At 74.6% G+C, this 56,976-nt stretch carries 53 protein-coding genes and 2 tRNA genes (2 of these 55 cut by a window edge); 37 read left to right on the top strand and 18 right to left on the bottom strand.

Translation table 11 applies throughout. The features are described 5' to 3' along the window. Positions 1-363, top strand: the 3' end of a protein-coding gene (locus MT994_RS05355) for a ComEC/Rec2 family competence protein (protein ID WP_354805420.1). 2,355 nt of this gene lie to the left of the window's left edge; the window shows 363 of its 2,718 coding nt (coding positions 2,356-2,718); the start codon falls outside the window, past its left edge; it ends in the stop codon at positions 361-363. A 212-nt stretch (positions 364-575) separates the two neighbouring features. After that, positions 576-1,586, top strand: a complete 1,011-nt coding sequence (gene holA, locus MT994_RS05350) for a DNA polymerase III subunit delta (protein ID WP_076405569.1) — start codon at positions 576-578, stop codon at positions 1,584-1,586. A gap of 228 nt (positions 1,587-1,814) precedes the next feature. Here holA and rpsT read toward each other — a convergent pair whose 3' ends face one another. The 3 genes from rpsT to MT994_RS05335 all read right to left on the bottom strand — a co-directional run bounded on the left by rpsT (position 1,815) and on the right by MT994_RS05335 (position 3,636). Beyond that, entirely contained in the window at positions 1,815-2,075 is a 261-nt protein-coding gene (rpsT, locus tag MT994_RS05345) for a 30S ribosomal protein S20 (RefSeq protein WP_043659362.1), read from the bottom strand. Between the two features lie 238 nt (positions 2,076-2,313). Further along, entirely contained in the window at positions 2,314-3,003 is a 690-nt protein-coding gene (locus tag MT994_RS05340; protein ID WP_354805419.1) for a type II toxin-antitoxin system PemK/MazF family toxin, read from the bottom strand. Between the two features lie 54 nt (positions 3,004-3,057). Continuing rightward, entirely contained in the window at positions 3,058-3,636 is a 579-nt protein-coding gene (locus tag MT994_RS05335; RefSeq protein WP_021479818.1) for a type 1 glutamine amidotransferase domain-containing protein, read from the bottom strand. Positions 3,637-3,840: 204 nt separating this feature from the next. Between MT994_RS05335 and lepA the strand changes: the two genes are divergently transcribed. The 3 genes from lepA (at position 3,841) to MT994_RS05320 (ending at position 8,300) form a co-directional block, all read left to right on the top strand. Next, positions 3,841-5,733 (top strand): translation elongation factor 4, encoded by a 1,893-nt coding sequence (lepA, locus tag MT994_RS05330; RefSeq protein ID WP_021479819.1) that lies wholly within the window; start codon positions 3,841-3,843, stop codon positions 5,731-5,733. Then, entirely contained in the window at positions 5,730-7,022 is a 1,293-nt protein-coding gene (hemW, locus tag MT994_RS05325) for a radical SAM family heme chaperone HemW (protein WP_354805417.1), read from the top strand. The genes lepA and hemW overlap by 4 nt, the downstream gene beginning before the upstream one ends. A gap of 192 nt (positions 7,023-7,214) precedes the next feature. Next, complete coding sequence (locus MT994_RS05320; RefSeq protein WP_354805416.1) at positions 7,215-8,300, top strand: hypothetical protein; 1,086 nt, start codon at positions 7,215-7,217, stop codon at positions 8,298-8,300. A gap of 112 nt (positions 8,301-8,412) precedes the next feature. On the opposite strand, the gene MT994_RS05315 is transcribed toward MT994_RS05320, so the two are convergent. Next, a complete protein-coding gene (locus tag MT994_RS05315; RefSeq protein WP_076405563.1) occupies positions 8,413-9,276 on the bottom strand; it encodes a DUF3097 domain-containing protein in 864 nt (287 codons plus the stop codon). Positions 9,277-9,431: 155 nt separating this feature from the next. Here MT994_RS05315 and MT994_RS05310 point away from each other — a divergent pair, with 155 nt between their 5' ends. The 19 genes from MT994_RS05310 to MT994_RS05220 all read left to right on the top strand — a co-directional run bounded on the left by MT994_RS05310 (position 9,432) and on the right by MT994_RS05220 (position 30,939). Further along, positions 9,432-10,895, top strand: a complete 1,464-nt coding sequence (locus MT994_RS05310) for an MFS transporter (protein WP_354805414.1) — start codon at positions 9,432-9,434, stop codon at positions 10,893-10,895. Between the two features lie 79 nt (positions 10,896-10,974). Then, a complete protein-coding gene (hrcA, locus tag MT994_RS05305; protein WP_021482687.1) occupies positions 10,975-11,991 on the top strand; it encodes a heat-inducible transcriptional repressor HrcA in 1,017 nt (338 codons plus the stop codon). Positions 11,992-12,097: 106 nt separating this feature from the next. Beyond that, positions 12,098-13,222, top strand: a complete 1,125-nt coding sequence (gene dnaJ / locus MT994_RS05300) for a molecular chaperone DnaJ (protein WP_043651775.1) — start codon at positions 12,098-12,100, stop codon at positions 13,220-13,222. 13 nt (positions 13,223-13,235) lie between these two features. Further along, positions 13,236-14,048: a 16S rRNA (uracil(1498)-N(3))-methyltransferase gene (locus MT994_RS05295; protein WP_354805412.1), complete on the top strand. Its 813-nt coding sequence runs from the start codon at positions 13,236-13,238 to the stop codon at positions 14,046-14,048. Beyond that, entirely contained in the window at positions 14,045-14,407 is a 363-nt protein-coding gene (locus MT994_RS05290; RefSeq protein WP_021482946.1) for an HIT domain-containing protein, read from the top strand. The genes MT994_RS05295 and MT994_RS05290 overlap by 4 nt, the downstream gene beginning before the upstream one ends. A gap of 121 nt (positions 14,408-14,528) precedes the next feature. Beyond that, complete coding sequence (locus MT994_RS05285) at positions 14,529-15,617, top strand: PhoH family protein (protein ID WP_021482947.1); 1,089 nt, start codon at positions 14,529-14,531, stop codon at positions 15,615-15,617. Then, the gene (gene ybeY / locus MT994_RS05280) at positions 15,614-16,066 is read left to right on the top strand and encodes an rRNA maturation RNase YbeY (protein WP_021482948.1); all 453 of its coding nucleotides are present in this window, start codon (positions 15,614-15,616) and stop codon (positions 16,064-16,066) included. The genes MT994_RS05285 and ybeY overlap by 4 nt, the downstream gene beginning before the upstream one ends. After that, on the top strand, positions 16,063-17,397 hold the full coding sequence (locus MT994_RS05275) for a CBS domain-containing protein (protein ID WP_354805410.1): 1,335 nt from the start codon (positions 16,063-16,065) through the stop codon (positions 17,395-17,397). Before ybeY ends, MT994_RS05275 begins: the two co-directional genes overlap by 4 nt. Beyond that, positions 17,394-18,344, top strand: coding sequence for a GTPase Era (gene era / locus MT994_RS05270; RefSeq protein ID WP_074809742.1), 951 nt, complete (start codon positions 17,394-17,396; stop codon positions 18,342-18,344). The genes MT994_RS05275 and era overlap by 4 nt, the downstream gene beginning before the upstream one ends. A gap of 76 nt (positions 18,345-18,420) precedes the next feature. After that, on the top strand, positions 18,421-20,019 hold the full coding sequence (locus tag MT994_RS05265; protein ID WP_354805408.1) for a prolyl oligopeptidase family serine peptidase: 1,599 nt from the start codon (positions 18,421-18,423) through the stop codon (positions 20,017-20,019). An 82-nt stretch (positions 20,020-20,101) separates the two neighbouring features. Next, positions 20,102-21,754, top strand: a complete 1,653-nt coding sequence (locus MT994_RS05260) for a PQQ-binding-like beta-propeller repeat protein (RefSeq protein ID WP_354805407.1) — start codon at positions 20,102-20,104, stop codon at positions 21,752-21,754. Positions 21,755-21,924: 170 nt separating this feature from the next. Beyond that, the gene (locus MT994_RS05255; RefSeq protein WP_354805406.1) at positions 21,925-24,165 is read left to right on the top strand and encodes a hypothetical protein; all 2,241 of its coding nucleotides are present in this window, start codon (positions 21,925-21,927) and stop codon (positions 24,163-24,165) included. Between the two features lie 231 nt (positions 24,166-24,396). Further along, on the top strand, positions 24,397-26,178 hold the full coding sequence (gene leuA, locus MT994_RS05250; protein ID WP_043651760.1) for a 2-isopropylmalate synthase: 1,782 nt from the start codon (positions 24,397-24,399) through the stop codon (positions 26,176-26,178). 120 nt (positions 26,179-26,298) lie between these two features. Next, a complete protein-coding gene (locus MT994_RS05245) occupies positions 26,299-27,420 on the top strand; it encodes an ABC transporter permease (protein WP_354805404.1) in 1,122 nt (373 codons plus the stop codon). Further along, on the top strand, positions 27,417-28,127 hold the full coding sequence (locus MT994_RS05240; RefSeq protein ID WP_163186969.1) for an ABC transporter ATP-binding protein: 711 nt from the start codon (positions 27,417-27,419) through the stop codon (positions 28,125-28,127). The genes MT994_RS05245 and MT994_RS05240 overlap by 4 nt, the downstream gene beginning before the upstream one ends. A gap of 120 nt (positions 28,128-28,247) precedes the next feature. Continuing rightward, positions 28,248-28,820: a TetR family transcriptional regulator gene (locus MT994_RS05235; RefSeq protein ID WP_086151097.1), complete on the top strand. Its 573-nt coding sequence runs from the start codon at positions 28,248-28,250 to the stop codon at positions 28,818-28,820. A 54-nt stretch (positions 28,821-28,874) separates the two neighbouring features. Further along, a complete protein-coding gene (recO, locus tag MT994_RS05230; RefSeq protein ID WP_061266734.1) occupies positions 28,875-29,693 on the top strand; it encodes a DNA repair protein RecO in 819 nt (272 codons plus the stop codon). Beyond that, positions 29,693-30,496 carry an isoprenyl transferase gene (locus tag MT994_RS05225; protein ID WP_085387710.1) on the top strand — a complete coding sequence of 268 codons (804 nt, stop codon included), beginning with the start codon at positions 29,693-29,695 and terminating at the stop codon, positions 30,494-30,496. The genes recO and MT994_RS05225 overlap by 1 nt, the downstream gene beginning before the upstream one ends. 68 nt (positions 30,497-30,564) lie before the next feature. Beyond that, positions 30,565-30,939 (top strand): VOC family protein, encoded by a 375-nt coding sequence (locus MT994_RS05220; RefSeq protein WP_354805402.1) that lies wholly within the window; start codon positions 30,565-30,567, stop codon positions 30,937-30,939. Positions 30,940-30,969: 30 nt separating this feature from the next. Here the strand turns inward: MT994_RS05220 and MT994_RS05215 are convergent, their stop codons facing one another. The 6 genes from MT994_RS05215 to MT994_RS05190 are packed head-to-tail and all read right to left on the bottom strand — an operon-like array spanning position 30,970 to position 35,472. Further along, the gene (locus MT994_RS05215) at positions 30,970-31,647 is read right to left on the bottom strand and encodes an alpha/beta hydrolase (protein ID WP_354805400.1); all 678 of its coding nucleotides are present in this window, start codon (positions 31,645-31,647) and stop codon (positions 30,970-30,972) included. 30 nt (positions 31,648-31,677) lie between these two features. Beyond that, a complete protein-coding gene (locus MT994_RS05210) occupies positions 31,678-32,286 on the bottom strand; it encodes a hypothetical protein (RefSeq protein WP_354805399.1) in 609 nt (202 codons plus the stop codon). Between the two features lie 3 nt (positions 32,287-32,289). Further along, positions 32,290-32,682 carry a transcriptional repressor gene (locus MT994_RS05205; RefSeq protein WP_009864106.1) on the bottom strand — a complete coding sequence of 131 codons (393 nt, stop codon included), beginning with the start codon at positions 32,680-32,682 and terminating at the stop codon, positions 32,290-32,292. Continuing rightward, entirely contained in the window at positions 32,679-33,647 is a 969-nt protein-coding gene (locus MT994_RS05200; protein ID WP_076405529.1) for a metal ABC transporter permease, read from the bottom strand. Before MT994_RS05200 ends, MT994_RS05205 begins: the two co-directional genes overlap by 4 nt. Then, on the bottom strand, positions 33,644-34,474 hold the full coding sequence (locus MT994_RS05195) for a metal ABC transporter ATP-binding protein (RefSeq protein WP_354805398.1): 831 nt from the start codon (positions 34,472-34,474) through the stop codon (positions 33,644-33,646). The genes MT994_RS05200 and MT994_RS05195 overlap by 4 nt, the downstream gene beginning before the upstream one ends. Next, positions 34,471-35,472 carry a metal ABC transporter substrate-binding protein gene (locus tag MT994_RS05190; RefSeq protein ID WP_354805396.1) on the bottom strand — a complete coding sequence of 334 codons (1,002 nt, stop codon included), beginning with the start codon at positions 35,470-35,472 and terminating at the stop codon, positions 34,471-34,473. Before MT994_RS05190 ends, MT994_RS05195 begins: the two co-directional genes overlap by 4 nt. Before the next feature lie 161 nt (positions 35,473-35,633). On the opposite strand from MT994_RS05190, the gene MT994_RS05185 reads away from it, so the two are divergent. Next, complete coding sequence (locus MT994_RS05185) at positions 35,634-37,031, top strand: glycine--tRNA ligase (protein WP_233140187.1); 1,398 nt, start codon at positions 35,634-35,636, stop codon at positions 37,029-37,031. Between the two features lie 110 nt (positions 37,032-37,141). On the opposite strand, the gene MT994_RS05180 is transcribed toward MT994_RS05185, so the two are convergent. Then, complete coding sequence (locus tag MT994_RS05180) at positions 37,142-37,300, bottom strand: hypothetical protein (RefSeq protein ID WP_021483859.1); 159 nt, start codon at positions 37,298-37,300, stop codon at positions 37,142-37,144. Between the two features lie 117 nt (positions 37,301-37,417). On the opposite strand from MT994_RS05180, the gene dusB reads away from it, so the two are divergent. Beyond that, positions 37,418-38,653: a tRNA dihydrouridine synthase DusB gene (gene dusB / locus MT994_RS05175; protein ID WP_354805395.1), complete on the top strand. Its 1,236-nt coding sequence runs from the start codon at positions 37,418-37,420 to the stop codon at positions 38,651-38,653. A 124-nt stretch (positions 38,654-38,777) separates the two neighbouring features. On the opposite strand, the gene MT994_RS05170 is transcribed toward dusB, so the two are convergent. Both MT994_RS05170 and MT994_RS05165 read right to left on the bottom strand, forming a co-directional pair. Then, complete coding sequence (locus MT994_RS05170) at positions 38,778-40,631, bottom strand: glycoside hydrolase family 13 protein (protein ID WP_354805394.1); 1,854 nt, start codon at positions 40,629-40,631, stop codon at positions 38,778-38,780. Between the two features lie 181 nt (positions 40,632-40,812). Continuing rightward, positions 40,813-41,889 carry a LacI family DNA-binding transcriptional regulator gene (locus MT994_RS05165; protein WP_241005729.1) on the bottom strand — a complete coding sequence of 359 codons (1,077 nt, stop codon included), beginning with the start codon at positions 41,887-41,889 and terminating at the stop codon, positions 40,813-40,815. Between the two features lie 264 nt (positions 41,890-42,153). Between MT994_RS05165 and MT994_RS05160 the strand changes: the two genes are divergently transcribed. The 4 genes from MT994_RS05160 (at position 42,154) to MT994_RS05145 (ending at position 47,943) form a co-directional block, all read left to right on the top strand. Next, positions 42,154-43,386: an extracellular solute-binding protein gene (locus MT994_RS05160; protein ID WP_354805393.1), complete on the top strand. Its 1,233-nt coding sequence runs from the start codon at positions 42,154-42,156 to the stop codon at positions 43,384-43,386. 151 nt (positions 43,387-43,537) lie between these two features. Next, positions 43,538-45,184 (top strand): ABC transporter permease subunit, encoded by a 1,647-nt coding sequence (locus MT994_RS05155; protein WP_354805392.1) that lies wholly within the window; start codon positions 43,538-43,540, stop codon positions 45,182-45,184. A 64-nt stretch (positions 45,185-45,248) separates the two neighbouring features. Further along, entirely contained in the window at positions 45,249-46,097 is an 849-nt protein-coding gene (locus tag MT994_RS05150) for a sugar ABC transporter permease (protein ID WP_228086664.1), read from the top strand. A gap of 4 nt (positions 46,098-46,101) precedes the next feature. Beyond that, positions 46,102-47,943, top strand: a complete 1,842-nt coding sequence (locus MT994_RS05145) for a glycoside hydrolase family 13 protein (RefSeq protein ID WP_354805391.1) — start codon at positions 46,102-46,104, stop codon at positions 47,941-47,943. Here MT994_RS05145 and MT994_RS05140 read toward each other — a convergent pair. Beyond that, a complete protein-coding gene (locus tag MT994_RS05140; RefSeq protein ID WP_009862091.1) occupies positions 47,940-48,371 on the bottom strand; it encodes a hypothetical protein in 432 nt (143 codons plus the stop codon). The two genes, MT994_RS05145 and MT994_RS05140, sit on opposite strands and share 4 nt — an antisense overlap. Positions 48,372-48,484: 113 nt before the next feature. Between MT994_RS05140 and MT994_RS05135 the strand changes: the two genes are divergently transcribed. Then, positions 48,485-49,774, top strand: a complete 1,290-nt coding sequence (locus MT994_RS05135) for a deoxyguanosinetriphosphate triphosphohydrolase (protein WP_051027575.1) — start codon at positions 48,485-48,487, stop codon at positions 49,772-49,774. Positions 49,775-49,795: 21 nt separating this feature from the next. Here MT994_RS05135 and MT994_RS05130 read toward each other — a convergent pair whose 3' ends face one another. Continuing rightward, positions 49,796-50,248 carry a VOC family protein gene (locus MT994_RS05130; protein WP_074809722.1) on the bottom strand — a complete coding sequence of 151 codons (453 nt, stop codon included), beginning with the start codon at positions 50,246-50,248 and terminating at the stop codon, positions 49,796-49,798. 96 nt (positions 50,249-50,344) lie between these two features. Between MT994_RS05130 and MT994_RS05125 the strand changes: the two genes are divergently transcribed. Both MT994_RS05125 and dnaG read left to right on the top strand, forming a co-directional pair. Continuing rightward, positions 50,345-51,307 carry a helix-turn-helix domain-containing protein gene (locus MT994_RS05125; protein ID WP_354805389.1) on the top strand — a complete coding sequence of 321 codons (963 nt, stop codon included), beginning with the start codon at positions 50,345-50,347 and terminating at the stop codon, positions 51,305-51,307. Between the two features lie 9 nt (positions 51,308-51,316). Further along, complete coding sequence (gene dnaG, locus MT994_RS05120; RefSeq protein ID WP_354805387.1) at positions 51,317-53,263, top strand: DNA primase; 1,947 nt, start codon at positions 51,317-51,319, stop codon at positions 53,261-53,263. Between the two features lie 195 nt (positions 53,264-53,458). On the opposite strand, the gene MT994_RS05115 is transcribed toward dnaG, so the two are convergent. Then, positions 53,459-53,531: transfer RNA gene (locus MT994_RS05115), tRNA-Asn, on the bottom strand. 55 nt (positions 53,532-53,586) lie between these two features. Next, positions 53,587-54,102 (bottom strand): hypothetical protein, encoded by a 516-nt coding sequence (locus MT994_RS05110; RefSeq protein WP_076405514.1) that lies wholly within the window; start codon positions 54,100-54,102, stop codon positions 53,587-53,589. 58 nt (positions 54,103-54,160) lie between these two features. Between MT994_RS05110 and MT994_RS05105 the strand changes: the two genes are divergently transcribed. Continuing rightward, positions 54,161-54,234, top strand: a tRNA-Ile gene (locus tag MT994_RS05105). A 49-nt stretch (positions 54,235-54,283) separates the two neighbouring features. Then, positions 54,284-54,643 (top strand): DUF488 domain-containing protein, encoded by a 360-nt coding sequence (locus tag MT994_RS05100; protein WP_205688645.1) that lies wholly within the window; start codon positions 54,284-54,286, stop codon positions 54,641-54,643. Here the strand turns inward: MT994_RS05100 and MT994_RS05095 are convergent. After that, complete coding sequence (locus MT994_RS05095; protein WP_354805385.1) at positions 54,616-55,734, bottom strand: acyltransferase; 1,119 nt, start codon at positions 55,732-55,734, stop codon at positions 54,616-54,618. The genes MT994_RS05100 and MT994_RS05095 overlap by 28 nt on opposite strands. Before the next feature lie 142 nt (positions 55,735-55,876). Here MT994_RS05095 and MT994_RS05090 point away from each other — a divergent pair, with 142 nt between their 5' ends. Both MT994_RS05090 and def read left to right on the top strand, forming a co-directional pair. Next, positions 55,877-56,683, top strand: a complete 807-nt coding sequence (locus MT994_RS05090; RefSeq protein ID WP_255434713.1) for a DUF1206 domain-containing protein — start codon at positions 55,877-55,879, stop codon at positions 56,681-56,683. A 67-nt stretch (positions 56,684-56,750) separates the two neighbouring features. Then, a protein-coding gene (gene def / locus MT994_RS05085) for a peptide deformylase (protein ID WP_021481144.1) crosses the window boundary here: on the top strand, positions 56,751-56,976 show its beginning. Its footprint extends 260 nt past the window's final position; 226 of the gene's 486 nt are visible here — the first part of the coding sequence; its start codon is at positions 56,751-56,753; its stop codon lies off the right edge, out of view.

Raw genomic sequence — 56,976 nt, 5'->3', positions numbered from 1 at the left:
GCGAACGACGCGAGCGTGGCGCTCCTCGTCCGGGTGGCGGGACTGGACGTCGTCGCGCTGGGCGACCTGGAGGACGCGGGGCAGGCGGCGCTCGCGCGGACCCTGGGCGAGCGGGGCACGGGACCGGTCGACGTCGTCAAGGTCGCGCACCACGGCTCGGCCACCCAGTCCGACCGGCTCGCGCAGGTCCTGGCACCGACGGTGGCGCTCGTCAGCTCGGGCGAGAACACCTACGGCCACCCCACCGACCGGGCGCTCGACCTCTACCGCGGGGTGGGCGCGACGGTGCTCCGGACCGACGCGTGCGGCACCGTGGCGCTCGTCGTGCGCGACGACGTCCTCTCCGCCGCGGGATGCGGGTGACCGCGCCCGAGCGTGCCCCCGCACGGGCACCCGGGCACCCGGGCACCCGAGCGGCCGAGCACCCGGTGCCCCGGTGCCCCGGTGGCAGGGCGCCCCTGACGCCCGGGTGTCGTCGGTGCGGCGTCGCCGGAACTCCTGCGAGAGTCGCGGACCGCAGCCTCGGGGCGCGTCGGCCGGCACCGCCGGTGGGCGGCTCGTGGCAGGCTTGGGCCATGCCCGCGCCGACCCGCACCGCCCGTCCGTCCGCCGGCCCGTCCCTCGCGTGGGACGACGTCCGGCTCGCGCCCGTGGTGCTCGTCCAGGGGCCCGAGTCGCTCCTCGCGGAGCGTGCCGTCGACGCGATCGTCGACCTGGCGCGCGAGCGCGACCCCGAGGTCGAGAAGGTGACGATCGAGGCCGCGACGTACCAGGCCGGGATGCTCACGGTGGCGGCGAGCCCGTCGCTGTTCGGCGAGGCGAAGGTGGTCGTCGTCGAGGGCGCCGAGTCCGCGACGGACGCGCTCGTCGCCGACGTCGTGGACTACGTGCCGGTCGCCGACCCGGCGACGACGGTCGTCGTCGTGCACGGGGGCGGCGTGCGCGGCAAGCGCATGCTCGACGCGATCAAGGGCAGCGGCGCCCCGGTCGTCGCGGTCGAGGCGATCAAGAAGGACTCCGACAAGGTGGCGTTCGTCAACGCCGAGTTCCGCAGGGCGCGTCGACGCATCGACGCGTCGGGCGTGCGGGCTCTCGTCGAGGCACTCGGCAACGACCTGCGGGAGCTGGCGGCCGCCTGCAGCCAGCTCGTCACGGACACCGACGGCACCGTGAGCGAGGCCGTGGTGGACCGGTACTACGGCGGCCGGGTCGAGGCGACCGGGTTCCGGGTCGCGGACGCCGCGGTCGCTGGGAACGCGGGGGAGGCCGTGGCGCTCCTGCGGCACGCGCTCGCGACGGGCGCAGACCCGGTGCCGCTCGTCGCGGCCCTGGCGATGAAGCTCCGCGCCCTCGCGAAGGTCGGCGCGATGCGTGGCCGTGGCGGGGTGGCGGCCAAGGACCTGGGGCTCGCGCCCTGGCAGGTCGACCGCGCGCGCCGCGAGCTCGCGGGCTGGACCCCGGAGGGGCTCGCGACCGCGATCAGCGCCGTCGCGCAGGCCGACGCCGAGGTCAAGGGCGCGGGGCGTGACCCGGTGTTCGCCGTCGAGCGGGCCGTGCTGACGATCGCGCGGGCCCACGGCCGCTGACCAGGTAGCCGCCCGTTCGGCCCCGGGCTCGGGGTCTCGGCTCGGCACGGCGTCGGCGGCGGGCTCCGACCGGGCACCCGGTCCCGCGCGGTGCCGACGGCCAGGACGAGGCGCCCGACCCCGGACGCACGAGGGGCGCCGACCCGTGCGGGTCGGCGCCCCTCGTGGGAAACCCGTGCGAGCGTCGCGACGATCAGCGTGTCACGACACCGCGGGCGAACCGTGCGCTCAGAGAGCGTTGACGGACTTCGCGATGGCCGACTTGCGGTTCGCGGCCTGGTTCGCGTGGATGACGCCCTTCGAGACGGCCTTGTCGAGCTTGCGGGACGCCGCCTGGAGCGCGGTGGTCGCCGCGTCCTTGTCGCCCGCGGCGACGGCCTCGCGCACGCGGCGCACGTACGTCTTGAGCTCGGACTTGACTGCCTTGTTGCGCAGACGAGCCTTCTCGTTCGTGCGGATGCGCTTGATCTGGGACTTGATGTTGGCCACGTGTGGACTTTCTGGTTCTGTTCGCCGGAGCGAGCGGATAGGTCGTAGAGGGCGACTCCAGCTCCGGGACTGGGGTGGGGAACCCGTGGAGAGGTGCTGGAGCTGTGCCCGCCGACCTGGGCGGACACGCAGCCATCAAGACTACCAGCGGTCCGGCCGTGGCCCTAATCGCTCGTGCGGCCGCCGGAGCGGCGCCTCGCGCGGCCCCGAGGCTCGCGCGAGAGCCGGGACCACCGCCTCAGCGGTGCCGCGAGATCCCCTCGACCACGCGGTCGAAGACGTCGCGCCCGACGACGGCACCCTCGCGGCGCACAGCGGCCGGGTCGACGCGCACCACGCGGTCCAGCCGGACCTCGCTGTCGCGCCCCTGCGCGTCCCACGGGCCCGACCCGATGTCCAGCCAGTACCGCCCCCAGCGCGCCTCGTCCCGCGCGTCGCGCGAGTGGTCCTTGCTCGTGAGCATCACGCCGAGGAGCCACGGGCCGTCCGACCCGACGAGCAGCACGGGCCGGTCCTTGCCCTGCGAGTGGTCCTCCTCGAACGGGACCCACGTCCAGACGATCTCGCCGGGGTCCGGGTCGCCGTCGGGCCGCGGCGCGTACTGCGCACGCACCGCGCCCTCGAAGTCGCCCGGGTACGCCCCGGCGGCGGCGCCCCGACCGCCCGTCGTCCCGGCCGGGCCCGGTCGTCCGCCCGCCGCGGGGCGGGGTCGAGGACCGGGTGCAGCACCGGGACGCGGGCCGGGCCGCGGCGACGGCGTGCGGTCGGCGGGGCCGTCGCCCGACGGCGTCCGCTCCCGCCCCGGGGCCTGCGTCGCCGCGGTGCCCTGGCGCGCGCCGCCCTGCCCCGCGCCCTGCGAGCGCGTGAGCCCGGAGACCACGGCGCGCGCCGCGTCGGTCAGAAGTCCCAGCCATCGGTTGCGTGCCACGCGCGCACCCTACCGGGCGGACGCGCGTCCGCCCGGCTGCCCGGACGGTGCACGTCACCCGGCCAGGACGGCGTCCACCTCGCGCAGGAAGTCGTCGAGGTCGCCGGGGTCGCGCGACGTGACGAGCGTGTACCCCTCGTCGTCGCGCACGACGGACCGGTCGACCCAGGCGCCGCCCGCGTTGAGCACGTCCGTCTCGAGCGACGCGTAGCTCGTGAGGGTCTTGCCCTCGACGGCGGCCGCCTCGACGAGCGCCCACGGGCCGTGGCAGATCGCCGCGACCGGCTTGCCGGCGGCGGTGAACGCGCGCACGAGGCTCACGGCGTCGTCCTGGAGGCGCAGCGCGTCGGCGTTGATCGTCCCGCCCGGCACGAGCAGCAGGTCGTACTCGGCGGGGTCGGCGTCGGAGTGCGTGAGGTTCGGGGTGACGGTGCGACCGGGGTCCTTGTCGCCCACGAGGGTCTGCACGTCGTCGGCGGACGTGGCCGCGACGTCGACCTGCACCCCCTCGCCGCGCAGGTGCTCGAGCGGGACCACGAGCTCGTCCTGCTCGACGCCGTAGTTGGTCACGATCGCCAGCACGCGGCGCCCCTCGGGGCGGCCGGAGGTGCGGTGCTCGGTGTCCTGGGCCATGAGCGCTCCTCTCGTCGCCGGTCGGCCCGGTGCGGCCGGCCGGTCCTCCACGCTAGGTCGGCTCGCGGTGCCCCGCAGGGCGGGCGGGTGCCCGACGCCGGACGTGGGACAATGGTCGTTCCCGCCCGCCCGAGAGCGACCGTCGGCGCGCCGCCCCGAGCGCGCGGCCCCGACCCGCACGCCACTCCCAGGAGCGCACCCGCGTTGTCCCCGATCCCCAGTGCCCAGCTGAGCACCCGCATCCAGCCCGCGGCCACGCCGCCCGAGCTGATCCGGAACTTCTGCATCATCGCGCACATCGACCACGGCAAGTCGACCCTGGCCGACCGCATGCTGCAGCTCACCGGTGTCGTCGAGCCGCGCGCCATGCGCGCGCAGTACCTCGACCGCATGGACATCGAGCGCGAGCGCGGCATCACGATCAAGTCGCAGGCGGTCCGCATGCCGTGGGCCGTCGTGGCGGACGGCGTGGAGACGCCGCACGCGCTCAACATGATCGACACCCCGGGGCACGTCGACTTCACGTACGAGGTCTCGCGGTCGCTCGCGGCGTGCGAGGGCGCGGTGCTGCTCGTCGACGCGGCGCAGGGCATCGAGGCGCAGACCCTCGCGAACCTGTACCTCGCGATGGAGAACGAGCTCGAGATCATCCCCGTGCTCAACAAGATCGACCTCCCGGCGGCCCAGCCCGAGAAGTACGCGGAGGAGCTCGCGAACCTCGTGGGCGGCGACCCGGACGACGTGCTCAAGGTCTCCGGCAAGACGGGCGCCGGCGTCGAGGCGCTGCTCGACCGCATCGTCGAGCGCGTGCCCGCGCCGGTCGGCGACGCCGACGCCCCCGCGCGCGCCATGATCTTCGACTCGGTCTACGACACCTACCGCGGCGTCGTGACGTACGTGCGCGTCGTGGACGGCAACCTCAACCCGCGCGAGCGCATCGTCATGATGTCGACGCGCGCGACGCACGAGCTGCTCGAGATCGGCGTCATCTCGCCCGAGCCGATCGTCACGAAGGGCCTCGGCGTCGGGGAGGTCGGCTACCTCATCACGGGCGTGAAGGACGTGCGCCAGTCGAAGGTCGGCGACACGGTGACGAACGCGGCGAAGCCCGCCGCCGACGCGCTCGGCGGCTACTCCGACCCGAAGCCCATGGTCTTCTCGGGCCTGTACCCGATCGACGGGACCGACTACCCGGTCCTGCGTGACGCGCTCGACAAGCTCAAGCTCAACGACGCCGCGCTCAACTACGAGCCGGAGACGTCGGTCGCGCTCGGCTTCGGCTTCCGCGTCGGGTTCCTCGGCCTGCTGCACCTGGAGATCGTCCGCGAGCGCCTCGAGCGCGAGTTCGACCTCGACCTCATCTCGACCGCGCCGAACGTCGTCTACGACGTGACGCTCGAGGACGGGACGCTCGTCAACGTGACGAACCCGTCGGAGTTCCCGGGCGGCAAGATCAAGCAGGTCAGCGAGCCGGTCGTGCGCGCGACGATCCTCGCGCCGAGCGAGTTCGTGGGCACCGTGATGGGGCTGTGCAACGACCGCCGCGGCCAGATGCTCGGCATGGACTACCTGTCCGAGGACCGCGTCGAGCTGCGCTTCACGCTCCCGCTCGCCGAGATCGTGTTCGACTTCTTCGACCAGCTCAAGTCCCGCACGCGCGGCTACGCCTCGCTCGACTACGAGCCGTCGGGCGACCAGGTCGCCGACCTCGTCAAGGTCGACATCCTGCTCCAGGGCGAGCAGGTGGACGCGTTCAGCGCGATCGTGCACAAGGACAAGGCGTACGACTACGGCGTCATGATGACGGCGAAGCTCAAGGAGATCATCCCGCGCCAGCAGTTCGAGGTGCCGATCCAGGCGGCCGTCGGCGCGCGCGTCATCGCCCGCGAGACGGTGCGCGCCATGCGCAAGGACGTCCTCGCGAAGTGCTACGGCGGTGACATCAGCCGCAAGCGCAAGCTGCTCGAGAAGCAGAAGGAGGGCAAGAAGCGCATGAAGAACATCGGGTCCGTCGAGGTCCCGAAGGACGCCTTCATCGCCGCGCTCTCCTCCGACGCCGCGGGCGGCAAGGACGCCAAGGACAAGTCGAAGAAGTGAGCCCGGCGCTGCCCGAGGGCGAGCCGGTCCCGCCCGACGGCTCGCTGCCCTCCTGGGTCGCGGGAGGCGCGGGCGGCACCGTGCCCGCGACCCGCGGGTTCGGGGTCTACCTGCACGTCCCGTTCTGCTCGGTGCGGTGCGGGTACTGCGACTTCAACACCTACACGGCGTCCGAGCTCGGCGGTGGCGCGAGCCAGGCGTCGTACGCGAGCACGGCGCTGCGCGAGATCGACCTCGCCGCGCGCGTGCTGCACGACGCGGGGCTGCCCGAGCGGCCCGTCTCGACCGTCTTCGTCGGCGGCGGCACGCCCACGCTCCTGCCTGCCGGTGACCTCGGCCGGCTGCTCGGCGGCGTGCGCGACGCGTGGGGGCTCGCCCCCGACGCCGAGGTGACGACGGAGGCGAACCCGGACTCGGTGACGCCCGAGTCGCTCGCCGAGCTCGCGGCCGCCGGGTTCACGCGCGTGTCGTTCGGCATGCAGTCCGCCGTGCCGCACGTGCTCGCGACGCTCGAGCGCACGCACGACCCGCGCCGCGTCCCGGACGTCGTGCGCTGGGCGCGCGACGCCGGCCTCCAGGTCTCGCTCGACCTCATCTACGGCACGCCGGGGGAGAGTCTCGACGACTGGCGGGCGAGCCTCGAGGCCGCGCTCGCGACCGGGGTCGACCACGTGTCCGCGTACGCGCTCGTGGTGGAGGCGGGGACGAAGATGGCGGCCCAGGTGCGGCGCGGGGAGGTCGCGCTCCCGAGCGAGGACGACCAGGCCACGAAGTACGAGCTCGCCGACGAGCTGCTCACGGCGGCGGGCCTCACCTGGTACGAGGTGAGCAACTGGGCCCGTACCGACGCGGACCGCTGCCGCCACAACCTCGCGTACTGGCGCGGTGACGACTGGTGGGGGGTCGGGCCCGGCGCGCACTCCTACGTCGCGGCGGCCGGTACCGAGCCTGCGGGGGCGTCGCCCGAGGACGCCCGCGTCGGCGTGCGGTGGTGGAACGTGAAGCACCCCCGTCGGTACGCGGCGCTGCTCGAGGCGGGCACGAGCCCCGCGGCGGGGCGCGAGCTCCTCACGCGCACGGAGGGCCGGCTCGAGCAGGCGATGCTCGGCGTGCGGCTGCGCGAGGGTCTCGACCTCGCGGTCCTCTCCTCGGAGGGACGCCACGCCGTCGCCGGGCTCGTCGCGAACGGGCTGCTCGACGGCCGCGCAGCGGTCGCCGGTCGTGCCGTGCTCACCCTGCGAGGGCGGCTGCTCGCGGACACGGTGGTCCGGACGATCACGGACGAGTGACGTCGGCCCGGGTCCACCGCGACCCGGGCGCGGCCCGCGAGGACGAGGCCCTCGGCGGCACCACCCTGCCCGCCGCCGTGCGACGGCCGCGGTGCTCGCCGCGCGGTCCGGGCCGTGAACCGCCAAGGTGGACCCAGCACGTCGACGGAGCGTGCAGCCCGCAGCACGTGACGACGAGGAACGAGGTGCACGATGACCGACCCCACGAACCCGGGCGGCGAGCCGCCCCGCGACGACGAGCACACCCCCGCCGACGGCGCGGGCGGCCCGCGACCGGACGCCACGCCACCGGCCGGTCCCGGATCCGGCCGGCCCGACGCCGCCCCGTCCGGGGGCGACGTCCCGCCCGCCTCGCCGTACGGCCCGGGCGGAGGAGCGCCGCACGACCCGGCCGCACCGCCGTCGGGCCCGCCCGCGTACGGGGCGCCGGGTGCCTACGGCGCCCCGGCCGGTGCGCCGGACGGCGCGGCCGGGGGACCGGCGACGCCCCCGCCGGGCGCGTACCCGCCCCCGTCCGGTGCGTACCCGCCGCCCGCCGGGGGGTACCCGCCGCCGCCCGGGTCGTACCCGGGTGCCGCCGGAGGGTACGGGGGCCAGCCCGGCTACGCGGGCCCGGCGTTCGGCGTCGGCGACGCGATCTCCTACGGGTGGCGCCGCGTCACGTCGAACCTGGGGCCGTGGATCCTCGTCGCGCTGATCTTCCTCGCCGTCAACATCGCGTGGAGCTGGATCACGGGCGGGTTCGACCAGTTCCAGGACCAGTTCGACTACTCCGACACGAACTTCGCGGCCCTCGGCGGCCTCACCTTCACGAGCGTGCTGCTCGGGGTCGTCGGCACCGCCATCGGCTACCTCATCACCGCGTTCTTCACGCGCGGCGCGCTCGACGAGGTGGACGGGCGTCGACCCGACGTCGCCGCGTTCTTCCGCATCGGCAACGTGCTCAACGTGCTGCTCGCCGCCCTCATCGTCGGCATCCTGTCCGGCATCGGGCTCGTCCTGTGCGTCCTGCCCGGGCTCGCGATGCTGCTGTTCTCGGCGTTCGTGTACTACGTCGCGCTCGACCAGGGCGTCGACGCGATCACGGCGATCCGCACGAGCTTCTCGCTCGTCGCGAAGAACTTCGGGCAGGTGTTCCTGCTCCTGCTCGCCCTCGTCGGGATCAACATCCTCGGCGCGATCCCGTGCGGTCTCGGGCTCTTCGTGACGATCCCGCTGAGCTACGTCGCCGTCGGCTACGCCTACCGCCGTCTCACGGGCGGCGTGCCGGCCGCCTGACACCCGGCCGACGCTGTCGCCGTGCCCCGGTACCGCCCGTCGGTGCCGGGGCACGGTGCGTCACGAGCGCGGTGCGTCTCGAGCGCGGTGCGTCCCGGGCGCCCGCGACCGGTCAGGGCGCGGTGACGAAGTCGATGAGCTCCTCGACGCGCCCGAGCAGCGACGGCTCCAGGTCGGCGTAGGTGCGGACCGTGCCGAGGATGCGCTGCCACGCGCGGCCGACGTCCTCCGCGCTCTCCGCCGGCCAGCCGAGCTCGCGCAGGATCCCACGCTTCCACTCGGTGCCGCGCTCGATCACGGGCCATCGCTCGAGGCCGATCCGGGCCGGCTTCACCGCCTGCCAGACGTCGACGTACGGGTGCCCGAGCACGAGCACCGTGCCCGCGGGCGAGCGCCGCAGCGCCTCGTCGGCGATCCGCCGCTCCTTGCTGCCGGGCACGAGGTGGTCCACGAGCACGCCCACGCGACGCTGCGGCGTCGGGCCGAAGTCGGCGAGCGCCGCCGCGAGGTCGTCGACGCCGTGCAGCGGCTCGACGACGACCCCCTCCACGCGCAGGTCGTCGCCCCACACCTTCTCGACGAGCTCGGCGTCGTGCTTGCCCTCGACCCAGATGCGGCTCCCGCGCGCGACGCGCGCCCGCTGCCCGACGACTGCCCGCGAGCCCGAGGCCGTGCGCGTCGGCGCGGCGGGGGCGCGGGAGGTGACGGGCGGGGTGAGCTCGACGGGCGCGCCGTCGACCCAGAAGCCCGGCCCGAGCGGGAACGTGCGGGTCCGGCCCGCGCGGTCCTCGAGCACGACGACGTGCATCCCGCCCGACTTCTCGACCCGGACGACGGCCCCGACCCACCCGGTCTGCACCTCCTCGACGACGAGGCCGCGCTCCGCGGGCTGCGGGCGCGACACGGGCCGCGCGCGGTGGTGGGTGGGGGCGGGCGTGCCGCCGAGGACGTCGGAGCCGTAACGGTCGAAGGACACGGCGTCACCCTAGGCCAGCGTCCGCCGCTCACCACCGAGATCGCCCCGTGCGTCGCCGGATCGGCCGCCCGCGGGAAGGTCCCGGGCGCCCGGACCGGCCGCGCACGGCGGCTCCCGGCGCGCGCGCCCCCGGGGCGGGGTGGTACCACGGACCGATGAGCCAGCAGCGCGCGGAGCCGGACCCGAACCGCTGGCGCGTGCTGCCGGTCTGCCTCGCGGTGGGCTTCATCACGACGCTCGACGTGTCGATCGTCAACGTAGCCCTGCCGTCGATCGAGTCGTCGCTCGACGCGGGCCCGACCCAGCTCCAGCTCGTCGTCGCCGGCTACACGCTCGCGTTCGGGCTCGCGCTGGTGCCCGCCGGGCGCCTGGGCGACGCGGGCGCACGGCGCCCGCTCTTCATCGCGGGCCTCCTGGGCTTCGCACTCATGAGCCTCGCGTCCGGGCTCGCGCCGACCGACACGTGGCTCGGCGTCGCGCGCCTGCTCCAGGGCGTGAGCGCAGGCGTCCTCAACCCGCAGGTCGTCGGTCTCATCCAGCAGCAGTTCCGCGGGTACGAGCGCGGGCGCGCGTTCGGCATGTTCGGCGCGACCATCGGCGTCTCGACGGCGCTCGGGCCCCTGCTGGGCGGGCTCATCATCGCCGCGGCGGGCCCGGAGACGGGGTGGCGGTGGGTGTTCCTCGTGAACATCCCCGTCGTCGCCGTGCTCCTGCCCTTCGCGTGGCGCCTCGTGCCCGGGCCGCCGCGCACCGGGTCGGGCGCGGCGCGCGCGCCGCGCCGGCTCGACCTCGTCGGGCTGGGCCTGCTCGGCGCCGCGACCCTGGGCGTGATGATGCCGTTCGTCACGACGACGGGCCGCGGCGACGACGCGTCGCGCTGGTGGTGGCTCGTGCCGGCCGCGGCCGCCGTGGTGGCCGCCGTCGGGTGGGAGCGGCGCTACCAGCGGCGCACGGGCGAGGCCGTGCTCGACCCCCAGGTCGTGGGGCTCGGGTCCTTCCGCAACGGCGCGCTGCTCGGCCTCGCGTACTTCGCCGGGTTCACGGGCATCTTCCTCGTCGTCACGCTCTACCTCCAGGACGAGCTGGGGTACACGCCGCTCCAGGCGGGGCTCGTCGGCACGCCGTTCGCGGTCGCGTCGGGCGTGTCGGCGTGGTTCTCGGGCCGCTGGGTCGCGCGCTGGGGCCGCGAGCTCGTCGTCGGCGGCGTCGTGCTCGTGCTCGTGGGGGTGGTCGCGGCGGAGGTCGTCGTGCGCACGCTCGGGAACGACCCGGGCGCCGTCGGCCCGGCGCTCGCGGTCGCGCTGCTCGTCGCGGGCGCGGGCAGCGGGACGGTCATCGCGCCGAACCAGACGCTCACGCTGTCCGAGGTGCCGGTGAGCCGGGCCGGGGTGGCGGGCAGCATGCTGCAGCTCGGCCAGCGCATCGGGTCGGCCGTCGGGATCTCCGTGGTCCTGTCCGTCTACTACGGCGGGCTCGCGAGCGGCGACTCGGCCGCGGACGCGACCGGGCGGGCGCTCCTGGTGACGATCGGCCTCGTCGCGGTCGCGCTCGTCGTCGGCCTCCTCGACCTGCGTTCGCGACGAGCGGAGGACCGCCGGACGGGCCGCGCGGACGCGTAGGATTGGCACTCGGAGGTCGAGAGTGCCGACGCCCGCACGCCCGCCCGGGCGGCGACGGTGCGGCACGCGGGAGGTGGACGTGAGCGAGGAGCGCCGGCTCGAGGTGCTGCGGGCCATCGTCGAGGACTACGTCCTCACGCGCGAGCCCGTGGGGTCGCGCGTGCTCACCGAGCGCCACAGCCTCGGCGTCTCGCCCGCCACGATCCGCAACGACATGGCGGCCCTCGAGGACGCCGGGTACATCGCGCAGCCGCACACGTCCGCGGGCCGGATCCCGACGGACAAGGGCTACCGGCTCTTCGTGGACCGCCTCTCGGGCGTCAAGCCGCTGTCCGCGCCGGAGAAGCGCGCCATCGAGACCTTCCTGTCCGAGGGCGTGGACCTCGACGACGTCATCGCGCGCGCCGGGCGCCTTCTCGCCCAGCTCACCGGCCAGGTCGCCGTCGTGCAGTACCCCTCGCTGAGCCGGTCGGGCCTGCGCCACCTCGAGCTCGTGCCCGTCGGCGAGTCGCGCCTCCTGGTCGTCATCATCACGGACACGGGCCGCGTCGAGCAGCGCACGCTCGAGGTCGCGAGCCTGCCGGACGAGGGGACCCTCGTCGAGGTGCGCGCACGGCTCAACGCCGCGGCCGCGGGCAAGCGCCTCACGGACCTCGCGCCCGGTCTCGCCGCCGTGACCGAGAGCTTCCACCCCGACGACGCCCCGCTCGTCCGCGCGGTGGGCGACCTCGTCGCCCAGACGCTCGCAGAGGAGAGCGAGGAGCGCCTCGTCCTCGCGGGCACGGCGAACCTCGCGCGCGCGGGCATGCGGTTCGAGCACGCGCTGCGCCCCGTCCTCGAGGCGCTCGAGGAGCAGGTCGTCCTGCTCGGGCTGCTCACCGAGATGGCCGCCGAGTCGGGCGTGAGCGTCCGGATCGGTCGCGAGACCCAGCTCGAGGGCCTCGCGGAGACCTCCGTCGTGACGACCGGTTACGGTAACGACGGTGACACGGTCGCGCTCGTCGGCTCGATCGGGCCGACCCGCATGGACTACCCCGGCACCATCGCGGCGGTGCGCGCGGTCGCGCGCTACCTGTCACGGGTGCTCGGCACGTGAGCCCCGCGGTCTCCCCGCCCGCGGCGGGCCCGCTCGACGACCACCCCCGACCCCTCCCGACCGGCCCCGCGCCGGCCTCACGACCCGCACCAGCAGAGAGTGACGTGTGAGCGACTACTACGAGATCCTCGGCGTGGCCCGTGACGCCAGCCAGGACCAGATCAAGAAGGCGTACCGCAAGCTCGCGCGCGAGCTGCACCCGGACGTCGCGGGCGAGGAGGCGGGCGACCGCTTCAAGGACGTCGCGCGCGCCTACGAGGTGCTGTCCAACCCGGAGAAACGCCAGCAGTACGACCTCGGCGTCGACCCCAGCGCCCCCGGCGGCGGGGGCGGCGGCCCCATGGGCGGCGGGTTCGGCTTCCAGGACATCTTCGAGACGTTCTTCGGCGGCGCCCAGGCGCAGCAGGGCCCGATCCCGCGCGCCCGCCGCGGCCAGGACGCGCTCGTGCGGCTCGACATCGACCTCTCCGAGGCGACGTTCGGCGCGCAGCGCGAGCTCCAGGTCGACACGGCGGTCGTGTGCGGCACGTGCGGCGGCACCTGCTGCCGCCCGGGCACCTCGCCCCGCACGTGCGAGGTGTGCCACGGCCGCGGCACGGTCCAGCGCGTCGCGCGCTCGTTCCTCGGCCAGGTCATGACGAGCGCGCCGTGCGCCGCGTGCCAGGGCTTCGGCACCGTCATCCCCGAGCCGTGCGCGGAGTGCTCGGGCGAGGGCCGCGTGCGCAGCCGCCGCAGCATCACGGTCAACGTCCCGGCGGGCGTCGACACGGGCACGCGCATCAAGCTCACCGCGCAGGGCGAGGTCGGCCCGGCCGGCGGCCCCGCGGGCGACCTGTACGTCGAGATCCGCGAGCGCAACCACGACACGTTCGTGCGCCGCGGCGACGACCTGCACTGCACCCTCCAGGTGCCGATGACGGCGGCCGCCCTCGGCACCGTGCTCGAGCTGGAGACGCTCGACGGGCTCCAGGAGATCGACCTGCGCCCCGGCACGCAGCCGAACCAGATCGTCACGCTGAAGAACCTCGGCGTCGGGCACCTGCACGGCAGCGGGCGCGGCGACCTCAACGTCCACATCGAGGTCCAGGTGCCCACTGCCCTCGACCCCGAGCAGGAGCAGCTCCTGCGCTCGCTCGCCGCGCTGCGCGGCGAGGAGCGGCCCGAGCCCCGGCTCGCCGCCGCGCACCCGGGCGTGTTCTCGCGCCTGCGCGACAAGCTCTCCGGCCGCTGAGCGGGGCGCGCGCATGAGTGCTCCGGTGTTCCTCGCCGAGACGGGGACCGACGGCGTCGCGCCCGGCGACCGGTACGTGCTCGACGGCGCGGAGGGCCGGCACGCGGGCGTCGTGCAGCGGCGCGGCGCGGGCGAGCGCGTCGACGTCGTCGACGGTGACGGGCTCCGGCTGCGCTGCGTCGTCGAGCACGCCGAGTCGGGCCGCGTGACGCTCCTCGTGCAGGAGGTGGACCGCGAGCCGGCGCCGGACGTCGTCGTGACGCTCGTCCAGGCGCTCGCCAAGGGTGACCGCGACGAGATGGCGATCGAGGCGGCGACGGAGATCGGCGTCGACGTGGTCGTGCCGTGGCAGGCGGAGCGCTCCGTCGTCGTGTGGCGCGGCGAGCGCGCGGCGAAGTCCCGCGCGCGGTGGCTCGCGACGGTCCGCACGGCGACCAAGCAGGCCCGGCGCGCGCGCCTGCCCCGCGTCGAGGTCGCGCTCGACTCGCGCGGCCTCGCGGCGCGGGTCGTCGACGTCGTCGCGGCGGGCGGTCGGGCGATCGTCCTGCACGAGGAGGCGACGACGCCGCTCGCCGACGTCGGGCTGCCCGCCGGTCCGGCCACGGACGGCGCGCCCGCGCCCGAGGTGCTCGTCGTCGTCGGCCCGGAGGGCGGGATCTCCGACCGCGAGCTCGCCGACCTCACGGAGGCCGGCGCGGTCGCGGCGCGGCTGGGGCCCCACGTGCTGCGCACGTCGACCGCCGGACCGGTGGCCGTGGCGCTGCTCGCCGAGCGGCTCGGCCGCTGGGGCGTGGCCGGGACGCGTGGTCTAGCCTCGGGGTCATGACGAGCACCGACCTGCGCACCGACCCGGACTGCCTCTTCTGCCGCATCGTCGCGGGGGAGGTGCCGGCCGACGTCGTGGCGACCAGCGAGCGCTCGATCGCGTTCCGCGACATCGACCCGCAGGCGCCCGTGCACGTGCTCGTCGTGCCGCGCGACCACCACGGCGACATCGCCCAGCTCGCGGCGGCGGACCCGGAGCTGCTCGGCGACGTCGTCGCGCTGGCGGACGAGGTGGCGGGCGACCTGGCCGACGGCCAGTTCCGGCTCATCTTCAACTCGGGGCCGCGCGCCGGCCAGAGCGTGTTCCACGTGCACGGCCACGTCATCGCGGGCGCCGAGCTCGGCTGGTCGCCCGCCTGAGCCCTGCGCGAAAGCGCGTGTGACGCCCGGCCGCGCTCGGTACGATGGAAGCGATCTGCGGGGCGGTGGCCGTCCCGGACCCACTGCCCGACCGAAGGAGCGCAGCGGCGCAAGCCGGCTCATGACCTCTCTGTCCCGAGAACCCGACCCCTCGTCGCACCGGGTCGAGCACCGCATCGTCATCCCGAACCACGTGCCGATGGTGGCGCTCCTCGGTAGCCGCGACTCCGTGCTCCGGGCCGTCGAGGAGGGGTTCCCCGCCGTCGACGTGCACGTGCGGGGCAACGAGATCGCGGTCGCCGGCCCTCCGGGGGAGGTCGCGCTCGCCGCGCGCCTGCTCGACGAGCTCGTCGAGGTCGTCGAGGCCGGCACCCAGCTCACGGCCGACGTCGTGACGCGGTCCATCGCGATGCTCACCGCCGCGACGGCGTCGCGCCCGGCCGAGGTGCTGACGCTCAACATCCTGTCGAGCCGCGGCCGCACGATCCGGCCCAAGACCGTGGGGCAGAAGCGCTACGTCGAGGCGATCGACGCGAACACCATCACGTTCGGGATCGGCCCCGCGGGCACCGGCAAGACGTACCTCGCGATGGCGAAGGCCGTGCAGGCGCTGCAGTCGAAGCAGGTCAACCGCATCATCCTCACGCGCCCGGCCGTCGAGGCGGGGGAGCGCCTCGGGTTCCTGCCCGGCTCGCTGACGGAGAAGATCGACCCGTACCTGCGCCCGCTGTACGACGCGCTGCACGACATGATCGACCCGGACTCGATCCCCAAGCTCATCGAGGCCGGCACGATCGAGGTCGCGCCGCTCGCGTTCATGCGCGGGCGCAGCCTCAACGACTCGTTCATCATCCTCGACGAGGCGCAGAACACGACCACCGAGCAGATGAAGATGTTCCTCACGCGCCTCGGCTTCGGGTCGCGCATGGTCATCACGGGCGACGCGACGCAGGTCGACCTGCCGGGCGGCACGCAGTCCGGCCTGCGCGTCATCGAGGACGTCCTCACCGGCGTGGACGACGTCGAGTTCTGCCGGCTCACGTCGTCCGACGTGGTGCGGCACCGGCTGGTGAGCGACATCATCGACGCGTACGCGCGGTGGGACCTGGCGAGCGGCGGGGGCTCGGGGAGCTCCGGGTCGCGCCGCCGCGACGACGACCGCCGCGGACGCCCCGCGGCACGAGAACGACGGACGAGGGACGACGCGTGAGCATCGAGGTCAACAACGAGACCGAGGCCGAGGTCGACGAGGCCGAGTTCGCGGCGCTGGCACGGTACGTGCTCGACGCGATGCGCGTGCACCCGCAGAGCGAGCTGTCGATCCTCTTCGTCGACACGGACGTGATGAGCGAGCTGCACGTGCGCTGGATGGACGAGCCCGGCCCGACGGACGTGCTGTCGTTCCCCATGGACGAGCTGCGGCCCGGGCGCGACGGCGAGGTCGCCGGCCCCGGCCAGCTCGGCGACGTCGTGCTGTGCCCGGAGGTCGCCGCCCAGCAGGCGGTGACGGCGGGTCACTCGACGGCGGAGGAGATGCTGCTGCTCACGACGCACGGCATCCTGCACCTGCTCGGCTACGACCACGCCGAGCCGGAGGAGGAGAAGGAGATGTTCGCGCTGCAGCGCAAGCTGCTCCTGACCTTCCTCGCAGGCCGGTGAGCGGCGAACCCGTCGCGCTCCTGGCGGCCCTGACCGTCCTGACGGTCGTGCTCGCGGCCGCGCTGAGCGCGGGCGAGGCGGCGGTGCTGCGCGTGACGCGGGCGGCCGTCACGGAGGCCGCCCTGGGCGACGACCCGGCCGTGCCCGCCCGCCCGGAGGGGCGTCGGGCGCTGGCGCTCCTCGCGGACCCGGCGGCGACCGTCCGCTCCGTCGGCTTCGTGCGCGTCGTCGCGGAGGTCGCGGCGGTCACGTGCCTCACGCTGCTCGTCGCGGCGTGGCTGGAGCCGTGGTGGCAGGTCCTGCTCGTCGCGCTCGCGGTGAGCGTCGTCGTCGGGCTCCTCGTGGTGCGCGTGAGCCCGCGGTCCCTCGGCCGCCGCCACGCGGTGCGCGTCCTGCTGAGCCTGTCGCGCCTGCTCACGGTCGTCGTCGGGGCCACGCGCTGGCTCACGCGGCTCGCCCCGGCGCCCGACGAGGGAGCCCACCAGCGCGAGCTCCAGGACATGGTGGACCGCGTCAACGAGTCCGAGGTCATCGAGGAGGAGGAGCGCGAGCTCATCCGCTCCGTCTTCGAGCTCGGCAGCACCCTCACGCGCGAGGTCATGGTGCCCCGCACCGACATGGTGACGACGTCGCGCGACACGCCCCTGCGCAAGACCCTCTCGCTCTTCCTGCGCTCCGGCTTCTCCCGCATCCCGGTCACGGGCACGTCCGCGGACGACCTCGTGGGCGTCGCCTACTTCAAGGACGTCGTGCGCGTCCTGCAGGGCGGTCCCGGGACCGACGGGCGGCCCGTGGGCGAGGTCGCGCGCCCCGCGATCTTCGTGCCCGAGTCCAAGCCCGTGGACGACCTGCTGCGCGAGATGCAGGCGTCGTCCTCGCACATCGCGATGGTCGTCGACGAGTACGGCGGCGTCGCGGGACTGGTGACGATCGAGGACGCGCTCGAGGAGATCGTGGGCGAGCTCACGGACGAGCACGACCGGCCGGAGCCCGAGGTCGAGGACCTGGGCGAGGGCGTCCTGCGCGTGCCCGCCCGCCTCGGCGTCGACGAGCTCGGCGAGCTCTTCGGCCTCGGCCTGGACGACGACGACGTGGACACCGTGGGCGGCCTGCTCGCCAAGGCGCTCGGCAAGGTCCCGCTGCCCGGCTCCGTGGCCGAGGTCCACGGGCTGCGCCTCGAGGCCGACCGCGTCCAGGGCCGCCGCAAGCAGCTCGCGACCGTCCTCGTCTCCACGGCGACCTCGCCCGACGCTCCGGTCCCTGCGCCGGACGAGCCCGACCCCGCGGCCGACACCCGTCAGCCCCTCCCCACCGTGAAGGACACCCCGTGAGCACGACCACCCCCGAGCACCGCTCCGGCTTCGCCTGCCTCGTCGGGCGGCCCAACGCGGGCAAGTCGACCCTGACGAACGCGCTGGTCGGCCAGAAGGTGGCGATCACCTCCGGGCGCCCCCAGACGACGCGCCACACGATCCGCGGGATCGTGCACCGCCCCGACGCGCAGCTCGTCCTCGTCGACACCCCGGGGCTGCACCGCCCCCGCACGCTGCTCGGCGAGCGTCTCAACGACCTCGTGCGCGAGACCCTCACCGAGGTCGACGTCATCGCGTTCTGCCTGCCCGCCGACCAGAAGATCGGCCCGGGCGACCGCTTCATCGCGAACGAGCTCGCGGAGCTCAGGCGCGGGCGCCGCGGCACGCCCGTGGTCGCCGTCGTCACGAAGGCCGACCTCGTGGACCGCGGCACCCTCGCCGCGCACCTGCTGGCGGTCGACCGGCTGGGGGAGGCGACGGGCGGCTGGGCCGACATCGTCCCCGTCTCGGCCCAGGACGGCTACCAGGTCGACGTGCTCACCGACGTCCTCGTCTCCCACCTGCCCGAGGGCCCCGAGCTCTACCCCGGCGGCGAGCTCACGGACGAGCCGGAGGCCGTCATGGTCGCCGAGCTCGTGCGCGAGGCGGCGCTGGAGGGCGTGCGCGACGAGCTCCCGCACTCGCTCGCGGTCCAGGTCGAGGAGATCGTGCCCCGCGAGGGCAGCGGCGACGAGGCCACGGGCCGGCCGCCGCTGCTCGACGTGCGCGTCAACCTCTTCGTCGAGCGCGACTCGCAGAAGGCGATCGTCATCGGCCGCGGTGGCTCGCGCCTGCGCGAGGTCGGGACGCGCGCGCGGCACGGCATCGAGGCGCTGCTCGGCGCGCGCGTCTACCTCGACCTGCACGTGAAGGTCGCCAAGGACTGGCAGCGCGACCCCAAGCAGCTCCACCGGCTCGGGTTCTGACCCGGGGGACGTCCCCCGTGCCGCCGTCGGGAGGGCACCAGGGACCGGCCGGCGGCCCGCGGCGTACGATTCCTCGGTGATCTTCCGGACCGCCGCGACGACGGCAGCCCTCGCGATCGTCCTCGCGATCGTCGGTGCGGTCACCGGGCCGCAGTGGGACCCGGTGCCCGTGACCGAGCACCTCGTCCCCGAGACGCCCGACACGACCGTCGGCGGGCAGCCGTCCGGCGGGGCCGCCCCGGTCGGCACCTACGACGTGCGCGAGACCGACGTGACGGTCCGGCTCGACGGCGCGACCGTCGGGGGCGTGCTGCGCGAGCCCGTCGACGCGGGCGACGACCTCCCGGGCATGGTGTTCGTGCACGGTGCGGGGACCGGCCTGGCGTCCGAGGCGTTCGTGGACGTCGCGACCGACCTCGCGAGCGCGGGCGTCGTGACCCTCGTCCCGGACAAGCGGCTCGACACCTACACGACGCGGCACCGCGACTACGAGGCGATGGCGCGCGACTACGCGCACTCCGTGGACCTCCTGCGGGCGCGTCCCGGCGTCGACCCGGAGCGCGTGGGGCTGTACGGGGAGTCCGAGGGCACGTGGATCGTGCCCGTGATGGCGGCCGACGACCCGACGATCGCCTTCACCGTCCTCGTGTCCGCGCCGGTCGTGCCGCCGCGCCAGCAGGCCGCGTTCGCGGTCGACAGCTACTTGCGCAACACCGACGTGCCCCACGGGGTGTTCCGGGCCATCCCGCGCGCCGTCGGGATGGCGATCCCCGGCGGCGGCTTCGAGTACGCCGACTTCGACGTGGAGCCGTTCCTCGAGCGGCTCACCCAGCCGGTGCTGGTCGTCTACGGCACCGCGGACCCGTCGATGCCCGTCGAGCAGGGGGCGCGGCAGATCCTCGACGCCACGGGGCCGTCGTCGCAGGTGCCGGGCGGGGCCGACGTCACCGTGCGGTACTACGCGGACGCGAACCACGGGATCAAGATCGACGACGTGCTCGTGCCCGGCTTCCCGCGCGACGTGAGCGCGTGGGTGACGTCGCTGCCCGCGAGCGCGGCCGCGCTGCCGCAGGTCGCGGGCGCCGAGCCCACGCAGCAGTACCTCGCCGGGCCGGTCCCGTCGCCGCGCTGGCTGGGCAACGGCGACCTGTTCGTCGCCCTCGTCCTCGCCGCCGTCGGGCTGCTCGTGCTCGGCCCGCTCGTCGGCCTCGTCGGGGGCCTCGTGCGCCGGCTGCGACGGGTCGCGGGCCGGCCCGGAGCGCCCGCCGGTCTCGCGCCCGGCTTCCGCGTGCCGCTGGTGGGGCTCGGGGTCGGCGCGTTCGCGACGACGGTCGCGCTCGTCGTCTACCTCGTCGCCACCGCGCGGCTCGCGCTCGACTACGAGAAGGACGCGTGGGTCGTGCAGGGCGGCTGGGTCGGGGTGCGGCTCGTCGGGCTCGCGACGCTCGTCGCGGGAGCCCTGCTGGTCAACCGGGCCGCCGAGGTCCGCTCCGCGCGCCGTGCGCACGACGAGCGCCCGGGCACCGACGAGGTGGTCGCCGCGGACGAGGGCGGGAGCGTGCTGCAGGTCGCGCGGGGCGTGACCCCCCGCGTCATGCTGTGGTGCGTGATCGCGGGGTCCACCGTCCTGCTCGTCATCCTCGCGTACTGGGGCGTCTACCAGCTCGGCATCTGACCCTGCTCGTGCGCCGTCGTCCGGGCGTGGCGGTCCCGCCGCTCGCCCGGCGCGGCCCGACGGGCGTGCGTATCGTGGACGGGTGAGGCGCCGTCGGCTCGCGCAGGACCGGGCGGCTCGTGCCGGGTACGTCACCCACGAGCCGACGACGGACGGTGCCGGGACGGCGGTCGGCGGCTTCGAGCTCCTGCCGCCCGAGCTGCGGTCCGACGACCGGTTCGACGCCGCCCTGGACGCCGCGCTCGCGAGCCCCGCCGAGGCGCCCGTCCGCCGTCCGCCCGACGGGCCGCGACCCCGGGACGAGGACGGTCCGCCCGCCACGCGGAGCGGGCACCACGACCGGGCGGCCCGCGACGTGCTGCCCCTGTCGCGCCCCCAGGACGAGCGCCCGCCCACGGCCCCCGGCATGCCCGGCCCCGCGCGGTCCGGCGCGCCCCGGCCGTCCCGGTCCGCCGGGGGCGGCGAGTCCCCGCAGGTGCGTGCGCCCGGGCGCCGCTGGTTCCTGCACCCCGTCCCGTGGGTGGCGCTCGCGGTCGCCGTCGCGTTCGCCGGCTCCGTCGCCTTCACCTCGTCGATGGAGGACGCGCGGCCCGTCGACGTCACCGCGCTCGCCGGGGGGCTGCGGCCGCTCGAGGACCCGCCCGAGCCGCGCTGGTCGGTCCCCGTCGAGCCCGGCACCGAGGTGGTCCCCGCGGTCGGTGCCGTCGTGACCGTCGACGGGTCGCTCACGGCGTACTCCGTCGCGGACGGCTCGGTCCTCTGGCGGTCCGAGCGTCTCGGCGACCGCGCCACGTGCCTGCCGGCCTCGGGCGAGCCCGCGCGCGAGGTGGTGGTGTGCGCGGTGCCGACGGGGTGGCGCGAGCAGGCGGCCCGGCTCACCACCGTGCGCGCGACGACCGGCGAGGTCGTGGGGGAGCGCACGGCCGCGACGGCGGGGCGGCTGTCCGTCGTGCCGGTCGGCGCGACGGACGTCGTGCGGGCGTGGTGGCGCGGCGACGAGGTCGCGGTGGTGCGCGAGGACGCCGCGACCGGCGAGGTGCGGTGGGAGCGCACGCTCGCGCACGACGGCCTCGGGAGCGGTGGCGACGTCGTGCTCGACGTGCGCCGCGGCGTCGTCGACGTCCTTGCGCCGGGCGTCGCGGCGGCGCTCACGGAGGACGGCCTGTCGCTCGTCGAGGACGACGTGTGGACCATCGTCCGGCTCCAGGACGGGCGCTACGTCGGCAACGAGTACGGCCGCGGCACCGCCACGGTGTTCACCGCCGCGGGCGAGCCCGCGTTCCGGATCTCCGGCCGCGTGCTCGAGGCGCCCTTGTCGGACGGGTCCGCGCCGGGCGTCATCGTCACGAACACGTTCGGCAGCATCGTGGGCGTGGACGCCGCGACCGGGTCGGAGCTGTGGTCGTTGCCGGGCACGGGCATGCGCGCCGTCGCGCGGGTCGACGGCCGCGTCGTCGTCCAGACGGACTCGGCCTACCGCAGCGTCGACGCCCGCACGGGCGAGGAGGAGTGGGCCGTCACGCTCGAGGACGGCGGCCCCGGGCCGGTGCTCACCGACGGCCGGTCGCTGTTCGTCACGGAGCGGCAGCGCCGCCAGCCAGGGCTCGTGTCGATCGCGCTCGACGACGGGGCGGTCGAGTGGCGCTGGACGCTGCCCGCGGGCACCTACGACGTGCTCGCGGTCGAGGGCCGGCTCTTCCTCCTCGGGACCGGCGGGCTGACGGCGGTCTCGTGAGGTGCCGGGCGGGCGCGACGCCCTCCGGCGTCGCCGCCGCCACCGTCCGGATGGTGGCCCCGGGCCGCGTGGGCGCTTGAGCCGCACGTGATGAACCGGTAGAAACGGTCGGGGCCCCTCGGCCCGGCGTGCGTGCGACCGGCACCGCGCGACAGCGTAGGGAGTGCACGATGACCAACCAGACAGAGCCGGCCGAGGACCCGCAGCCCGGTGCTGCGGGCACCGGGCCGACCCCGGCGCCCCAGGGCGTCACGGCGGGTGACGGGGACTCCACGGCCGAGCGCGCACCGGACGGTGCGACGGGCTCGGCAGGGTCGGACCCGGACGCGGCGGGAGCCGCGGACACGGGCACGGAGAAGCACACGCGCTCCGCCCGCGAGACCGGCGGGACCCCGACGGCGACCGCCACCGCGTCGCCCTTCGCCGGGATCCCGGTGAGCGACTACGTGCGCGACGGCGTCGCCGCGCTGCTGCTCCTCGTCTCCCTCGCGCTGCCGTGGGACGTGTCGAGCCGCGCGTCGGACAAGATCGAGGTCGTCCTGCTGACGATCCTCTCGCTGCTGACGCTCGCGCTGCCGTACCTCGCGCGCACGGGCGTGCTCCCGACGACCTGGACCGTGCACACCACGCGCACGGTCCGTCTGCTGGCCAACGCGCCGTACGTGCTGCTCGTGCTCGTCTACCTCGTGGTCGACGTCGTGGGCGGCGGCGACCTCGCCGACGGGTGGGGCGGGGTCGGCTCCGCCGCCGCGCTCGGCCTCGCGGGCGCGCTCCTCGCGGCGCAGCCGCGCGAGAGCGAGCTCGGGCCGCAGGACCAGGACCGCGCGGTCACCGACCGGTGGCTCCAGGCGCTCCTCGCGCTCGCGGCGCTCCTCGCCCTCACCGTGCTGCTCACGGTGATCCTCACCGCCACCGGCACGCGCCTCGGCGGCGCCCTGTTCGTGCTGCTGGTGATCGTGGCCGCGGTGTTCGTCCTCGCGCTCGCCGGGCTGCCGACGTACGGCACGTGGCGCCGGTCCGAGGCCGCGCGCCTCACGCTCGTCGGGCTGGGCGTCATGCTCGCCGTCGGGTTCGTCCTCGGCTCGGGCAACAACGGGCTCGTGACGATCGAGAGCACGCACGGCGGCCGGTTCGGGCTCGTGCTCGTCCCGGCGCTCGCGGCCGTCGCCGCGGCGCCCGCGGTGCACCGCGCGATGGCTGCCGCGGACCCGGTGACCACCTGGGTGCGCGTGGCCGTCAACGCCCTCGACCTCGTGCTCGTCGTCGCGGGCTACGTCGCCGTGAGCGCCGTGCTCACCCTGGCCGACGGCGCACGCGGCGTCCCGGTCGTCCTCGCGGTGATCGTCGGTGTCCTCGCGGCCGCCGTCGCGTTCGTCGCGCGCCGCTCGCTCGCTCGCGACGCCGCCACCGGGCGCCCGCTCGCGCTCGGCGGCGCCGGGGTCGTGGCGCTGCTCGGCATCGTGCTGCTCGTCGTGACCTCGAACCGCGTCGTGCTCGGCGGCGGCGTGGAGCACGTGCTGCTCGCCTTCGGCCTCCCGCTGCTCGTCGTCGGGGCGCTCACCGTCCCGCGCGAGGTCCGTGCGTACTTCGCCGAGCACCGCCCCGTGCCCGCGGCCACCGGGGCGGAGGCGGCACGCGCCTACGTGTGGGAGCCGCCCGCGCCGAAGCCCCCCAAGCCGGCCCGGCCCGCGCCTGCGGGCCCGCCGACCGGCGCGCACCCGACGACCGGGCACTCGGGTGCCTACCCGGGCACGGGCGCCTACCCGGCCACGGGACCGACGGGCGCCTACCCGGCCACCGGACCGACGGGCGCCTACCCGCCGGCCGGGCACACGGGTCCCGTCCCGACGCAGCAGGCGGCGGACCGGCGGTTCGCCGCCGGGTCCGACGCGACCGAGGTGCTCCCGGTCCAGCCGGCGGAGCCGGAGCGCAGCGGGTACGCCGCGCGTCCCGGCCTCACGCCCGACGAGGGCCCGTCGACGGCGGTCCTGCCCGCCTACCAGGAGGAGCAGCCGGGCACCGGCCCGCAGCCGACCGCCCAGCAGCCCGGCCAGGGGTACCCCCAGCAGGGCTACGGCCAGCAGCAGGGCTACGCGTCCTCCGGGCCGGGGCAGCAGGGCTACGCGCCGCAGGGGTACGACCCGCAGGGCTACGGCCAGCAGGGGTACGCCCAGCAGCCCGCGGCGCAGCAGCCGTCGTACGCCCCGCCGGCCCAGCCGGCGGGCTTCACCGCGGCCCAGGCGCTCGACCCGGGCACGCCGCTCGAGGTCCTGGCGCAGATCGTCCAGGACGCGCCGCACCTGCGGCCCCAGGTCGCGGCGAACCCGTCGACGTACCCGGCGCTGCTCGAGTGGCTCGGCAACCTCGGTGACCCTGCGGTCGACGCGGCGCTGCGCTCGCGACGCGGCTGACGCACCCCGGCGCCCGGTCGGCCCTCCGCGCGAGGGCCGGCCGGGCGCACCCACGCCGTGCCCGAGGAGCGGACGTCCCGGGCGCGCGGACGGCGGAGGAGTACAGTGGCGTCGTGCACCTGATGCGGCAGCTCCTCCTTCGTTGCCGCGGCGAGGCCCTGTAGCCGGTTCCTCGTCGCGGTGGTTGGTGTGCCGGCTGACACCGATCAGGACGACCCCGAAGGACCGACGATGAACGCCTCCGCCCCCACCTCGACGCCCACCGCCGCGGACCCGAACCCGCAGCAGCCGTCGGGCATGCCGATCCACAAGTACCTGCCGTTCCACCGGCAGATCGACGTCTCCCTGCCCGACCGCACGTGGCCGGACAAGCGCATCGAGACCGCGCCCCGCTGGTGCGCCGTCGACCTGCGCGACGGGAACCAGGCCCTCATCGAGCCCATGAACGCGGAGCGCAAGCTGCGCATGTTCGAGCTGCTCGTCGCGATGGGCTACAAGGAGATCGAGGTCGGCTTCCCCTCGGCCTCGCAGACCGACTTCGACTTCGTGCGGATGCTCATCGAGGAGGACCGCATCCCGGACGACGTCGTCATCCAGGTCCTCACGCAGTCCCGCGAGCACCTCATCGCCCGCACGTACGAGGCGATCAAGGGCGCGAAGCAGGCGATCGTGCACCTCTACAACTCGACGTCCGTCCTGCAGCGCGAGGTCGTGTTCCGCTCGGACGAGGACGGCATCATCGCGATCGCCGTCGACGGCGCGCGGCTGTGCAAGAAGTTCGAGGAGACCGTCCCGGAGACGACGGTCTACTACGAGTACTCGCCCGAGTCGTACACCGGCACGGAGCTCGAGTTCGCGGCCCGCATCTGCAACGAGGTGCTCGAGGTCTTCGAGCCTCGCCCCGACCGCAAGGTGATCATCAACCTGCCCGCCACGGTCGAGATGGCGACGCCGAACGTCTACGCCGACTCGATCGAGTGGATGAACCGGCACCTGCACCACCGCGAGAACGTCGTGCTGTCGCTGCACCCGCACAACGACCGCGGCACGGCGGTCGCGGCCGCCGAGCTCGGCTACCAGGCGGGCGCGGACCGCATCGAGGGCTGCCTGTTCGGCAACGGCGAGCGCACCGGCAACGTCTGCCTCGTCACGCTGGGCATGAACCTGTTCAGCCAGGGCGTGGACCCGCAGATCGACTTCTCCGACATCGACCACGTGCGCCGCACGGTGGAGTACTGCAACCAGCTCGGCGTCCCCGAGCGGCACCCCTACGCGGGCGACCTGGTCTTCACGGCGTTCTCCGGCTCGCACCAGGACGCCATCAAGAAGGGCTTCGACGCGATGGCCGTCCGTGCGGAGGCGGAGGGTGCCACGGTGGACGACATCACGTGGGCCGTCCCGTACCTGCCGATCGACCCCAAGGACGTCGGCCGCTCGTACGAGGCCGTGATCCGCGTCAACTCGCAGTCCGGCAAGGGCGGCATCTCCTACCTGCTGAAGTCGGAGCGCCACCTCGACCTGCCGCGCCGTCTGCAGATCGAGTTCTCGCAGTCCGTGCAGCAGCACACCGACGCGCACGGCACGGAGGTCACCGGCGAGGACATCTGGCGCCTCTTCTCGGACGAGTACCTGCCCGTCGAGCCCGGCTCCGGCCTGGAGCCGTGGGGCCGGCTCAAGCTGCGCTCCACGCGCGCGTCGTCGAGCGAGGACGGCCCCGACACCCTGAGCGTCGACGTCCTCGACCGCGGCGAGGAGCTGACGCTCGAGGGCACGGGCAACGGCCCGGTGGCGGCGTTCGTCGACGCGATCGCGCAGGTGGGGGTCGACGTCCGCGTCCTGGACTACGCGGAGCACGCGCTCTCGGAGGGCGGGGACGCCACGGCCGCGGCGTACGTGGAGTGCCAGGTGGGCGACGACGTCCTGTGGGGCGTGGGGATCGACCCGTCGATCACGACCGCCTCGCTCAAGGCCATCGTGTCCGCCGTGAACCGCGCGGAGCGTGCCCAGGGCTGACCGCCTTCCCGCCGATCTCACCGACGGCCCGGACGACCTCGTCGTCCGGGCCGTCGGCGTTTTGTCGACACCATGTTGGTAAGATGCCGACGCACTGTCGACAACATTGGAAGGCTCCTCATGTTCCTCGCGTTGCGCGAGCTCGTCTTCGCGCGCACCCGCTTCCTGCTCATGGGCGGTGTCGTCGCGCTGGTCGCGGTCCTCGTCGTCCTCCTCTCCGGGCTGTCCGCCGGCCTCGTCAACGACGGCGTCTCCGGCCTCAAGCGCACGCCCGTCACCGACTTCGCCTTCGCCGAGGGCACCGGGACGGACGCTGCGTTCACGCGCTCCGTCATCGAGACGGACCAGGTCGGCACCATGGCCGGGCAGCCGGGCGTGCTCGAGGCCGCCCCGTACGGCCTGCTCCTGGCGAACGCGCACCAGGAGGACGGCTCGCCCGTCGACCTCACCCTCGTGGGCGTCGAGCCCGGATCGTTCGTGGCCCCGGCCGCGATGGCGGAGGGCGACGCCGTCGGGGCGGCGGACGGCATCGTCGTCTCGGCGACCGCCGCCGAGGACGGCCTCGCCGTCGGCGACACCGTTGCCCTCGCGCGCCCGGAGCGCACGCTCACGGTCGTGGGCGTCCTCGAGGACCAGCACACGTTCGGCCACGTCGACATCGCCTACCTCCCGCTCGGCACGTGGCAGGAGCTCCTCGCCGGGGCCGAGCAGCCGGGAGCCGACGTGCCGGACGTCGCGACCGCCGTCGCGCTGCGCACCGATCCCGGGTCGTTCGACCGCGAGGCTGCCGACGCGGCGTCGGGCACGGTGACGCGCACGCTCACCGAGTCCTTCGACGCCTCGCCCGGGTACACGGCCGAGACCGCGACCCTCCTGCTCATCCAGGTGTTCCTCTACGCCATCTCGGCGCTCGTGGTCGGGGCGTTCTTCACCGTGTGGGTCATCCAGCGCCGGCACGAGATCGCCGTGATGCGCGCCATGGGGGCACGGCGCCGCTTCCTGCTCGCCGACTCCCTCGGCCAGGCCGCCGTGCTCCTGCTCGCCTCGATCGGCGTGGGCTTCGCCCTCGGTGTCGCGGCGGGCGCGGGCCTCGGCGCGTCGCCGATGCCGTTCGCGCTCCAGGCCCCCGACCTCGTGCTGGCCGGCGTCCTGCTCTTCGTCCTCGGCATGGCCGGAGCGGCCGTCGCCGTCGCGCGCGTCACCTCCGTCGACCCCCTGACCGCCCTGGGAGGGCAGCGATGAGCACCACCACCCCCGCCACGCCCGTGCTCGAGATCGACCGGGTCACCGTCCGCCACGGCGACGGCGACACCACGGTCGTCGCGCTCGACGAGGTCAGCCTGAGCGTCGCCGCGGGCGAGCTCGTCGGTGTCGTCGGGCCCTCGGGCTCCGGCAAGTCGAGCCTGCTCGCCGTCGCCGGTGCGCTCACGGCGCCGGACTCCGGGACCGTCCGTCTCGAAGGGGTCGACCTCGGCGCGACGAACGACCGCGAGCGGGCCCGGCTGCGGCGCGAGCGCATCGGCTTCGTCTTCCAGTCCGGCAACCTCCTCCCGGCGCTCACGAGCGTCGACCAGCTCCGGCTCGCGCTGCGGGTCGCCGGGATCGACGAGCGCGACCCCCGTGCCCGCGACCCCCGCGAGCTGCTGGGCTCGGTGTCCATGAGCCACCGTGCCGACCGGCGCCCGGACCAGCTCTCGGGCGGCGAGCGGCAGCGCGTGGGGATCGCCCGCGCGCTCGTCGCGAGCCCCGCGCTGCTCCTCGTCGACGAGCCGACGGCGGCGCTCGACCGGGCCCGCAGCCACGAGGTCGTGAGCCTGCTGGCCCGCGAGGTCGAGGCCTACGGCGCCGCGGCGCTCATGGTCACGCACGACCACGACGTGCTCGAGCACTGCCACCGGGTCGTCGAGATGGTCGACGGGCGGCTCGGGCTGCCCGCGGTGGCCGGCTGACGTCGGCGGGCGGCTCCGGGAGGCCGCTCCACCGCCCCCGGTCGGGCATGATGGTCCGGCCGGGGGCCGTCGCGCTCCCGGGGGAGCGCTCCGCAGAGCGCTCCGGGAAGGAGGACCCTCGTGCCCAAGATCGCCGCCCCGACGGTGGCCGAGCACCGCGCGGCACAGCTCCGGACCCTGCTCGACGCCGCGCGCGACCTCATCCGCGAGGACGGCAGCGGGCTCACGCTCGCGGCGGTCGCGGCGCGGGCCGGGCTCGCCCGGTCGAGCGTCTACCAGTACTTCCGGTCGCGGGAGGAGCTGCTCGACGCGGTCGTCGCCGACGTCGTGCCGCGGTGGTCCGCGCGCATCACCGCCGCGGTGGCCACCGCGGCGTCGCCGGAGGACGCGATCGTCGCCTACGCGCGCGAGAACCTGCTCCTCGTGGCCGAGGGCGAGCACGCCGTCGTCGCCGCCCTGCGCGCCGAGGCGGGCCGCGAGGCGCTCGCCCAGCAGAGCGCCGCGATGCACGCGACGATCCTCGTGCCGCTCGTCGAGGCCCTGGAGCAGCTCGGTGTCCCGGACGCCGCGCGCTCCGCGGAGCTCGTCAACGCCGTGGTGCTCGCCGCGGCCCGCCAGGTCGAGGCCGGCGAGGACGCGGGCACGACGCTCGCCCGGGTCCGCGCGGTCCTCGGGTGCCTCGCGCCCGCGTGACCGCCGTCGGCGGGTGGTGCGCGCCGTGTCGGCGGCGTGACGGACAATAGGGGCGTGGTGCTCTACCGAGACGACGCGATCGTGCTGCGCGCCCAGAAGCTGGGCGAGGCGGACCGCATCGTCACCCTCCTGACGCGCGAGCACGGGAAGGTGCGCGCCGTCGGCAAGGGCGTGCGCCGCACGTCGTCCCGGTTCGGCGCGCGGCTCGAGCCGTTCATGCTGGTGGACGTCCAGCTCTACGCGGGCCGGTCGCTGGACACGGTGACGCAGGCGGAGACGATCGGACCGTACGCGCGCCGGATCTGCGAGGACTACGGCCTGTACACGGCGGGCGCCGCGATGCTCGAGACGGCGGAGCGGCTCGTCGCCGACGAGCGCGAGCCCGCCGTGCAGCAGTACTGGCTGCTCGCGGGCGCGCTGCGGGCGCTCTCGGAGCACGCGCACGCGCCGGGGCTCGTGCTCGACTCCTACCTCCTGCGCGCGCTCGCCGTGGCGGGCTGGGCGCCGTCGTTCGTCGACTGCGCGCGGTGCGGCGAGCCGGGCCCGCACCACGCGTTCGCCGTCGCGCAGGGCGGGGCCGTGTGCTCGCGCTGCCGCCCGCCGGGCTCGACGGCGCCCGCCCCCCAGACCTTCGCCCTGCTCGCCGCGCTGCTCGCGGGGGAGTGGGACGCGGCCGACGCGTCGGACGCCCGGCACCGCAAGGAAGCGAGCGGCCTCGTGGCCGCGTACAGCCAATACCACCTGGAGAGAACGTTGCGATCACTGCGCATGGTGGAGCGGGACGCTCCCGCCCCGCACGTCCCCGCCGTCCCGCACGCCGACGAGGCCGCCGCCTCCGCGGACCCGCGCGCCGGCGCCGGGGCGGACGCCTGATGGCGCGGCGCACGTACCAGCCGCCGTTCCCGCACCCCAGCGGGGCGCGGCCCCCGGCGATCCCGGCGCAGTTCGTGCCGAACCACGTGGCCGTCGTCATGGACGGCAACGGCCGCTGGGCCAACGCGCGCGGGCTGCCGCGCACCGCGGGCCACGAGGCCGGCGAGGCGGCGCTGCTCGACGTCGTCGCGGGCGCCATCGAGATCGGCGTCAAGCACGTGTCGGCGTACGCGTTCTCGACCGAGAACTGGAAGCGCTCGCCCGATGAGGTCCGCTTCCTCATGGGCTTCAACCGCGACGTGATCCGGCGTCGCCGCGACGAGATGGACTCGTGGGGCGTGCGCGTGCGGTGGGCGGGGCGTCGTCCGCGGCTCTGGGCGTCCGTGATCAAGGAGCTCGAGGTCGCGGAGGAGCAGACGAAGCAGAACGACGTCTGCACGCTCACGATGTGCGTCAACTACGGGGGTCGTGCCGAGATCGCCGACGCCGCGGCCGCCATCGCGCGCGAGGTCGCCGCCGGGCGGCTCGACCCGCGCAAGGTCACGGAGCGGACCGTCCAGCAGCACCTCGACGAGCCCGACCTGCCGGACGTCGACCTGTTCCTGCGCAGCTCGGGCGAGCAGCGCACGTCGAACTTCATGCTGTGGCAGGCCGCGTACGCGGAGCTCGTGTTCCTCCCGGAGCCCTGGCCCGACGTGGACCGCCGCTCGCTGTGGCGCGCCGTCGAGGAGTACGCGCGCCGCGACCGCCGCTACGGCGGCGCGGTCGACGCGGTGGGCGGAACGGCGGACGGCACGGCCTGACGTCGTGCGCGGGCGGCGCGCGCCCTGTCGCCGGGACGCCGTGGGAGGCGGCCGGTAGCGTGCGCGGCATGACTCTGAGCATCGGCATGGTGACCGTCGACTCCACCGACCCGCGGCCGCTCGCCCAGTGGTGGGCGCGCCGCCTCGGCGGGCGGCTCGTCGACGAGGCGGACGGGTGGTTCCTCGAGGTCGTGCCCGCCGAGGGGGTGACGGCTCCGGTCCTCGGGTTCCAGCGCGTCAAGGACCCGACGCCCGGCAAGAACCGGCTGCACCTGGACCTCGGCACGTCCGACCGCGAGGCGGACGTCGCGGCGCTCGTGGCGGACGGCGCGACGCTCGTCGGCGAGCACACCGTCCCCGGGTACCGCTGGGCGGTGCTGGCCGACCCGCAGGGCAACCAGTTCTGCGTGGGCGCGCCCGAGGAGCCGACGAGCGTCGGCTGAGGCGGGCGGTCGTCCCGTCGGGGCGGCCCGTCAGCGGGCCAGCGCGTCGAGCCGGGCGGCCAGCTCGGCCGGGCGGCTGAGCGCCACGAGGTGGCCGCCGGGCATCGTCTCGACCTCCGCACCGAGCCGCTCGCGCGCGACGGCGCGCTGGAACGGCGGCGGGAAGAGCCGGTCGTCGTCGCCCTGCAGCACGACCGTGGGCACGGCGGGCCACGCGCGGGCCGGCCACGGCTCGGCGAAGGACCGCTCGGACGGCTGCCGGTCGCTGCGCTGCACGACGGCCGCGACCGGCTCCGGCACGTCGTGGAAGAAGTCGTCCACGGGGTCGAACGGGCCCAGGCCCGTGGCGGCACGGCGCGCGGCGTGGTCCGTCGCCCGCCACCAGTCGCCCCCGCTCTCGCCCGGTCGCGGGATCATCGGGTTGAGCAGCACGAGCAGGCGGACCGCCTCGCGCTCGCACACGAGCGGCCCGACGTACGCGCCCATGGACTGGGCGACCACCACGAGGTCGTCCCGCTCGGCGGGGGCCGTCGCCCGGTGCAGCGCCGTGACCGCGACGTCGGTGAGGTCCGCCCAGCCGTGGCCCTCGTCGTGCTGGGGGAGGTCGACGGCGACCGGCCGGTGGCCGAGCCGGTCGAGCTCCGGGACGAGCAGGTCCCAGTACGCGGGGTCGCCGCCGGCGCCGGGCAGCAGGAGGAACGTCGTCATGGGGGTTCGGACGGTCCGGGACCCGTCATCTCATCGGTCGGTGCGCGGCGCGTCCTCGTCGCGGGGGAGCGTCGCCTGCCCGTCCAGCGCAGGGACGTCGCCGGCGGGCGCGCCGGTCGGCACGACCGCGGCGTCGGCGCCCGCCCGGGCGGCCCGACGGCGGACCATGAGGAGCACCGCCACGACGACCAGGACGACGATCGCGACGAGCACCGCGACGCCCGTCGGCGAGCCCGTCGCGGCGGCGAACGCGGCGGTCCACACCGCCCACCCGACGGTCGCGTAGATCGTCGCGTGCACCGCGCACCCGAGGATCATGGCCGCGAGGTAGCGCCCGAACGGCATGCGCACGACGCCCGCGGCGGCGTTGATCACGGTCTTGGTCCCGGTCGCGAGGAACGACGCGGGTACCGCGAGCACGCCCCACCGCCGCACGGTCTCGATCCCGCGTGCGGCCGACCGCCCGGACAGCCAGGCGTGGACGCGCGCGACCCACGGCTTGACGGGGCGCGTGCGGTCGAGCGTCCACGTCGTGACGAGGCGCGCGATCCAGTAGGTCGCCTGCGTCCGCACGAACGCGATCGCGAAGAAGAAGGCGAAGAGCGCGGCGAACGGGGCGCCGTCCAGCGCGTCGGGCACCGCTCAGTCCTGGACGGCGGTGGCCCGCGCGCAGCCCGCGCACGTGCCGAACAGCTCGATGGTGTGCTGGATGTCGACGAACCCGTGCGAGGTGCCGACCTGGTTGGCCCAGGCCTCGACCGTCGGGCCGTCGATCTCGACGGTCCGGCCGCACGCCCGGCACACGAGGTGATGGTGGTGCTCGCGGCGCTCGCACCGGCGGTAGAGGTTCTCGCCCTCCTCGGTGCGCAGCACGTCCACGTCGCCGCCGTCCGCGAGGCTCTGCAGCGTGCGGTAGACGGTCGCGAGCCCCACGTTGTCGCCGCGCGTGCGCAGGATCTCGTGGAGCTGCTGCGCGCTGCGGAAGTCCTCCAGGTCCTCCAGCGCGTCCGAGACGGCGGCGCGCTGGCGGGTCATGCGCTGCACGGGTCACCTCCGGTGGTGCGGTGGGTCGACCCCGAGGGTACGAGGTCGAGCTCGACGTCGTCGGGGATGTCCGGGTGCGGGTCCCGCGCGACGCGCGGCCGCCGGCGGACCCACAGGGGTCGCAGCGCGGCGACGACGAGGTACGTCGCGATCGCGAGGACCACGATCGTCGCACCCGGCGAGACGTTGTTCCAGTACGTGAAGGACAGCCCGACGACGCACACGACCACCCCGACGACCGAGGCGACGAGCATCGTGCGGCGGAACGAGCGCGTGACGAGCTGGGCGACCGCGACGGGCACGATCATGAGGGCGCTGACGAGCAGCAGCCCGACGACCCGCATCGACACGGTCACGGTGAGCGCGGCGACGACGGCGACGGCGATGTTCAGCGTGCGCACGGGCAGGCCCGACGCGCGCGCGAACTCCTCGTCGTGGCTCACCGAGAACAGCGCGGCCCGCAGGCCGACGCCGACGAGCAGGATCACCGCGCTGAGGACGACCGTGAGGACGAGGTCCGACGACGTCACCGTCGAGATCGAGCCGAACAGGTACTGCATGAGGCTGCCGGAGGAGCCGCCCGCGAGGCCGATGAGCAGGACGCCGCCCGCGATGCCGCCGTAGAACAGGAGCGCGAGCGCGAGGTCACCGCTCGTGCGGCCCCGCTCGCGCACGAGCTCGATCGCGACCGCGCCGAGCACCGCCGCGACGACCGCGCCGGGGATCGCGAGCGCGTCGTTCGGCACGACGCCCATCGCCGCGCCGACGAGCCACCCGAGCGCGACGCCCGTGAGCGCGACGTGCCCGATGCCGTCGCCGAGCAGCGAGAGCTTGCGCTGCACGAGGTACGTGCCGACGACGGGGGCGCTGACGCCGACGAGCAGCGCCGCGAGGAGGGCGCGCTGCATGAGCGGGTCGGTGAGCAGCAGGGAGATCTCGGAGAACAGGGTGGTCATGAGGCCGTCCTGGGTGCGTGGCCTGCGGAGAGGTCGGGGTTCAGGGTGTCGGTGAGGCCCGTCTCCGGGCCCGCGGGACGGGTGTCGCCGTCGACGGGCTCGTGCGGGTGCAGGTGCTGGTGCGTCGCGCCCGCGTGCGTGGACGACGCGCGGGGCGGGGCGCCGTCGTGCACGACCCGCCCGTGGCGCAGGACGACCGCGCGCTCGACGAGCGGGGCGAGCGCCCCGAGCTCGTGGAGCACCACGAGGACCGTGAGGCCGTCGCCCACGAGGCGCGTCATCGTCGCGGCGAACGCCTCCTGGCTCGGCTTGTCGACGCCCGCGACGGGCTCGTCGAGCACGAGCAGGTCGGGCCGGCGCACGAGGGCGCGCGCGATGAGCACGCGCTGCTGCTGCCCGCCCGAGAGCTCGGCCGTCGAGTCGTCGGCGCGGTCCGCGAGGCCCACGAGCTCGAGCGCCTCGACCGTGCGATCGCGCCACCCGCGCGGGAGCCGGAGACGGCCGCCGCCGAGGAGCCCGGACGCGACGACCTCCGACGCGGTGGACGGCATGCCCGAGGGCGCGCTCACGCGTTGCGGCACGTAGCCGAGCCGCCGCCACGGCAGCCGCGGGCCGAGCGGCGCGCCGAACAGGTCGACGGAGCCGCGGGAGAGCGGCACGATCCCGACGAGCGCGCGGACCAGCGTCGACTTGCCCGACCCGTTCGCGCCGAGGAGCGAGACGACCTCGCCCGCGCGGACCGAGAGGTCGATGCCGCGCAGGATCTCGCTCCCGCCGAGGGTCACGTGGACCTCGCGCGCGGCGATCAGCTCCGGTGCGTCCGTCATGCGCACGCGAGGCCGGACGTGAGCGCCTCGAGGTTGGACTCCATGACCTCACGGTAGTCCGTCGCGCCCTCCGCGAGGCTCTCGAGCGGGTCGAGCAGCGCGGTCCGGACGCCGAGGTCGTCGGCGAGCGTCTGGGTCACCTTGGGGCTGACGAGCGTCTCGAAGAAGAGCGTGGTCACGCCGTTCTCGCGGATGACCTCGCCCACCTCGCGCAGGCGCGCGGGGGAGGGCTCCGCCTCGGGGTCGATCCCGGAGATCCCGACCTGGTGCAGGTCGTAGCGCTCGGCGAGGTAGCCGAAGGCCTCGTGGGAGGTGACGAGCGTCGCGCCCGCGCACGGGGCGAGCGCCTCGGCGAACTCGGCGTCCAGGTCGTCGAGGTCCGCGGTGAGGGCGGCGGCACCGGCCGCGTAGTCGTCGGCGTGGTCGGGGTCGAGCGCGGAGAGCTCGTCGGCGACGGCGTCGCCCACCGCGGCCAGACGGGTCGGGTCGAGCCAGAAGTGCGGGTCCGTGGGGCCGTGGTCGTGACCGTCGCCGGACTCGTCCGCGTGCTCGGCGTGCTCCTCCGCGGTCTCGTCGGCGTGCTCGCCCTCGCCGCCGGGGTGCTCCTCGAGCCCGGCCGACGCCGCGGCGTCGACCACGTGCTCGGGGGCGCGCTGCTCGATGCCCTCGTCGACCGCGGGCTGGAACCCCGAGAGGTAGACGACGAGGTCGGCGTCGCCGATCGAACGGACCTGCGCGGGTGCGAGCTCGAGGTCGTGCGGCTCGGCCGCGGGCGGCGTGAGGTTCGCGACGTCGACGTGCTCCCCGCCGACCTGCTCGACGACGTACTGGAGCGGGTAGAACGACGCGAGCACCTGGAGCCGGCCGTCGTCGCCGCCTCCTCCCGAGCCGCCGTCCCCGGGGGAGTCGCCGGGGGAGCAGGACGCGACGAGCGCGGCCGTGGCGAGGGCGGCGGTGGTGGCGAGGGCGCGACGGCGCCGGGCGGGGGAGCGGTGCATGACCACCAGTCTCCGCCTTCTTGAGAATGAATGTCAAAACCGTTCCCGGTGAGCCGGGTCACGGCCGGGTACGCTGGTCGGTCGGCGCCCGTGCGGGCGTCGCCCACCCGTCCAGCCCCCACGAGCCACGTGCGGGGCCGTGAGCACCAGGAGTGATGTCCGTGGCCGCAGCGCCCTCACCCACCGCCCGTCTCGACGCCGTCGTCTCCCTCGCCAAGCGGCGCGGGTTCGTCTTCCCCTCGGGCGAGATCTACGGCGGCACCCGCTCCGCGTGGGACTACGGGCCCCTGGGCACCGAGCTCAAGGAGAACATCAAGAAGCAGTGGTGGCGCGCGATGGTCACGAGCCGCGACGACGTCGTGGGTCTCGACTCGTCCGTGATCCTGCCGCGCCAGGTGTGGGTCGCGTCGGGCCACGTGGGCGTCTTCACCGACCCGCTGACGGAGTGCCTGCACTGCCACAAGCGGTTCCGCGAGGACCAGATGATCGAGGAGTTCGAGGAGAAGAAGGGCCGCGCGCCCGAGGGCGGCCTCGCCGAGATCGTCTGCCCGAACTGCGGCACGCGCGGGCAGTGGACCGAGCCGCGCGACTTCAACATGATGCTCAAGACGCACCTCGGCCCCGTCGAGGACGAGTCGGGCCTGCACTACCTGCGCCCCGAGACGGCGCAGGGCATCTTCGTGAACTTCGCCAACGTCATGGGGGCGAGCCGCAAGAAGCCGCCGTTCGGCATCGGCCAGATCGGCAAGTCGTTCCGCAACGAGATCACGCCGGGCAACTTCATCTTCCGCACGCGCGAGTTCGAGCAGATGGAGATGGAGTTCTTCGTCGAGCCCGGCACGGACGCCGAGTGGCACCAGTACTGGATCGACACGCGCACCGACTGGTACGTGGACCTCGGCATCCAGCGCGACAACCTGCGCCTGTACGAGCACCCGCAGGAGAAGCTCTCGCACTACTCGACCCGCACGGTCGACATCGAGTACCGCTTCGGCTTCTCCGGCTCGGAGTGGGGCGAGCTCGAGGGCATCGCGAACCGCACCGACTTCGACCTCAAGACGCACGCCGAGCACTCGGGCAAGGACCTGTCGTACTTCGACCAGACGAAGAACGAGCGCTGGGTGCCCTACGTGATCGAGCCGGCCGCGGGTCTCACGCGTTCGCTCATGGCGTTCCTCGTCGAGGCGTACACCGAGGACGAGGCGCCGAACGCGAAGGGCGGCGTGGACACGCGCACGGTCCTGCGCCTCGACCACCGCCTCGCGCCGGTCAAGGCCGCCGTGCTCCCGCTGAGCCGCAACGAGCAGCTCTCGCCCAAGGCGAAGGACCTCGCGACCGAGCTCCGCAAGTACTGGAACGTCGACTTCGACGACGCCGGCGCCATCGGCCGCCGGTACCGCCGCCAGGACGAGATCGGCACGCCGTTCTGCATCACGGTCGACTTCGACACGCTCGACGACCAGGCCGTGACGATCCGCCACCGCGACTCGATGAGCCAGGAGCGCGTCGCGCTCGACAAGGTCACCGAGTACCTCGCCGGGCACCTGCTCGGCGCCTGACGCGTCACCGGCCCGGCGCACCTGCGCCGGGCACGCAGGAGGGGCGGGACCGTACGGTCCCGCCCCTCCTGTCGCGTCTCGTCGGGACGCGTCGCCCCCGCGGCCTCGCGCTAGCGGGCCGCCCCCTTAGCCCTGTTGAGCAGGCCGATCACCAGGCTCACGACGAGCACGATGATGCCGATCCAGATGAGGATCTTCGCGGCCTCGATGGCGACGCCGAGGATGAGGAGCACGGCGCCGACGATGACCAGGATGAGCCAGAGAGGCATGTCGTCCCTTTCGTCCGTGTCCGGCCTGGATTGCCGGACCTCCTCAACACTGCCACGACCGTGCGCTGCTCGCTCGTCGAAACAGGGCTCGTCGTGCAGCGGGAGCCGGGTGGGACAATGGAGCGCGTGACTGCACCCGCTCCTGCCCTCAGCACGACGACCGACCGCCCCGACCCGGGGGCCGGTCCGCTCGTGGCGCCGCTGCGGATCGGCCCGATCGTCGTCCGGACGCCGGTGGTCCTCGCCCCGATGGCCGGCGTCACGAACCGCGCGTTCCGCACGCTGTGCCGCGAGGCCGGCGCGTCCGGCGGCGACGACCCCGGCCTCTACGTCGCCGAGATGGTCACGAGCCGCGCGCTCGTCGAGCGCAACCCCGAGGCACTGCGCATCGTGACGTTCGGCGCCGACGAGACGCCGCGGTCCGCGCAGGTGTACGGCGTGGACCCCGCGACCGTCCGCGAGGCCGTGCGCATCATCGTCGCCGAGGACCGCGCCGACCACGTCGACCTGAACTTCGGCTGCCCGGTGCCCAAGGTCACGCGCAAGGGCGGGGGAGCGGCGCTGCCCTGGAAGCGCGACCTGTTCACCGCGATCGTGCAGGGCGCGGTCGAGGCCGCCCGCCCGTACGGGGTCCCCGTCACCGTGAAGATGCGCAAGGGCATCGACGACGACCACCTCACCTACCTCGAGGCAGGCCGCATCGCGGAGGGCCTGGGCGTCGCCGCCGTCGCGCTGCACGCGCGCACCGCCGCCGAGCACTACTCCGGCACGGCCGACTGGTCCGCGATCGCGCGTCTCAAGGAGGCCGTCACGAGCGTGCCGGTGCTCGGCAACGGCGACATCTGGTCGGCCGAGGACGCCGTGCGCATGGTGCGCGAGACCGGGTGCGACGGCGTCGTCGTCGGGCGCGGCTGCCAGGGCCGGCCGTGGCTGTTCGCCGACCTCGCCGCGGCGTTCGCGGGCCGCCCCGAGCGTGTGCGCCCCGGGCTGCGCGAGGTGGCGGGCACGATCTACCGCCACGGCGAGCTCATGATCGAGTACTTCGACGGCGACGAGGGCAAGGGCATGCGCGACCTGCGCAAGCACATGGCCTGGTACCTCAAGGGCTACGCGGTGGGCGGCGACGCGCGCCGCGCGCTCGCGATGGTCTCGACGCTCGCCGAGCTGCGCGCGCTGCTCGACGACCTCGACCAGGACGCGCCCTACCCCGGCGAGGCCGCCGAGGGTCAGCGCGGCCGGGCCGGGTCGCCCAAGACGCCGCACCTGCCGTACGGCTGGCTCGACTCGCGCGAGCTCGACGCCGAGCACGAGGAGCGCCTGCGCGAGGCCGAGCTGAGCGTCTCCGGCGGCTGAGCGCCGCCTCCTCCGCCGCCTCCTCGCCGGCCGCCCGAGCGCGGCCCTGCACCGGCGGGACGCAAAGAACGACGGCCGGGACCCCCGCGAGGTCCCGGCCGTCGTGCACATGCAGCGGCGTCGGTCAGTGCGCGCGCAGCCAGACGGTCGTGTCCGACGGGACGCGGACCTGCGGGTCCGCGGAGCGGTCGGTCAGGACCGGGCCGGAGGCCACGAGGACCTCCGCGCCGTGCGGCAGCACCACGGGCTCGGCGCCCAGGTTGGCGAGCACGACGACGTCGCGGTTGCGGAAGGCCACGACGTCCGCCGAGCCGGCGAACTCCTCGACCCACGCGAGCGTGCCCGCGCCCAGGCGCTCCGCGCGACGCGTGGCGAGGGCCGTGCGGTACGTCTCGTAGGTCGAGCCCTCGACGCCGCGCTGGACGTCCGCGGCGTAGCGGCCGTACGACTCCGGCTGGGGGAGCCAGGTCTTGCCGGACGGCCCGAACCCGAAGCCCTCGGCGTCGGCGCGCCAGGGGAGAGGGATGCGGCAGCCGTCGCGGCCCGCCTCGGCGCCCTGGGTGCGGAAGAACGCCGGGTCCTCGCGGACGTCGTCGGGCAGGGCGGTGTGCTCGGGGAGGCCGAGCTCCTCGCCCTGGTAGAGGTACGACGACCCGGGCAGACCGAGCATGAGCAGCGACGCGGCGCGCGCACGCCGCAGGCCGAGCTCCTCGTCGGGCTGCGGGTCGTGGGCGAAGATGCCGTTGGGGCGCAGGCCCGGGTCGGCCAGGCCGAGGCGCGACGCGTGGCGCACGACGTCGTGGTTCGACAGGACCCACGTCGTGGGCGCGCCGACCTCGTCGTTCGCGCGCAGCGACGCCGCGATCACGGTGCGCAGCGGCGCGGCGTCCCAGCCGGTGGTGAGGAACGAGAAGTTGAACGCCTGGTGCATCTCGTCCGGGCGCACGTAGCGCGCGAGGCGCGAGAGCGGCTCGACCCACGCCTCGGCGACGAGCGCACGGTCGCCGTCGTACTCGGCGAGGACGCGGTGCCACGCGCGGTAGATCTCGTGGACGCCGTCCTGGTCGAACATCGGGCCGGAGTTCCCGGCGCCCGTCGAGCCGTCCTCGGGGGCGCCCGGGTCGGTGCCCTCCTCGCCGTCGGCGGCCTCGGTGCCCTCGACCATCGAGACGGTGCCGCCCCAGTCGGGCAGGCCGTCGGCCTTGATCATGCCGTGCGCGACGTCGACGCGGAACCCGTCCACGCCCTTGTCGAGCCAGAAGCGCAGGACCTGCTCGAACTCCTCGCGGACCTCCGGGTTGTCCCACGCGAGGTCGGGCTGGGTCGAGTCGAAGAGGTGCAGGTACCACTGCCCGGGCGTCTCGCCCTCGGCGCCGGTCACGGGGCGGGCGTTCGCGCCGGCCGTGACGCGGGTCCAGGCGGGGCCACCGAAGATCGACTGCCAGTTGTTCGGGGGCAGCTCGCCGTGCTCGCCCTCGCCCTCGCGGAAGATGTACCGCGCGCGCTCCGGCGAGCCCTCGGGCGACGCGAGCGCCGCCTGGAACCAGGCGTGCTGGTCCGACGTGTGGTTCGGGACGAGGTCGACGATGATCCGGATGCCGCGCGCGTGCGCCTGGGCCAGGAGCTCGTCGAAGTCCGCGAGCGTGCCGAACAGCGGGTCCACGTCGCGGTAGTCCGCGACGTCGTAGCCCGCGTCCTTCTGGGGCGAGCGGTAGAACGGGCTCAGCCAGACGGCGTCGACCCCGAGCTCGGCGAGGTGGTCGAGCTTCGAGGTGATGCCGGGCAGGTCGCCGACGCCGTCGCCGTCGCCGTCCGCGAAGGAGCGCGGGTACACCTGGTAGATGACGGCGTCGCGCCACCACTCGGGGGCCTCGCCCGGCCCGGTGTGCACGAGCGCCCCCGTGCTGAAGAGCGCCGGGGCGGTGGCCAGCCCGGTGCTGGTCGCGGCGGCGGTCGGCGTCGAATCGATACGAGTCATCGAGCTGTCGGTCCTCACGTACGTGGTGCTGGGGTTTTCAGGGGATCTTCCGGTGGTGGTCACTCGGCTGGCGGAGCGGGGTGTCGCCGACCCTCCGTCGAGTGTAAGCGCTTGCGGTGCGGTGCCGACGAGGGGTCGGCGGGCGCCCGCAGCGAGGTGCGTGGACTTCTGGGCGCCGGTCTCAGGCGGTCGGCGAGCCCGCCGCAGCGACCGTGCTCGCGTCCGTCGCGGACGCCGCGCGGGCCGGGGCGGCCCCGGTCGAGTCGCGGACGATGAGCTCCGGCTGGAAGAGGAGCTCGGTCCGCGGTGCCCGCTCGCCCGCGATCTCCGTGAGCAGCGCGCTCACGGCGGCGTGCGCCATGGCGCTCACGGGCTGGCGCACCGTGGTGAGCGGCGGGTCGGTGAAGGCGATGAGGGGCGAGTCGTCGTAGCCGAGCACCGAGACGTCCTGCGGCACGCGCAGCCCGCGCGAGCGCGCCGCGCGGATGGCGCCGAGCGCCATGAGGTCGGAGCCGCAGACGATCGCGGTGTGGCCCGAGTCGATGAGCTCGCCGCCTGCGGCCTGGCCGCCCTCGACGGTGTAGAGCGTCACGACGACGTGCTGGGCCGCCTCCGCCTCGTCGGCGACGAGACCGTGCCGCACGAGCGACTCGGCGAAGCTCGCGAGCTTGCGCTGCGCGGGGACGAAGCGGTCGGGGCCGATCGCGAGGCCGACGCTGCGGTGCCCGAGCGAGACGAGGTGGCGCACCGAGAGCTCGACGCTCGCGACGTCGTCGGGCGAGACGAACGGGGCGTCGATGCCCTCGGCGAAGCCGTTGACCAGGACGATCGGGATGCCCCGGCTGCGCAGCCGCTCGTAGCGCTCGTGGCTCGCCTGGGTGTCCGCGTGCAGGCCGGAGACGAAGACGATGCCGTCGACCGCGTGGTCCATGAGCATGTCGACGTAGTCGTCCTCCGTGGTCCCGCCCGGCGACTGCGTGCACAGCAGCGGCGTGTACCCGTGCTCGGACAGGAGCGACTCGATCGTCTGGGCGAACGCCGGGAAGACGGGGTTCGTCAGCTCCGGGACGACGAGGCCGACGAGGCCGGCGGAGCGGGTGCGCAGCGTCGACGGTCGCTCGTAGCCCAGCACGTCGAGCGCGGCGAGCACCGCCTGGCGGGTCTCGCTCGCGACGCCGGGCTTCCCGTTGAGGACGCGCGAGACCGTCGCCGTGGAGACGCCTGCCTGGGCGGCGAGATCACTGAGACGGGTACGCACATGGGGCAGCGTAGGGGACACCGGACCTCCTCGTCCTGGTCGTCCGGTCGGCGAGCCGCGATCCCCTGTGCGGAGGCGCGCGGACCCGTCGACCGGAGGAGGCGGGTGGGCGCCGGTCGACGCCCTGCAAAGCGTTGCATGAAAGTTACCGCAACGACTTGCACCTGCGCCACCTCCCGCTCTACCGTCGTGCCCATCAGGGTCCGGCGCCGGTGCCAACGCCGGAGCGGGCCGCCCATCACGACACGCTTGGAGTGACCACTGATGCGACGGAGCATCCTTCTTGCCGCCGCGCTGACCACGACGCTGGCGCTGACCGCCTGCTCGTCCGGCGGCTCGGGCGACGAGACCACCGACGAGCCGAGCGCCGAGGGTTCGTCCGCCGGTGGCTCGCTGACCGTCTGGGTCGACGAGACCCGTCAGGACGCCGTGACCGCGGCGGCCGAGTCGTTCGAGACCGAGACGGGCACGACGGTGGACGTCGTGCTCAAGAACTTCGAGGACATCCGGGCGGACTTCCTCGCCCAGGTCCCGACGGGCGAGGGCCCCGACATCACCGTCGGCGCCCACGACTGGCTGGGCGAGCTCACCACGAACGGCGTCGTGGCGCCGCTCGAGCTGGGCGACAAGGCGGCCGAGTTCGAGGACGTCTCCATCGAGGCGTTCACGCAGGACGGCCAGGTCTACGGCCTGCCCTACGCGATCGAGAACATCGCCCTGATCCGCAACACGGCGCTCGCGCCGACCGCCCCCGCCACGTGGGACGAGGCGGTGGCCGCGGGCCAGGCCGCCGGGACGCAGTTCCCGATCCTGGTCCAGTCGGACGGCGACAAGGGTGACCCGTACACCCACTACCCGTTCCAGACGTCGTTCGGCGCTCCCGTCTTCGCGCAGAACGAGGACGGCAGCTACTCGTCCGAGCTCGCGATGGGCGGCCCCGAGGGCCAGGCGTTCGCGCAGTGGCTCGGCGCCCAGGGTGCGGCCGGAGTGCTCAGCCAGGACACGACCTACGACATCGCCGTCGAGGCGTTCAAGAACGGCCAGTCGCCGTTCATCGTCGGCGGTCCGTGGATGATCGACTCGTTCGAGGGCCTCGACCTGTCGATCGACCCGATCCCCACCGCGGGCGGCCAGCCCGCGCAGCCGTTCGTCGGCGTCCAGGGCTTCTACCTGAGCGCGGAGAGCGACAACGCGATCGTCGCGAACGACTTCCTCGTGAACTTCCTGTCCACCGAGGACGCGCAGCTCGCGCTGTACGAGGCGGGCAACCGTCCGCCGGCGCTGACCGCCGCCGCCGACACCGCCGCCGCGGACGACCCGATCGTCGCGGGCTTCCGCGCCGTGGGTGCCGAGGCCGTGCCGATGCCGTCGATCCCCGAGATGGCTGCCGTGTGGAGCTTCTGGGGCGTCACCGAGGCGGCGATCGTCGCCGGTGCCGACCCGGTCTCGAGCTGGGACAAGATGATCGCCGACATCCAGGGCGCGATCGACTCCTGATCCGGGTGCAGCCCGCCGTCGCGGTGCGCAGGGCTCCTGCGCACCGCGACGGCGCGTCCCGACCTCCGGCCCGGAACGGGCCGCGACGCAGCACGACGACACTCCAGAAGACGCAGCACCCCGCGCGTCCGACGACCTCGGAGGCACCACGATGTCCGCCCCTCAGACCACGGCCGGCGACGAGCGCGTCGGCACCTCCGGAGCCGACGGCCCGCCGCCGCGCGGCGAGCGCCGCCTGCGGCCGCGCGACGCCTCGCACGCGCGCGACTACGGGCCCGGGTTCTTCGTCAAGCTCGCCCTCATGGCGGTCGTGGACGCGCTCGGCGTGTACGTGGTCTGGTCGGCGTGGACGGCGGGCTCGTACGGCATCCTCGCCGCGACGCTCGCGCTGCTCGTCGCGGCGAACTGGGTGTACTTCTCGAAGCGGTCCCTGCCGCTCAAGTACATCCTGCCCGGCCTGATCTTCCTGCTCGTCTACCAGATCTTCGTCGTCGGGTACACGGGCTACGTGGCGTTCACCAACTACGGCACGGGCCACAACTCGACGAAGGAGCAGGCGGTCTCCGCGCTGCTCATCCAGAACGAACGCCGGGTCGAGGGCTCGGCGTCGTCCGCGCTGACCGTCGTCGAGGACGGCGACGCGCTCGGGTTCGCGGTCGTCACCGACGACGGCGAGGTCGAGGCCGGCACGGCCGAGCGGCCGCTGTCGGTCGTCGACGGCGCGACCGTCGAGGACGGCCGCGCGACCGAGGTCCCCGGGTACACGGTCCTGCCGCGCGACCAGGTGCTGCAGCGCCAGGCCGAGGTGACCGAGCTGCGCGTCCCCGTCTCGGACGACCCCGAGGACGGCTCGATCCGCACCACCGACGCCCGCACCGGCTACGTGTACACGTCCGCCCTCGAGTGGGACGCGGCGGCGGACACGATGACCGACACCACGACGGGCACGGTCTACACGCCGAACGACGAGGGCCAGTTCGAGGCGCCCGACGGCTCGACCCTCGCGGTCGGGTGGCGCGTCCCGGTCGGGTTCGACAACTTCGTCACCGCGTTCTCGGACGCCCGCTACGCCCAGCCGTTCGTGAAGATCCTGGTGTGGACGTTCGTGTTCGCGATCGGCTCGGTCGCCACGACGTTCCTGCTCGGCCTGTTCCTCGCGATCGTCTTCAACGACACCCGGATGCGCGGGCGCAAGGTCTACCGGACGCTCATGATCCTGCCGTACGCGATCCCGGGCTTCCTCGCGGCGCTGCTGTGGTCGGGGCTGCTCAACACGCGGTTCGGGTTCATCAACGAGGTGATCCTGGGCGGCGCGCACATCCCGTGGCTCACCGACCCCTGGCTCGCGAAGCTGTCCGTGCTGGGCGTGAACCTGTGGCTGGGCTTCCCCTACATGTTCCTCATCTGCACGGGCGCGCTGCAGTCCCTGCCGTCCGACGTCATGGAGGCCGCGAAGATCGACGGCGCGGGCCGCTGGACCACGTGGCGCGCGATCACGCTGCCGCTGCTGCTCATCTCGACCGCGCCGCTGCTCATCTCGTCGTTCGCCTTCAACTTCAACAACTTCACCCTGATCTACATGCTCACCGGGGGCGGGCCACGCTTCGCCGACGCGTCGGTGCCGCTCGGCCACACGGACATCCTCATCTCGATGGTGTACTCGATCTCCGGCGTCGACGGCTCGGCGCAGAAGGACTTCGGGCTCGCGAGCGCCCTGTCGATCGTCATCTTCGTCATCGTGGGGACGATCTCGGCCATCGCCTTCCGCAGCACGCGCAAGTTCGAGGAGATCAGCTGACATGGCGACCACCCAGGCACCCCCCGTCGTCGGCGGCACCGCCGTCCCGGCGTCCCGGAACCGCATGCGCCCGGGGCGCTGGTTCTCCGAGCTGGGCTGGCGGCACGTCGTCGGCGTGATCGCCGTCGTCTACGCCGCGTTCCCGCTCGTGTACGTCCTGTCGGCGTCGCTGTCGGAGAACGGGACGCTCACCGGCTCCAACTCGCTGTTCTCCGACGTGAGCACCGCGAACTACGCCCAGCTCGGCACCACGATGTTCTGGACGTGGATGGGCAACACGCTCGTCATCGCGGTCGCGACGTCGGTCGGCACCGTGCTCATGGGCGCGGCGGCGGCGTACGCGTTCTCGCGGTTCCGCTTCAGCGGCCGGCGCGCCGGCCTCACGTCCCTGCTGATCATCCAGATGTTCCCGCAGATGCTCGCGTTCGTCGCGATCTTCCTGCTGCTCATCTCGCTCGGGAACGTCGTGCCGGTCCTCGGCCTCAACAGCAAGATCGCGCTCGTCGCGGTGTACCTCGGCGGGGCCCTGGGCGTGAACACGTTCCTCATGTACGGGTTCTTCAACACCGTGCCGCGCGAGCTCGACGAGGCCGCGAAGATCGACGGCGCGACCCACACGCAGATCTACTGGACGATCATCCTGCGCCTCGTCGCGCCGATCCTCGCCGTCGTCGCGCTGCTGTCGTTCATCAGCACGTTCGGCGAGTTCATCATCGCGCGCATCGTCCTGTCGTCCGAGAGCAACTGGACCCTCGCCGTCGGGCTGTACGGGTGGGTGTCGTCGCTCAAGGAGGCCAACTGGGGCCTCTTCACGGCCGGTGCCGTCATCTCGGCGCTGCCCGTGCTCGCCCTGTTCCTCTACCTGCAGAAGTACATCGTGGGCGGCCTCACGGCCGGCTCCGTGAAGGGCTGACCGCGTGCACGACGTCGCCACGCCCGTCCCGCACCACGACGGCTCGGCGCTGTACGTCCCCGAGGGCGTCCCCGCCCTCGGGGACACGGTCCCCGTCCGCGTGCGCGTGCCCCGGTCGGCCGGCGTGCGCGACGTGTGGCTGCGCACCGTGCGCGACGGCGAGCCGCGCCTCGCCCCGGCCCGCCTCGACCGCTCGGACGAGCACGAGGACTGGTACGTCGCCGAGGTGCTCGTGCACAACCCGGTGACCGGGTACCGGTTCTTCCTCGACGAGGGCGAGCGCGGCTACCGCTGGCTCAACGGCCGGGGGGTCTGGGACCGCGACGTGCCCGATGCCGCGGACTTCCGCCTCACCGTCCACGAGGGCGCGCCCGCGTGGATGCGCGACGGCGTCGTGTACCAGGTCTTCCCCGACCGGTTCGCGCGCTCGGCCGGGGCCGACGGGCGTCCGCTCCCGGAGTGGGCCGTCCCCGCGGCCTGGGACGACGAGCCGCACGGCGCGGGCCCCGACGTCGGCACGCAGTACTACGGGGGCGACCTCGCCGGGGTCGAGGAGCGGCTCGACCACCTCGTGGCGCTCGGCGTCACGACGCTCTACACGACGCCCGTCTTCCCGGGGCGCTCCAACCACCGCTACGACGCGAGCACGTTCGACCACGTCGACCCGCTGCTCGGCGGCGACGCCGCGTACGCGTCGCTGATCCGCGCCGCGCACGCGCGCGGGCTGCGCGTCATGGGCGACCTCACGACGAACCACACGGGCGCCGGGCACGAGTGGTTCGCGCGGGCGCTCGCGGACCCGGGCGCGCCGGAGCGCGACTTCTACTACTGGACCGACGGCGAGCCCGGGTACGTGGGCTGGCTCGAGCACGCGTCGCTGCCGAAGCTGTCGTACGGCTCGGCCGTGCTCGGGGCGCGCATGATCGACGGGCCCGGGTCCGTCGTCGGGCGCTACCTGCGCGAGCCGTTCGGTCTCGACGGATGGCGCATCGACGTCGCCAACATGACCGGTCGCTTCGGCGCCGAGGACCGCACGCTCGACGTCGCGCGGCGCCTGCGCACGACGATGCGGGGCGTGAACCCGGAGGCCGCCCTCGTCGCCGAGCACTTCCACGACGCGTCCGGCGACCTCGCGGGCGACGGCTGGCACGCGAACATGAACTACTCGGCGTTCACGCGCCCGGCGTGGACCTGGCTGTCTCCCGCGCACTCGCCCGTGCCCTACCTCGGGCTGCCCGTGCGCACGCCGCGACGGGCCGGGCCGGCCGTCGTGGAGACGATGCGCGAGTTCGACGCCGTGCTGCCGTGGCGCGTGACCGCGTCGCAGTGGAACATGCTCGGCTCGCACGACACCCCGCGGCTGCGCTCGATCGTCGGCTCGCGCGAGATGGTCGAGGTCGCGGCGACGCTCCTGCTCACCTACCCGGGCACGCCCGTCGTCTTCGCGGGCGACGAGGTCGGGCTCACGGGCCTCAACGGGGAGCACGCGCGCGCGACCATGCCGTGGGACGACGCGGTCTCGGGCCACGGGCGCTGGGACGGCGCGACGTTCGACCTGTACCGGGCGCTCATCGCGGTGCGCCGCGGCTCCGACGCGCTGCGCCACGGCGGCCTGCGCTGGGTGCACGTCGCCGACGACGCGCTCGTCTACCTCCGGGAGACGCCCGAGGAGCGTGTCCTCGTCGCGCTCGCGCGCGCGCCGTGGGGCGGCGTCGCGCTGCACCCCGCGCTCGTGGGGCGTGGGGAGCCCGAGCGGCTGCACGGCGCGCTGGACCTCGCCCCGCACGACGGCGGCGCCCGGCTCGCGGGCGACGGCCCGGCCGTCGGGGTGTGGCGGCTGCCCTAGCCGAACAGGTGCGCGACCGCGCGCACCGCGTCGTCGTACTGCGCGCGGTCGAACGTGAACGGCCCGAGCGCGGAGTAGTCCCACTCGGGACGGAACGGCTGCGTGAGGTCGCGCCACGTGACTGTGGTCGCGTCGGCGGCCACGGCCACCTCGAACGGCCAGCAGCCCGCCTCGTGGCAGTCGCACGCGAGCACCCACGCGCGGCCGCCCGCGGGCACGCGACCCCGCCCGTACCACTGGTGCGCGGCGTCGCCGTAGCGGAAGAACGCGGGGACCAGCCCGCCGTACGCGCCCGCGGGGGAGTACCCGCGCGCCGACTCGAACCGTCCGACGACGTCCACGAGCGACCGGCCGTCCACGTAGGGGACGACCTCGACCAGGCCGTCGACGGTGACGGCCCGCAGCTCGAGCGCACGCGCTGCACCCATACGGCGGAGAGTACGCCCACGGCGGCCCGCCCGCCGTCCGCCACGTCCCCACCGGCGTCGTTACGCTGGGGCCCGTGCAGACGTTCGAGCAGCAGGCGTTCGACCCCGCGGTCGTGGGGACCGGCCCGCGCCCGGCGCGCGGCGAGGAGGGCACGGCGTCGTACTCCGACGCCGACACCGAGCGGTGGTTCGTCGAGTCCGCGAAGTCCCGGGCCCGCACGCCGTTCGAGCGCGACCGCGCGCGCATCGTGCACTCGTCGGCGCTTCGCCGCCTCGGCGCCAAGACGCAGGTGCTCGGGCCGGGCAGCGACGACTTTGTCCGCACCCGGCTCACGCACACGCTCGAGGTCGCGCAGGTGGGCCGCGAGATCGGCAAGGCGCTCGGCTGCGACCCGGACATCGTCGACACCGCGTGCCTCGCGCACGACCTCGGGCACCCGCCGTTCGGGCACAACGGCGAGCGGGCGCTCGCGGACCTCGCGGTCGACGTCGGCGGGTTCGAGGGCAACGCGCAGACGCTGCGCCTCCTCACGCGGCTCGAGCCCAAGGTCGTGGAGGACGGCCGCTCGTACGGGCTCAACCTCACGCGCGCGAGCCTCGACGCGAGCGTCAAGTACCCGTGGGGCGCGGGCGAGGCGCCGCTGCGCGCGGACGGCCGGCCCACCCACAAGTTCGGCGTCTACGAGGACGACCGCCCGGTGTTCGACTGGCTGCGCGCCGGGGCGCCCGCGCAGGTGAAGTGCCTCGAGGCGCAGGTCATGGACCTCGCGGACGACGTGTCGTACTCCGTGCACGACGTCGAGGACGCCGTCGTCGGCGGGCGCATCGAGCTCGCCGTGCTCGACGACCCCGACGAGCGCGCGCGCGTCGTGCGTGCCGTCCACTCCTGGTACGGCACCGCGTACGACGAGGCGGCGCTCGACGCGGCGATCACCCGGCTCCAGGGCACCGGGCACCTGGTCACCGGGTTCGACGGGTCGCGCCGCGCGCTCGCCGCGCTCAAGGACGCCACGAGCCAGCTCATCGGCCGGTTCACGGGCGCGGCCCAGGACGCGACGCGCGCGCTGTTCGGGGACGGCCCGCTCACGCGGTACGCGGCGCGGCTCGTCGTGCCGGACGAGACGGTCGCCGAGATCCTCGTGCTCAAGGGGGTCGCGGTCGCGTACGTCATGGCGCCGCGCGAGCAGGAGCCGCTCTACCAGCGCCAGCGCGAGGTGATCGCCGACCTGGTGCACGTCCTGGGCGACCGCGCGCCCGTCGCGCTCGAGCCGTCGTTCGCGGCGGACTGGGAGGCGGCGCCCGACGACGCGGCCCGCCTGCGCGTGGTGATCGACCAGGTCGCGTCGCTCACCGACGTCTCCGCGATGCAGCTCCACGCGCGGCTCGTGCGCCCGCCCGCCTGACCGGCGGGCGCACGGGCCGGGTCAGCCGCGCTCGGCGACCCACGCGTCGCTCGCGCGCTGCACGTCCTCGGCCGTGACGGAGTCCGCGACGGTCGCGAAGTACCAGCGGTGCCCGAACGGGTCGCGCACCGCCGCCTGGCGGAACCCCTCGAACCAGTCCGACGGCTCCGCGAGGCTCGACGCGCCGGCCGCGAGCGCCCGCGCGTACGCGGCGTCGGTGTCCTCGACCGGGACGGTGAACGACGCGTGCGTCGGGGCGCCGGGCTCCGGCGCGACCGAGTCCGGCGGGAACGCCTCCGCGACGGTGAACGTGCTGGTCCCCGCCGGGGAGACGAGCCGCAGGTCGGAGTGGATGACGGCGTCGCCCGCCGTGATCGTGTCGACCACCTCGGCGCCGAGCGCGGCCTCGTAGAACGCGATGGCCTCGCGCGCGCCGCTCACCGTGACGTTGGGGTGCAGTGCCGACATCTCCATGGTGTCCTCCTCCTCGTGGTTCCCCGCCCACCCGGGGCGGGCCGTCCCCTCATGCTCGTGTCGGCGGGCCGTGCCAGTCTTGGAGGAATGCGACAGGTGTTCGAACCCGCCGGTGCCGACGCCCCCGCGGGGCCCCGGCGCCCGACGACGTCCGTCCGCGGTCTCGTCGACCCCGCGGCCGCGCGCCGCGGCTTCGAGCTCGTGCGCGTCGAGCCCGCCCCCGACCTCGCGGACCTCGTGGAGCGGCACTGGGTCGTGCGGTGGGACCTGCCGCCCGGCACGGAGTTCACCCAGGTCCTCGTGCCCCACCCGGTCGCGAACGTCGTGGCCGAGGAGTCGGGGTACGTCGCGCACGGGATCCCGCCCGGGCTGTTCGAGCGCACCCTGACCGGGTCGGGCGCCGTCGTGGGCACCAAGCTCCGGCCGGGCGCCTTCCGGGTGCTGCTCGGCCACCCGGACGCCGTGCGTCCCGGCGTGCAGGTCCCGGCCGCGGCGCTGCTCGGCCCGACGGCGGAGCGCCCCGGCGCCGCCGCGCTCGCCCTCGCGGTCGCGGGCCGCGACGAGGAGGCGGCGCGGGCGGTCGAGCCCCTGCTGCGCGCCCGGGCCGAGCGGGTCCGCACCGCACGCGCGACGCGCGACCTCGACCGGGTCGCGCGGGCGTTCGCGGCGCTCGTCGGCGGCGAGCTCGGGCCGGGGGCGGGCGTGGGCGACCTCGCGGACGTCGTCGGCACGTCCGCGCGCTCGCTGCAGCGGCTGTTCGCCGCGTCCGTCGGCGTGAGCCCGAAGTGGGTGCTCCAGCGGCACCGCGTGCACCTCGCCGCGGACCTCCTGGCGGCGGACCCGGGCCAGGACCTCGCGGCGCTCGCGACCGCCGTCGGCTACTACGACCAGGCCCACCTCGGGGCGGACTTCGCGCGCGCGACGGGCGTCACCCCGGGCGCGTACGCGCGCCGCTGCGCGGCGTCGCGCGCGGCCCTCGTGGGGGCGGCGGCGGGGACCGGCGCCGGGGTGACGGACGCCGCCACCGGGGCACCCGCCGGGCCGGCCCGGGGCGCATAGACTCGCCTCGTGGCAGGCCTGATTCGACGCGAGGACGTGGAAGCCGTCCGCGACCGCGCGCGGATCGACGAGATCGTCTCCGCGCACGTCACGCTCAAGACCGCAGGCGTCGGCTCGCTCAAGGGCCTGTGCCCGTTCCACGACGAGCGCTCGCCGTCGTTCCACGTGCGCCCCGGCGTCGGGCGCTGGCACTGCTTCGGCTGCGGCGAGGGCGGCGACGTCATCTCGTTCGTGCAGAAGATCGACGGTCTGACGTTCGTCGAGGCCGTCGAGTACCTCGCGGACCGCATCGGCATCCAGCTCCGCTACGAGGACTCCGGCGGCCCGCAGCGCCCCCGCGAGGAGCCCGGCCGTCGCCAGCGGCTGCTCGAGGCGCACCGTGTCGCGGCCCAGTACTTCTCCGAGCAGCTCTTCGCCCCGGGCGCCCAGGCCGCGCGCGCGTTCCTCGCCGAGCGCAGCTTCGAGCGGGCCGACGCCGAGCACTTCGGTGTCGGGTACGCGCCGACCGGCTGGGACAACCTCCAGCGCCACCTCCAGGGCCGCGGCTTCACGCAGGCGGAGCTGGTCGCCTCCGGCCTCATGAGCCAGGGGCAGCGCGGCATCTACGACCGGTTCCGCGGCCGGCTCATGTGGCCGATCCGCGACGTGACCGGCGAGATCATCGGGTTCGGCGCGCGCCGCCTCTACGACGAGGACCAGGGCCCCAAGTACCTCAACACGCCCGAGACCACGCTCTACAAGAAGTCGCACGTGCTCTACGGCATCGACCTCGCCAAGCGCGAGATCGCGAAGCAGAAGCGCGTCGTCGTCGTCGAGGGGTACACGGACGTCATGGCTGCGCACCTGTCCGGCGTGACGACGGCCGTCGCGACGTGCGGTACCGCGTTCGGCTCGGACCACGCGCGCATCGTGCGGCGCCTCCTCGGCGACACGACCGCGGGCGGCGGCATGCAGCTCGCGTCGGGCGCGTCCGTCGGGGGAGAGGTCGTCTTCACGTTCGACGGCGACGCCGCGGGCCAGAAGGCCGCCGTGCGGGCGTTCGGCGAGGACCAACGCTTCTACGCCCAGACGTTCGTGGCGGTCGAGCCGAGCGGCATGGACCCCTGCGAGCTGCGCATGGCGCGCGGGCCGGACGCGGTGCGCGCGCTCGTCGACGGCCGCCAGCCGCTCTTCGAGTTCGTCATCCGCACGACGCTCGCGTCGTTCGACCTCGACACGGCCGAGGGGCGCGTCGGCGCCCTGCGCGCGGCCGCCCCCGTCGTCGCCGGCATCCGCGACACCGCGCTGCGCCCCGAGTACGCGCGCATGCTCGCCGGCTGGATCGGCACTGACGCGGAGCGCGTCCGGCGCGAGGTCGCCGCGGCCGCCAAGCGCGGCAGCGCACCCGGGCCCGTGCGGACCTCCCGGCCCGACGACGCCCGCCCCGGTGCCGAGGCCCGGCCGCCCGAGCCGGAGGTCCCCGCGCTGCCCCTGCCCGACCCGCGCGACCCCGTCGCGCGCCGGGAGCGGCTCGCGCTCGCCGCCGTCCTCCAGTACCCCCAGCACGTGCCGCCGATGTTCGACGACCTCGGCGAGGACGCGTTCGCCGTCCCGGCCTGGCGTGCCGTGCACGCCGCGATCCGCGCCGCGGGCGGCGTGCGCGAGGGCAGGTCGCTCGGCGCCGGGCACTGGGTCGAGGCCGTCGTCGAGCAGGCCGCCGAGCCCGTGCGCGGCCTCGTGACCGAGCTCGCCGTGGCGCCCCTGCCCGAGGACCGGGAGAACGTCGTCGGCGGCTACGTCGCGGGCGTCGTGCGCGGCCTCGTCGACCTGGGCCTCACTCGCCGCGTCGCCGACGCGAAGAGCCGGCTGCAGCGGCTCGACCCGTCGGTCGACCTCGCCGCGTACCAGGAGGCGTTCGCCGCGCTCCTCTCCGTCGAGGCCGAGCGCCGCACGCTGCGCGAGGGCGAGATCGCCTGACGCCGGCGGGTTCGGTCAGGCCGTGGCATCCAGCGCGGGCGGCGGCGTTCGCCGACGCCCAGCGCGCGCGAGCGGCACGGACGCGTCACCGGCGCTCGGAGAGGTCGAACGCTCCCGCGCCGGAGGGAGGTCCGTCCCGGGGACGCAAAAGGTCCGGCCCCGGACCGCTGTGCGATCCGGGGCCGAACCTGAGGGCTCCCGCGGTAGGACTTGAACCTACGACCGTCCGATTAACAGTCGGATGCTCTGCCAGCTGAGCTACGCGGGATCGACCATGGCCGTTGCGGTGTGCACCGCAGCGACCGGGGAAAACTCTAGCAGGCTCAGAGGGGTAGTCCGGACGCCGACCGGACCCGACCCTCGGCCGCGTCGACCCGTGCCTCGACCTCCGGGTCCGTCAGGTCCAGCCCGGGGTCGGCGACGACCTGCGAGAAGAGCTCGCCGTCTGCGTCCCGCCGCACGGCGACGCGCGCGGTGAGCCCTGCGGCGAACGTCACGGTCTCCGAGAGCACGACCGACGACTGCACGCGCTCGCGCAGCGTCTGCGCGAGCGACGTACGGCGCGGGTCGGCGAGGCGCAGGGCCAGGGGAGGAGCGCCGTCGACCCACGAGACGGTGATCGTCGCGCTCTCCGGGTCGTACCCCGCCCGGTCGACGTCCGACCAGAGGTGCCGGACGACGGTCGTCCCGCTGGCGTCGCTCGTGAGGAGCCCGGCCCGCGTCGCGACGGCCCACGACCCGTCGGCGAGCTCCGCCGACGCGAGGACACGATCGGTGGCCGGGAGGTCGAGCGCACGACGGACAGGGTCGGGCAGCGCGGGACGGCGGAACCAGGACACGTCCCCACCGTAGCGGCTCTCCGACCGCCTGCCGCACGGGCGGTATGCTCGCCCGCGCGCCCCGTTAGCTCAGCTGGTCAGAGCAGGAGACTCATAATCTCTCGGTCGCGGGTTCAAGTCCTGCACGGGGCACCCTTCCGCGTCGCGTGCGGCGCGCGCGTCCGCGCGGTGTCATGGCCTCATGACGGTGCGGACCAAGCGCGTGTACGAGCCGGCCGAGGAGCAGGACGGGTTCCGCGTGCTCGTCGACCGCCTGTGGCCCCGCGGCGTGAGCAAGGAGGCGGCGCACGTCGACCTGTGGCTCCGGGACGTGGCGCCGTCGACGGACCTGCGGCGCTGGTTCCACCACGAGGAGCGGCTGTTCGACGAGTTCGCCGAGCGGTACCGCGCCGAGCTCGACGCCCAGGGCGACGCGGTCGCGGAGCTGCGGGACGTCGTCGGGCAGCACCCCGTGGTGACGCTGGTGTACGGGGCGAGGGACGAGCAGCACAACCAGGCGGTGGTGCTGCGCGACTACCTCGCGGCGAGCGCCTCGTCCTGAGCGCCCCGGGACGCGGCGGCCCGGGTCGGGCGGTCGAGGTCGCGGCGCAGGTCGCGGTCGAGGGCGTGCCGCAGCCGGGGCCCGAGCGGCCGTTCGACGGCGCGGTGGATCACCCAGGCGAGGGCGAGGCACACCGCGACCGCCACCGCGAGGGTCGCGGCGCGCGAGAGGTACGGGTGCACGGACTCGATGACCCATCGTCCCCACGACGAGTGCACGAGGTAGAGCGGGTACGTGAGGGCGCCGAGCGCGGTGAGCCAGCCCCAGGAGACGCGGGCGAGCGGCGTGAGCGTCGCCACGGCGACGAGCGCGAAGCACACGATGATCGCGACCCACCACGCGGTGGGGGAGACGACGACGTCGGTGCTGTTCTCGATGCGGCCGGACTGGATCCGCCCGGAGAGCGCCGCCCCGAGGAGCACGTTCAGCGCGAGCGCGAGCCAGAGGACGGGGGAGCGGTGCTCGCGGGTCAGCAGGTAGAGCACCATGCCGCCCGCGAAGAGCGGGGCGTCGGGGGCGACGAGCACCGTCGCGGCCAGCTCGGAGCCGGTCTGGGTCGCGATCGCGCCGGCGACGGGCCACAGCACGACGAACGCGAGGACCCGCGCCCGCGTGAGGCCGACGGCGACGAGCACGCCGACGAGGACGTAGAACCGCAGCTCGGACCAGAGCGTCCAGTAGACGGCCTCGAGGTCGGGGATCCCGAACGCGCGCTGGACCATGGTGAGGTTGGCCGCCGCCTGCGGCAGGTCGACGTCGCGCCGGCCGGGGACGACGAGCACCAGCAGGATCACCGTGAGCAGCACCGAGGCCCAGTACGCGGGGAAGAGCCGCCCCGCGCGCGACGCGACGAAGCCGCGCACGTCGCGGCCCCAGGCAGTCATGAGGATGACGAAGCCGCTGACGACGAAGAAGAGCTGGACCCCGAAGGACCCGTAGGCGGTGACGGCCTGGGCGTCGGGGAGCGAGGCGCTCGTGCGCGCGCCCCACGCGTGGTGGTTGACGGCGACGAAGTGGTAGACGAGCACCGTAGCTGCTGCCGCGAACCGGAGTCCGTCGAGCACGGCGAGGCGAGGGTTCTGCGTGGGCATCCGCGGCACGTTACCGAATCGTGATCAACGCCGCCTGGCAACGCCGTCCGGCGTGCGCGGAGTGCGCAGTTCTGGCACCGTGTGCGGGCCGGAGAACCCGGCGGCGCGGTGGGGGCGGCGTCCCGACGACCGAGGAGGTCCTGTGGCACCGAGCATGAGCTCGACCGGCAAGGCGGCAGCACGCGGCGCACGCGGCAGCAAGACCCTGGAGCTCCTGGCCCGCGGGGGCTACGCGGTGAGCGGCCTGCTCCACCTCGTCGTCGGCGTCCTCGCCGTGCAGGTGGCGACGGGCTCGGCCTCGAGCGAGCAGGCCGACCAGACCGGTGCGCTCACCGCGATCGCGCAGACGCCGGGCGGTACCGCGCTGCTGTGGTTCGCCGTCGTGGCGTTCGCGGCGCTCGCCCTGTGGCAGGTCACCGTCGCGCTGAGCGGCGCGGCCGAGACGTCCGACCGGCTCAAGGCCGCGGGCAAGGCCGTCCTCTACCTGGCGCTCGGGGTGATCGCCCTCCAGGTCGTGACCGGGTCCGCCGGCGGCTCCGGCCAGGAGGAGAGCATGACCGCGACCCTGATGGAGAAGCCCGGCGGCGTGCTGCTCGTCGGCGCGGTCGGTGTGGGCATCGTCGCCGGTGGCGTCTACCACGTCGTCAAGGGGTGGCGGAAGAAGTTCCTCGAGGACCTCCAGGGCGGGACCAGCGGGCACCTGGGCCGCGCCGTGGTGACGCTCGGGCGCGTCGGGTACATCGCCAAGGGCGTCGCGCTCGGCGTGCTGGGCGTGCTGTTCGTCGTGGCCGCGGTCCAGCACGACCCGCAGCAGGCGGGCGGCCTCGACAGCGCGTTCGCCACGCTCGCGGCGCAGCCGTTCGGGGTCGCGCTCCTCGTCGCCGTCGGTCTGGGCTTCGCGGCCTACGGGCTCTACTCGTTCGCGCGGGCGCGGTACGCGCGGATGTGACGCGCGCCCCGGTGCGGGGCTGGGGACGACGGCCGGACGTCGTCGTGCGCATGGAAGAATGGTGACCATGGCGATGAGAGAGATCCGGACCATCCCGGACCCCGTGCTCCGCACCCCCTGCGACGAGATCACCACCATCGACGACCGGGTGCGCTCTCTCGTCGCCGACCTCGTCGAGACGGTCGACCACGAGGGGCGCGCGGGGCTCGCCGCCAACCAGATCGGCGTCAACCTCCGGGCGTTCTCGTGGAACATCGACGACGAGATCGGGTACGTGCTCAACCCGCGCATCG

Origin of the sequence: Cellulosimicrobium sp. MI9406 (genome assembly GCF_040595865.1) — a bacterium.
Taxonomy (GTDB): Bacteria; Actinomycetota; Actinomycetes; order Actinomycetales; family Cellulomonadaceae; genus Cellulosimicrobium; species Cellulosimicrobium funkei.
The sequence above is the reverse complement of the archived record's forward strand: the minus strand, read 5'-3'. Positions and strand labels throughout refer to the sequence as shown.

Bases quoted from the DNA above. Each gene is read 5' to 3' on its own strand.
- MT994_RS05180 (WP_021483859.1), bottom strand. From the start codon at position 37,300: ATGCCTCTCTGGCTCATCCTGGTCATCGTCGGCGCCGTGCTCCTCATC.
- MT994_RS05255 (WP_354805406.1), top strand. From the start codon at position 21,925: ATGACCAACCAGACAGAGCCGGCCGAGGACCCGCAGCCCGGTGCTGCG.
- MT994_RS05170 (WP_354805394.1), bottom strand. From the start codon at position 40,631: ATGACTCGTATCGATTCGACGCCGACCGCCGCCGCGACCAGCACCGGG.
- MT994_RS05240 (WP_163186969.1), top strand. From the start codon at position 27,417: ATGAGCACCACCACCCCCGCCACGCCCGTGCTCGAGATCGACCGGGTC.
- MT994_RS05195 (WP_354805398.1), bottom strand. From the start codon at position 34,474: ATGACGGACGCACCGGAGCTGATCGCCGCGCGCGAGGTCCACGTGACC.
- MT994_RS05150 (WP_228086664.1), top strand. From the start codon at position 45,249: ATGCGCCCGGGGCGCTGGTTCTCCGAGCTGGGCTGGCGGCACGTCGTC.
- MT994_RS05190 (WP_354805396.1), bottom strand. From the start codon at position 35,472: ATGCACCGCTCCCCCGCCCGGCGCCGTCGCGCCCTCGCCACCACCGCC.
- MT994_RS05285 (WP_021482947.1), top strand. From the start codon at position 14,529: ATGACCTCTCTGTCCCGAGAACCCGACCCCTCGTCGCACCGGGTCGAG.
- MT994_RS05130 (WP_074809722.1), bottom strand. From the start codon at position 50,248: ATGGAGATGTCGGCACTGCACCCCAACGTCACGGTGAGCGGCGCGCGC.
- MT994_RS05295 (WP_354805412.1), top strand. From the start codon at position 13,236: ATGAGTGCTCCGGTGTTCCTCGCCGAGACGGGGACCGACGGCGTCGCG.
- MT994_RS05220 (WP_354805402.1), top strand. From the start codon at position 30,565: ATGACTCTGAGCATCGGCATGGTGACCGTCGACTCCACCGACCCGCGG.
- MT994_RS05215 (WP_354805400.1), bottom strand. From the start codon at position 31,647: ATGACGACGTTCCTCCTGCTGCCCGGCGCCGGCGGCGACCCCGCGTAC.
- MT994_RS05160 (WP_354805393.1), top strand. From the start codon at position 42,154: ATGCGACGGAGCATCCTTCTTGCCGCCGCGCTGACCACGACGCTGGCG.
- holA (WP_076405569.1), top strand. From the start codon at position 576: ATGCCCGCGCCGACCCGCACCGCCCGTCCGTCCGCCGGCCCGTCCCTC.
- MT994_RS05245 (WP_354805404.1), top strand. From the start codon at position 26,299: ATGTTCCTCGCGTTGCGCGAGCTCGTCTTCGCGCGCACCCGCTTCCTG.
- MT994_RS05205 (WP_009864106.1), bottom strand. From the start codon at position 32,682: ATGACCCGCCAGCGCGCCGCCGTCTCGGACGCGCTGGAGGACCTGGAG.
- MT994_RS05335 (WP_021479818.1), bottom strand. From the start codon at position 3,636: ATGGCCCAGGACACCGAGCACCGCACCTCCGGCCGCCCCGAGGGGCGC.
- MT994_RS05310 (WP_354805414.1), top strand. From the start codon at position 9,432: ATGAGCCAGCAGCGCGCGGAGCCGGACCCGAACCGCTGGCGCGTGCTG.
- MT994_RS05095 (WP_354805385.1), bottom strand. From the start codon at position 55,734: ATGCCCACGCAGAACCCTCGCCTCGCCGTGCTCGACGGACTCCGGTTC.
- MT994_RS05155 (WP_354805392.1), top strand. From the start codon at position 43,538: ATGTCCGCCCCTCAGACCACGGCCGGCGACGAGCGCGTCGGCACCTCC.
- MT994_RS05290 (WP_021482946.1), top strand. From the start codon at position 14,045: ATGACGAGCACCGACCTGCGCACCGACCCGGACTGCCTCTTCTGCCGC.
- dusB (WP_354805395.1), top strand. From the start codon at position 37,418: ATGGAGCGCGTGACTGCACCCGCTCCTGCCCTCAGCACGACGACCGAC.
- leuA (WP_043651760.1), top strand. From the start codon at position 24,397: ATGAACGCCTCCGCCCCCACCTCGACGCCCACCGCCGCGGACCCGAAC.
- MT994_RS05320 (WP_354805416.1), top strand. From the start codon at position 7,215: ATGACCGACCCCACGAACCCGGGCGGCGAGCCGCCCCGCGACGACGAG.
- MT994_RS05100 (WP_205688645.1), top strand. From the start codon at position 54,284: ATGACGGTGCGGACCAAGCGCGTGTACGAGCCGGCCGAGGAGCAGGAC.
- MT994_RS05200 (WP_076405529.1), bottom strand. From the start codon at position 33,647: ATGACCACCCTGTTCTCCGAGATCTCCCTGCTGCTCACCGACCCGCTC.
- MT994_RS05140 (WP_009862091.1), bottom strand. From the start codon at position 48,371: ATGGGTGCAGCGCGTGCGCTCGAGCTGCGGGCCGTCACCGTCGACGGC.
- MT994_RS05225 (WP_085387710.1), top strand. From the start codon at position 29,693: ATGGCGCGGCGCACGTACCAGCCGCCGTTCCCGCACCCCAGCGGGGCG.